Origin of the sequence: Frigoribacterium sp. CFBP 13729 (assembly GCF_014841875.1) — a bacterium.
GTDB lineage: Bacteria > Actinomycetota > Actinomycetes > Actinomycetales > Microbacteriaceae > Frigoribacterium.
On the sequence record NZ_JACYUR010000009.1, the window covers coordinates 1 to 56754 of the forward strand.

Consider the following 56754-nt stretch of genomic DNA (forward strand, 5'->3'; position numbering starts at 1 on the left):
GCTGGTGAGGGCCTCGACGAAGGACGCGTCGACGGCGACCTGGGTGTCGACGCCCTTGCTGAGGTCGGGGAGCGACGCGACGGGCTCGGTCGGCGCAGCCGACGACGAGGACGACGGGGCGGCCGAGGACGACGAGGTCGAGCCGGCGTCGCCGGAGGAGCAGGCGGCGAGGCTGAAGATGAGGGCGCCGGAGGCGACGATGCCGAAGGCGGACTTGGTGATGGTCTTGCGTGAGATGTTCACGATGGTTCTCCTTGTCTGTGGTTCCCGGTGGGGAGTTGACAGGGGTTCGCCACCCTCGCGCAGATGGATGGGTACGCATCGACTTCGTTATCGCGCCGTTACTTTCCGGGACCGCCCACCGGTCGAGCGCTGGTCCGTCTAGCGGCGGGGTGCGACCACGGCCCAGCCGTGCGCGCCGACGACCAGCACGTCGCCGTCGAGGCCGGCGTAACGTCCCGCGACCCAGCCGTCGGCGGCGGGCGCCGGGTCCGCGACGCGGAGGGGCTCGTCGCCGAGGTTGAGCGCGACGAGCAGCAGCTCGTCCCCACCGTCGGCCCCGGCCCCGCGCACCTCGAGCACGAGCGTCTCGTTCGTCACCGAGACCGTGCGCGTGCGCGCCCCGTGCAGCCACGGGTGACGCCGACGGACGCCGACCATCTCCTGGTGGAGGGCCAGGACGGCCGGGTCGGCATCGGCCACGAGCGACACGGCGTCGAGGCCCGACCAGCGGGGGAACGCGGGACGGATCGCGTCGTCGCCGCCGAACCGCTCCTCCTTGACGGCCCGCAGCCCGAGCTCGTCGCCGTAGTAGACGGACGGCACGCCGCCCAGGGTGAACAGCAGCACGACGGCGTGCGCGTGGTGCCGCTCGTCGTCGATCTGGCTGGCGATGCGGGTGACGTCGTGGTTGCCGACGAACGTCAGCGGCGCGAACTCGTCGAGGAACTCGTCGTGCCGTGTGAGCGCCCAGGCGAGCTCGTGCAGGTTGACGTCCTGGATGCCGTGCCAGGTGCCCTGCCAGAGCTCGTACTGGGTGACGCTGTCGAGGCCTCCGTCGCGGACGGCCGCCGCGTAGTCGCCGTGCAGCACCTCGCCGACCACCCAGACGTCGGGGTGGCTCTCGCGCAGGGGAGGCAGCACCTCGGCCCAGAACGACGACGGCACCGAGTAGGCGGCGTCGAGGCGCCAGGCGTCGGCGCCGCGGTCGGCCCAGTGCACGAGCACCTCGGCGACGGTGCGGACCACCTCAGGCGACGAATGGTCGAGTGCGATCAGCCCGCCGTGCCCCTCGAAGGTCGCCAGCTCGCCGTGCTCGTCGCGACGGAACAGCGCGGCGGCCGGCGAGGACGAGTCGGCCCGCGCCTCCTGCAGGGCCGGGAACTCGGGGCCGACGTGGTTGAAGACGCCGTCGAGCATCACCCGCACGCCCGCGGCGTGGGCGGCGTCGATCAGCGTCGCGAGGTCGTCGTCGGTGCCGAGCCGCGGATCGACGCGGAACCAGTCGATCGTGTCGTACCCGTGGGTCGACGACGCGAAGACGGGGCCGAGCGCGAGCCCGTTCGCGCCGAGCGCGAGCAGGTGGTCGAGCCACGGCACGAGGTCGAGGAGGCGCGGCTGCGGCGAGCGGTCCGCCCCGGTCGTGTCGGCCCCGCCGAACCCGAGCGGGTAGACGTGCCACCAGATGACGTGCTCGGTCCAGGCGCGCTCGGGGGCGGTCGGGGTGCGGACGTCGCTGGTGCTGGTGCTGGTGCTGGCGCTGCCGGGGGTGGCGTGGCTGGTCGGGTCGCTGTGCTGCATGCGGGCCACGGTAGCGGCGGGCGCACGGGCCGGTCCGCGCGCACGTCGTCGTGTGCGCTGCGCGGCTGGGCCTGCGCGGCAGCGCCCGCCGGCTGTCCCGGGCGTGGCACGATCGTCCGGTGACCGCCTCCGTCCCTCCCGGCCCCGCCTCCGGCCCCGATGCCCCCGGCACTCCGCCGCGGCACCGCGCTCCCGGCGCCCCGCCCCGTCGACTCGGCGTCGTCGACGTCGGGCTCCGCGTCGTCTTCTACCTCGGGGCGCTGGCCGCCCTGCTCGTGGTCGTCGGGATCGGCGTCGCGGCGATCGTCGACACCGGGGCACCGCGCACCTGGGGCAGCTACACGGAGGTGAGCTGCGAGGGAGGGACCATCCGCCACGGCTGCCAGAGCCGCGGCACGTGGGTCAGCGACGACGGCCGCGACCGGCTCGGGGACGTCGGCCTCGACGGCTCCGTCTCGGACGAGGGGACGACCCGGGCGTACGCGACCCCGGACGCCCTGCTGGGAGGAGACGACATCGTCCACGACGGCGCCTGGACTTGGGTGGGCTGGGTCCTCCCCGCCGGCCTCCTCGTCGCCCTCGTGGTCGGCGTGCTCCGGCGGGCGGAGGCGTTCGGCGACCTGGAGCGGCTGCGCTCTCGACGCCGTCGCGGCGAGGGAGGGCGCGGCGGGGACGCGCGGGACGACGACGCGCGCGGCGAGGGCGGGCGGGACGACGACGCGCCTGGCGGCCCCGCGCGCCTCAGTCCGTGTCGATCTCGACCGGGTCGCTGAGGTCGAGCGACCAGACGGCGACGCCGGCGAGGCCCAGCCCGCGGGCGAGCTCGACCCGCGTGTCGAGCGAGCGCGAGTCCGACCACCAGAGCACCGCGCCGTCGGCGAGGGTGGCGGTCTGCTCCGCGGCCGCGGAGTCCCAGCGGGCACTGCCGCCGGCGTCCCCGACGCGGTCGCGCGCCTCCTCGTCGGACACCTGCCCGGCGGGCTCGTCGCCGCCCCAGCGGTAGCCGTACCCCGCGACGCCGAGCACGACCTGGTCGGTCGGCGCGAGCGCGGTGAGGGCGGCGAGCGAGTCGATCGTCCAGCCGAGGGAGCCGACGGGGCCCGGGTCGTCGGGCTCCCACGGGCCGTGCTGGTCGTAGGCCATGAGCGTGAGGTGGTCGAGCGACGCCGCCAGCGCCGGCACGTCGTAGCCGAGGTCGCCGTAGCCCTCGACCGTCGTCGAGGCCTGCAGCGCGACGTCCAGACGCACGTCGGGGCCGACGGCCGCGCGCAGCTCCGAGGCGAAGGCGGTCAGCCCGGCGGAGTCGCCGGCCGTGAGGCCCTCGAGGTCGACCATGAGCGAGTCCCAGCCGCCCGTCGACACGCGCGAGGCCAGGTCGGCCGCGACGGCGGACCGGTTCGCCGGGCTCGAGAGCAGCGCGCTCGCGACCGGCTCGCTGAAGTCGCCGATCCGCTCGTCGTAGTTGCTCACGAGCAGCTGCGCCTGCAGCCCCCTGGCGTGGGCCGCGTCCCGCTGGGCCTCGGCGTCGAGCGACGGGCTGCTCACGCTCGCCCCGTCGGCGGCCACGAGCACGCCGTCGACCCCGACCACGTCGAGGGAGGCGGCGCTCGCGTCGACGAGGTCGGGGTCGGAGCCCTCGAGCACGAAGCCCGTGACGTCGAGGCCGGGGGCCGTGGCGGCGTCGGCGGGGGCGGCGTCGGCAGGGACGGCGTCAGCGGGGGCGGCGTCGTCCGACGCCACGGCGTCGTCGAGCGTCGCCCCGGACGAGGAGGCGGCCGGCGCGTCCGGCGACGAGGCGCGAGTGGTCGACGTGCACCCGCTCAGCGCCAGGGCGAGCAGGGCCAGGGCCGCGACGGGGGCGACGGCAACGACGGGACGCGACCCGCCCGCGCGGACGGAGCGGGAGCGGCCGGACGTCGGTGTCATGGACGGATCGTACGACGACTCGCGACCGATGCGAACTCCCGCCGCCGCAGGGTGACGCGTCGACGCCCCGGCGTCCTGGCGCGGGAGGCACGACTCGTTCGTCGACATCGCCATGGTCGACTTCGCGACCGCCGCCTCCTACCCGGGCTGGCTGGCCGACCCGGCGGCCGCGCAGACCGAGCAGCGCTCCGGCGACGTGTACGACTGCACGGACCGTCTCGGCGGGACCGTCTGCCAGTTCACCCGCACCGAGGAGCAGTACGGGACGGACTCCACGCAGACCGTGCTCGTCCGCGACGACGTCGTCGTCACGGTGCGCCAGTCGAACTACCCCACGGACGACCTGCTCGGCGCGATCGTCACCCGCATCTGGGGCTGACGCCCGACCTCGCGCTCGTGCTCGTGCGCGGTGCCGGGAACGAAGTGAGGCTGCGGGGGAGTGGGAAGCTGCGGGACACCCCGGACGCGTCACATCGCTTTCACCTCAGGGCAGATCAGACGCGGCCGCCGGGGCGGGCGGCGGCGAGCTCGAGGTTCACGTCGTCGGGGTCCTGCAGCGAGAGGACCACGAGGCCGAACGCGGGCAGGTCGGTGACCTCGCCGTGCTCGATCCCCGCTGCCTCGAGCCGCTCGGCCGCGGCGTGCAGCTCGTCGACGGAGCCGACCCGGAGGCTCAGGTGGTCGAGCCCGACCCGGTCGGGGTCGAAGCGGTCGCCGGCCGGGGCGACGGGGCGCAGCCCGAGCGTCTGGCCGCCGAAGGTGAACGAGCAGCCTCCGTAGGTGCGCTGCGGGTCGTCGTGGATCGTCGGGTCGTCGATCTGGTCGCTGAAGTCGCTGCCCGGCGGCATGCCGAAGAGCTGCTCGTAGAAGGCCTTGCTGCGGCGGATGTCCGTGACGGTGAGGCGCACGTGCGAGAAGCCGAGGGGGGTGACGATGGCGTCGTTCATGGGGCCATCATCGGCCGCCGTGCCCGGACCGGCCCGGGCCGTGCGGGGATCGGCCACACGGTCGGTCCCGCCTTGCTGCACGTTCCTCAGGGCCACGATAAATTTATCAACGGCGGCCGCACCCGTGATAAATTTATGGCCATGCGATCTCCCCTCACCAACCCGTTCCAGCCGGGGTCCGACGTCGTGCCCGACGTCTGGGCGGGACGGATCGAGCAGCTCAGCGACTGGCACGACGTGCTGCGTCCGCGCCGACATGCCGGGCTGTACGAGACGGGTCGCACGATCCTCGGCGAGCCGGGGACGGGCAAGTCGAGCCTGGTCCGACGCATCGCGAGGGACGCTGCGGAGGCCGGCGACTGGGTGACTCCGCAGGTGAGGATGCCCAGCGGAGCCGACCCCTTGAAGCTGGTCGCCTCCGCCGTGCTGCGGCTCGCCGACAAGGCGGGGCTCGCCGGCTCGACCCGTAAGGGCGTGCTCGATCTGCTCGCCCGCGTGGAACAGGTCGCCGTGACGGGCTTCTCGGTCGCTGTGCGCGGGGCAGAGGGGCCCGAGCCGTCGACCGCGCTCTTCGAGCTGCTGGTCGAGCTCGGCCAGGCTGCGATCAGGCAGGACGCCGTGGTGCTCATCCACATCGACGAAGTGCAGAACATCACCGACGAGGCGGCCCTCTCGCAGCTGCTCATCGCTCTCGGGGACGCTCTGTCCCACGAGGTCGACGTCGACCTCCCCGGTGGAGTGTCCGTCTCGAGGTACCTCCCGATCGCCGTGTACCTCACCGGGCTTCCCGACTTCGAGGACATGGCCGGGGCGCGGAAGGGCGCGACCTTCGCCAGGCGGTTCCGGACCGTCACCCTCGCCGCCCTCGACGAGGGGGACCTGCTGGAGGCGCTCCAGCCCTTCGTGATGGCAGGGTGGGAGACCGCGGACGGTGACGGGGGCGTCGGGACCGTGAGGATGAGCCCCGAGGCCGCGAGGGCCGTCGTCGCCCTCTGCTGCGGGGAGCCCTTCCTCTTCCAGCTCGCGGGTCAGAGGGCGTGGAACGCCGATACGTCACCGGTCGTGTCCGAGGGCGACGTCGTCGAGGGGTGGCGCGGCGCCGAGGGAGAGGCGTCGGCGCACGTCGAGCGCGTGCTCGGCCGTCTCCCCGACCGCGAGCACGAGTTCGTGACCGCGATGGCCGCGCTGGCTCCGAGCGAGCGGACGCTGACGCGGATCGCCGAGGCGATGGGCATGGTCTCGGCGACCCAGATCGGAGCTGTCTCCCGCCGACTCGACACGGTCAGGGGCATCGTCGACCGAGGCAAGCCGTACACGTTCCGCAACCGGGCCGTCGAGGCTTACCTGACGACCGACTGGCCTCGCGTCGGTTGACGAGGCACAGCTGGGCCTGACCCCCGGATGCGCAGCCTGTCGCCAGGGCAGGCGACCGCTCAGCGCAGCAGCCCCGAGCGCCAGGCCCAGACGACGGTCTGCAGCCGGTCGCGCGTGTCGAGCTTCGTCATCACCCGGGTCAGGTGCGACTTGACCGTGCTCGTCTCGATCACGAGGCGTGCACCGATCTCGTCGTTCGACAGGCCCTCGCCCAGCAGCCGGACGATCTCCTGCTCACGCGGCGTCAGCACGTCGACCGAGACCCCCGTCGAGGAGGCGGCCCGCCGTCGCGTGAACTCCGCGATGACCCGGCGGGTGGTCGCGCCGTCGATCGCGGCGCGCCCCGACGCCAGTGCACGGACGGCGGCGACGAACTCGTCGGGCTCCGCGTCCTTGAGGACGAACCCGCTGGCGCCCGCCTCGAGGGCGCCGAAGACGTACTCGTCGAGGTCGAAGGTCGTCGCGACGAGCACGGCGGGGCCGCGGCGGGCGTCGCCGGGCTCCGCCTGCGGGTCGCCGGGCAGCGCGACCGAGGACGCCTGCGGGTCGCCGCCCGGGGCCGCGCCCGTGATCGACCGCGTCGCCTCGATGCCGTCGCCGCCGGGCATCCGGACGTCCATCACGACGACGTCGGGCCGGGTGCGCCGCGCGACCTCGACGCCCTCGCGGCCGCCGGAGGCCTCGCCGACGACCTCGATCCCTCCCGCGGTCTCGAGCACGATGCGGAACCCGGCCCGCACGATCGACTGGTCGTCGACGAGCACGACCCGGATCACGCGCCGGTCCCGTCGGCGGACTCGGCGTCGTCGGCGGCGCCGGGCTCCCTCTCGACGGGCAGCTCGAGCCGCACGCGCCAGGTGCGGGCGCCGGCCGCGTCGGCCCCGCCTGTCGCAGCGGCCCTGGCGTCCGCGTCTCCGTCTCCTCGACCGCCGACGGCTCGCGTCTCGGCCGACCCCGTCTCGACCGGCCCCGTCTGCGCCGGACCCGTCTGCCTCGGACCCGTCCCGACGACTCCCGCCTCGAGCAGCCCGCCGACGAGGGCCGCGCGCTCACGCATCCCGACCAGCCCGTACCCCGCCGGAGCAGAGCTCGCGGGCCCCCGGGGCACCGCGTTCTCGACCACGACGACGAGCCGCCCCTGCCGCACCGTCGTGGTGAGCTGGACGCCGGCACCGGGGGCGTGCCTTCGGGCGTTGGCCAGCGCCTCCTGCACGGTGCGGTAGGCCGTGACGTCGGCGAGAGGCGCGAGCGTGGGCAGCTCGCCCTCGACGCGCTCGTCGACGACGGTGCCCGCCGCACGGGCCGCGGCGACGAGCCCGCCGACGTCGCGCAGCCCGGGCACCGGAGCGGTGCCGGTGGCGTCGTCGCCGGTCTCGCGCAGGATCCCCACGATCGACCGCAGCGAGTCGAGCGTCTCGCGTCCCTGCGACCGGACGCTGCGGAGCGACTCCTTCGCGCGCTCCGGGTCGACGTCGACGAGGCGCTCGGCGGCGCCCGCCTGCACGACGAGGCCGGTGAGGTGGTGCGCCGCGATGTCGTGCAGCTCGCGGGCCATGCGGGTGCGCTCCGCGGCGACGGCCGACCGGGTCAGCGTCTCGTGGTGCTCGACCGACTCGGCGGCCCGAGCCCGGCTGTCGCTGTCGTGCCGGCGACGGAGCGCCACCCACGAGCCGACGGAGGCGCTGATCCCGTTCACGAGGACGGCCGTCGCGACCAGCGCGAGCGCCTCGACGGACGCCCCCACGGGGCTGAGGCCGGGCAGGGCCCCGAGGCCCTGCTTCACCAGACCAGCCGCCCCGACGGCCGCACCGGCCGACGCGATGCCGACCGCGACGAGCAGCCAGCCGACCGCGGCGCGCGTCGTCAGCAGGGTGCCGACCGTGTACGCGGCGACGACGGGCGCGGCGGTCCACACCGCGAGGCCGCTGGGCAGCACGGTCAGCAGACCGGCCTGGACGATGCTGATCGCCAGCAGCGTCGCGACCGGCGATCGTCGTCGGAACGCCAACGGGAGGCACTGCGCGACGGCCAGCACGAGCACGGCCGTGGTCTGGGCGGCAGGGATGCTGCGGAAGGCGCCGTAGAACTCGCCCATGCCGACGAGCGTGCCCAGCATGGCGACCGTCACGAGCGTCCACACCGCGGCCAGGGCGACGTCCCGCCCGAACGGCGTCCGCACCCCGACCCGGGCGAGCAGCCGGCGGGCGGCCGCGAAGCCCGGCCCCGTGCCCTCGTGCCGTGCCGCGCCGACGAGGCCGGCGACGGCTGCGGAGCGGGGGGAGGAGGAGGTGGTCACGTCCCGAGCATGCCAGGTGCCGTCGACCTCGTGGTCGCGGGGCGCACCTCCCTGTGGGAGGCGCATCAGAAGCTCACGCTCGGGGAGAGGAGACGCCACGTGACCGCGAACACGGCCAGCACGACGAGCGCCACGACGACGAGCACCCGTCCGGTCACCGAGGCCCAGCCCCGTCGCTCGCGCACGGCCTGCACGGCGGCGACGGCGGCGGGCACGATCGCGACGACGCCCACCAGCTGCAGCGCCTGCACGACGCGGATCGACCCTGCCGAGACGTCGACGAACGACATGGCCTGCCCGGCCACGACCGCCCAGCCGACGAGGGCGAGCAGCGTCGCGACCTGGCCGATGCGCGACAGCAGCAGAGCGCGGCGGCGACGTCCGGCCTCGGGACGGCGTGCGGCGACGAGGTCGCGGCGTCCGGTGCGGCGGCCGAGCCCGACGAGCGCGGCGGTCGGCCACGCGACCACCGAGACGAGCAGCACCGCGACGGCGGCGATCACCGACGGCAGCGCCGTCGACGCGACCTGCCAGGGCTGCGCCCGCAGCATCGTGAAGGAGGCGCCCCACGAGATCGCCTGGACGGTCGCGTCGGCGTCGTCCGAGTCGCCGTCGGTCCGCGTCGCGAGCAGGGAGTCGCCGCCCACCTCGCGCCACAGGTGCTCGTCGACCAGCTCGTACACGCCGGTCGTGGTGGCGAGCGGCTTCGGGGTGACCGCGATCGTGCCGTCCGAGCGGGGGACGATCGTCGTCTGGCCGCTCAGGGCGAGCAGCGCGCCCGGGTTCGTGACCGGCGAGCGGGAGGAGGTGAAGGTGCCGGCCATCGCGGCGGCCGCGGCGGCGCTGTCGAGCTGGCCCGCGCCTCCTACGGTCTCGTCGGTCGTCAGCGACGACCCTGCCGCCGATGCGTCGTCAGAGGGGGAGGCGTCGCGCAGGTACCGGTCGGCGAATCCTTGCAGCAGCGTCGTGCGGAGGTCGAGCGTCGCGGTCGGGGTGCGTCCCGAGGCGTTGAACGACACGAAGATGCCCGCGTCGGACTCGGGGAACATCCGCATCGCGCTGTGGAACACCTGCGTGTCGCCGTCGTGCCCGAAGGCCGGGACGCCGGGGGTGCTGTCGTCGAAGAAGCCGAGGTCCATGCGCTGGCCGACGGCGAGGGTGCCGAGCTGGTCGGCCCCGAGGGCGGGGCGGTGCATCTCGTCGAGGGTCGCGGGCTCGAGCAGGGACTGCTCGGCGGGCAGGTCGCCCAGGTGCGCGAGCATGAAGCGCGCCATGTCGGAGGCGGTGGCCGACATCGCGCCGGCGGGTGCCGCGTTCACGACCTCGGTCGGCACGGACGGCGCCGAGTCGTTCGGGTAGCCCTTCGCGAGCCGGGCGTCGAGGTCGGCGGGCAGGGGCTGTGCGAACGACGACGAGGTCATCCCTGCACGGTCGAGGACCTGCTCCTGCACCAGCTCGGCGAACGGCTTCCCGCTCACCCGCTCGGCGACGTAGCCGGCCAGCGTGGCGCCGTAGTTCGAGTACGCAGGAGTCGTGCCGGGCTCGTAGACCTGCGCCGGGGGAGCGTCCGTCACCGCCTCGCGCAGCGTCTTCTCGCTGCCGGGGGTGCCGATCAGGCCGGCGATGACCTCCTCGAAGCCCGCGGTGTGGGTCAGCAGGTGGCGCAGCGTGATCGCGCCCTTCGGGGTGTCGAGGTCGAAGTCGAGGTACTGCTGCACGTCGGCGTCGAGGTCGAGCTTCCCCTGCTCGACGAGCTGCATGATCGCGGTCGCCGAGACGACCTTCGAGACGGAGCCGATGCGGAACAGGGTGTCGTCGGGGTCGACCGGGCGGGCCGGGTCGCCGTCCGTGCCGGTGTCGGCCAGGCCGTAGCCGCGGGCGGTGAGCACCTGGCCGTCCGAGACGACGGAGACCGTCGCCCCGGGGATGCCCGTCGTCTGCAGCGCCGAGCCGAGCGCGCCGTCGAGCCAGGCGTCGACGTCGCCCTTCGTGAGCTCGCCCCCGCCGGGCTGGTGCTGAGGGGCCGCCGGAGGCGCGGGCTCGGCGGCGGGGGAGGTCGCGCCGGCCGCGGTGCCGGTGGCGGTGCCGGCCGCGGTGGACGGGTCGGACGCGCCGGCCGAGCAGGCGGCGAGCGGGACGGCGAGGGCGACGACGGCCGCGGCGGCGGCGAGTCGGGGCAGGAGGCGGCGGGCGCGGAGGCCCGTCCGCGGCGGGGTGGGGAGGGGTGTCGATGTCATGCCTCCACGCTCGCCGGTCGGGCGCCATGCCACAGGGGGCAGAGGTCGGGACCTCGCCTGCGACCTGAGTCGCAGGCGGCTCCCCACCTCCCGCCGCCGCCGGGGCCTGCGACAGCGGCCGCTACAGCCGCACCACGAGTTTGCGTGCCGACACCCCCGCGCGCAGCCGGTCGAGGGCGACCTGCACCGACTCGAGCCCCTCGCCGACGACCTCGGGAGCAGGTGCGCAGACGTGGCGTCCCTCCGCGAGCGCCGACGGGAGGTGGTCGCGCCAGAGGGCGGGCCCGACCTCGTTCGTCATGAGGGTGCTGCCCCAGACGTACCGGGCCCTGATCCCGTGTCGCCGCGCCCGCACCTGCAGGGCGACGTTGCCGGCGGCGAGGCGGGTCATCGTCCGGACGAACGCCGCGCCGAACCGTGCCCCGCGCGGCAGCGAGCCGAACGAGACGGAGGGGCTGGCGAGCGCGACGCGCGTCGCGCCCGTCGCGATCGCGACCTCGACGGACGGCTCGGCCGACCCCGTGCCCACCGCGAGCACGCCGGCGACGTCGGCCCCGCCGATGCCCGCGACCAGCTCGGCGACCGCGCCGGGGCTGCGATAGTCGACGACCACCTCCGCGCCCAGGCGGCGCATCGCGTCGTGGTTGCGAGGTGAGGCGGTGGTCGCGACGCGGTGACCGGCCGCGACGGCGAGCTGGATGGCGTTGCTGCCCACGCTCGTCGCTCCTCCCCAGACCACGACCGTGCGTCCGGTGGGCGTCGGGGCGGAGGACGGGAGCGGGAGCGCGAGGTGGTCCTGCTGGAAGAGGGCGGTCGCGGCGGTCGAGATGCCCAGGGGCAGGACCACCGCCTCCTCGTGCGCGAGGCCGTCGGGCAGCGGGGCCGCGAGGTCCTCGCGCACGACGGTGAAGTGTTGGAAGCCGCCCTCGGCCTCGTGGCGGCGGCCGCGCTCCATGCCGACGGCGTAGGCGACGACCCGGTCGCCCACGCGGAACCGGTCGGCCCCGGCGCCGACGGCGACCACCTCGCCCGAGACGTCCTCGCCGAGCACGACGGGCCAGGGCAGCCAGCGATACATCAGGTTCCCGGTCCACTGCTTGACGTCGTCGAGCGGGTTGACGGCGACGGCCCTGTTGCGCACGAGCAGCTCGCCAGGGCCCGGCTCGGGCACGGGGGCGGGACCGACGACGAGGTCGGCGCCGGGAGCGGGGAGTCGAGCGGCGGCGTTGGTCGTCATGAGGGTCCTCCTGGACTGTGGTGCAGGTGTGGCGGGGAGCCGGGCGGCGGAGCGGCGACGAGCGCGGTGGGGCGGTGCGCAGGTGATGACATGCCGTGTCGTCACCTTACGCCTGATGGCACGAGATGTCATCAGCTACCCTGGCCCGATGGCACGCTGGGCACCCGACGCAGCACTCCGGCTCGAGGAGGCGGCGATGAGCCTGTTCGCCGAGCACGGCTTCGCGTCGACCACCGTTCCGCAGATCGCGGAGCGGGCAGGCCTGACCACCCGCACGTTCTTCCGTCACTTCGCCGACAAACGCGACGTGCTGTTCCTCCGCCAGCGCGAGTTCCCCGAGGTCGTCTCGCGACTCGTCGCCGCTGCGCCCGACGGCCTCGGCCCCCTCGACCTCGCGATGCACGGTGTCGAGGTCGTCGCCGCCGGTGACCTGCAGCGCTGGCGCCCCGAGGTCGCCGCACGACGTGCCGTCGTCCGCTCCGAGCCACAGCTGCGTGAGCGCGAGCTGCTCAGGGCTGCCGCGCTCGCCGACGCGATCGCGGAGGCGCTGGTCGAGACGGGCGTGCCGGGCGCCGACGCGTCCCTGGTCGCGCGCACCGCCTCCGTCCTCTTCGAGTCGTCGCTCGAGGACTGGATCGCGGGGCCCGACGACGTGCTGCTCGTCGACGTGGTGCGCGCCGCCCGGCGCCGCCTCGACCGGCTGGTCGTCGGCGGCTGACTGCCGCCCACCCGCCGGCTCGCGACAGGGCCGCTTGTCCGGCCCTGCCCGGCCCTGCCCGGCCCTGCTCGGCCTTGCTCGGCCTTGCTCGGCCCTAGTCTCGGCTCATGACGAGGACTCGACGACCCGGCCGCCGCCTCCTCGGGACGGCCGTCGCGCTCGCCGCGGCGGGCGTGCTGCTGTTCGGGCTCGCGTCGCTCGTGGTCTGGGCGGGCGATCTCACGGCCGGCAGCCCGGCCGTCTACAGCACGGCTCCCGCGACGGACTGGTCCACCGTCCGGCTGCTCGCCGGCAACGTCCTCACGATCACCGCGGGCGGGCTGCTCGCGGCGGCTCTCGTGGTCGGCGTGGTCGGCGGCGTGACTGCGCTGCGCCGCCGGGGCACCACGTCCGACGGCAGCCGGGCGTGACCGGCGCCGCGGACGGGGACGCCCAGGGCGCCTCCGGCGAGGGCACCTCGAGCGAGAGCGCCTCCGGCGAGGGCACCTCGAGCGAGAGCACCTCCGGCGAGGGCGCCTCGGACAAAGCCGACGCGCCCCTCGCCTCCGGCTGGGTGCGGATCGGCGAGCGCAGCTGGTGGTCGTCGTGGGCCGGGTACAGCGCCGTGTTCGTCGTCACGATGATCGTCTACTTCGGCGCGCAGGCCGGCCGGTTCTTCGACGGCCTCGTGCCGTTCCCGAGCAACCTGCTGCTCGGAGCCGTGCTGATCGCGGCCCTGATGTGGGTCGCCACCGCGGCGCGGAACGCGATCTACCCGCAGCCCTGGGTGAACCTCGACACCGACCAGCTGCGCGCCGGCACCCGCCGCACCGTCGCGCTCGCCGACGTCGACCGCGCTCTCGTGCCGCTCGACCCGGCCCTGCGGTCGGACGTGCTCGTGCTCCGCCTGACCGCGAAGGAGGCGCGGGTCGAGATCATCCTGCGCGACCGGCGGGGCCCCCGCCTCGACGGCACCTCCACCCGGGTGCTCGCGGAGGCGCTGCGCCGCACCGCCGTCGCGATGCCGACCTCGTCGAACGATCCGACGGGCCGCTTCGGCCGCTACAACTTCCCCGGGCACGTCGGACTCGACGACGCGATCGCGCTCGTCGAGCACCCGCCCGCTCCCGGAGCGCCGCTGCCTGCCTCTTGGTGAGCGCGCGCGGCCCACGCGCGGCGGCTGGTCTTGCCGGCGTCGTCGCGCACGGGCTCGTCCACGAGCCACAGCGCAGCCGGACGTCGCTCGGGGTCGAGCCGCTGCCGCGCCCACGCGAGGAGCTCCTCCGCCGTGACGCCCGCGGCCGCACCCGCGACGTCCACCACGGCCTCGATCCGCTGGCCGAGGTCGTCGTCGGCGACGCCGAACGCGACCGCGCCGCGCACGGCGGGGTGCGCCTCCAGCACCCGCTCCACCTCGGTCGGGTGCACGTTGACGCCGCCGCGCAGCACGACGTCGTCGACCCGGTCGACCAGGTGCAGGTACCCGTCGGGGTCGAGGCGGCCGAGGTCGCCGAGGGTGTCCCAGCCGTCGTCGGTCCGGGCCGAGCGGCCGCCGAGGTACCGGTACGTCGGGCCTCCTGCGCGCCGCAGCCACACCTGCCCGACCGTGCCCGCCGGCAGGTCGTCGCCGTCGGCCGTGCGGACGGCGACGCTCGTCCCGCCGCCCGGCCGCCCCACGCTGCCGGGGTGCTCGAGCCACTCGTCGCCGCGGATCGTCAGCACGCCGTTCGACTCGCTGCCGGCGTACACCTCGACGACGCGCTCGGCACCGACCCAGGCCATGAACCGGCGCTTCAGGTCCGGCGGACAGGGCGCGCCGAGGTGCAGCACGGTCTGGAGCGACGACAGGTCGGCGGCGGCGCGCTCCTCGTCGGGCAGGCGCAGCAGCCGGTGCATCATCGTCGGCACGAGCAGCGCCCAGGTCACCCGGTGCGACGCGATCGCCCGCAGCACCCGTCGCTCGTCGAAGCGCGGCAGCAGCACGAGCTCGTGCCCGGTCAGCAGCCCGCGGAACGCGTACGTGAACGTCGCCGAGTGCGTCAGCGGCCCGGCCACGAGCTGCACCTGGTCGCGGGGCAGGAACGACGCGACGGCCGCCGACGGGTCGAGCAGCGCGGGCGCGGCGGCCAGCACGACCTTGGGCCGTCCGGTCGACCCCGACGAGGTCGGCGCCTTCCAGCTCGACGCCCACGCGTCCGGCAGAGGAGGCGCGTCACCGGCCACCGGGGGAGGCACCCAGCCCGCAGGCACCCACGGCACGCCCCCGGCACCCCCGGCACCAGCGGCACGCCCGGCACCACCACCCGCACCCGCCGACGGCACCCCCACCACCAGCGCCGGCCGCACCAGCGCCTCCAGCTCGGCTCGCTCCGCGGCGTCGAGCCCGAGCGAGATCGGCTGCGGCGTCGCCCCGCACCTCCAGATCGCGGCGCAGACGACGATCATCTCGACGGTGTTCGGCAGGGCCACGGTCACCAGCGAGTCGTGGCCGACGCCGAGGTCGAGGTAGGCGCGGGCGAGGACCGAGGAGGCGCGGTCCAGCTGCGAGGCCGTCAGCGTCCCGGCGTCGTCGCGTGCCACCACGCGGTCGGGGTCCGCCTCAGCGAGCCCCGTGACGATGCGCGAGATCGACTGCCGCGCCATGGTCGCCCTCCCTGCCGACGGCCTCGTAGAACTGCTCGTGGAGCAGGGCGACGTCGTCCCAGGAGTGCGACCCCGCGAGGTCGCGGCCGGGACCGGCTGCGGGGCCTGACCCGTCGAGGGCGGCGACCAGCGCCTCCTCGATCGACCCGGGATCGGCCGCGTAGGCGACGGTCGGGCCGAAGACCTCGCGCAGCACCGGCAGGTCGCGGGCGACGACGGGCACGCCGGCGGCGAGGGCCTCCATCGCGGCGAGGCCGAAGCCCTCCTTGGTCGAGACGAAGGCGAGGGCGCCGGCGGTGGCCACGAGCGAGGGCAGGTCGTCGTCGTCGACCACGCCGAGCACGACGGGGTCGAGGCCGAGCTCGGCGATGCGGGCGTCGACCCTGGCGCGGTACTCGCGGTAGTCGAACAGGGTCTCGCCGCCGCCGAAGACGAGGCGCACGTCGGGTCGGCGGCGCCGGAGCAGCGCGAACGCCTCGACCAGGTCGAGGCTGCCCTTGCGGGGCTCGATGCCGCCGAGCGCCAGCACGTACTCGCCGAGCCGGTCGCGCCAGCGTGCCCGGTCGCCGTCGCCCGAGGGTCCGGCCGCCGCGGCGAAGCGGGCCGAGTCGACGCCGTTCGGGATCACGGTCGGCGTCAGCCCCCAGCCGCGCTCGACGTCGGCGGCGACGGCTGCCGACACGCAGATCCGGGCGAGCGGGCGGCGGACCGCGTCGTCGTGGCAGCGCACGAGCTCGGGCGTCGTGAACTCGTCGAGGTGGTGGATCGTCCGGAGGCACGGGCCGACCGCGTTGGCCGAGATGCAGTCCTGGGCGTGCACGACGTCGTACCGCTCGTGCTCGCGGGCCTCCGCGAACGCGGCCCCCATCGTCTCGATCGACCGAGCGATGCGGTCGCCGACCGACTCGTCGTCGCGCGCCTCGAAGGGCACCACGCGGATGCGCACGGCCGGGTCGACACGGCGGAAGAACGCCTGGTCGCCGCCGCGGCCGAGGGTCCACACCGTGACCTCGTGGCCTCGCCGGGCCAGCGCCTCCGACAGGGCCAGGGCGTGCACGACGCCGCCCCGCGGCTTCGTCGAGTACGTGACCTGCGCGACCCGCATCAGCGCGCCGCCCGCATCGGTATCGCCAGCATCATCGCAGGCCGTTCTCGTAGGCCGACGGCACGCGCTGCCGCAGGTGGTCCATCGTGCGGCGGGCCCTGGCGGCGTCGGCGGCGACGTCGGCCGTCGCGACGGCCAGGCCGCCCTTGGCCCAGGTCTTCGCGACGATCTCGCCGGCCGGGTCGACGACCTTCGCCTGCCCGAGGAACCTCAGCCCGCCGAGCACCCCCGTCTGGTTCGACGAGACGAGCCAGAGCTGGTTCTCGGCGGCCCGTGCGCAGTCGTAGAGGTCGAAGAGGTGCGCCTGGCGGTCGTTCCGGAGGCGGTCCGACCTCTCCGTGACGCTGGCCGGCCAGGCGCTCAGGCAGACGAGCAGCTCGGCGTCCGCGAGCGCCAGCGTGCGCGACGACTCGGGGAACGTCTTGTCGAAGTCGATCATCATTCCGAGGCGGCCGACGGGGGTGTCGACCGGGACGAACCCGGTGCCGGCCCGGTACACCTCCGACTCGCCGAGCGGCAGGTGCACCTTGCGGTGCGAGCCGAGCACGCGGCCGCCCTGGACGCAGACGGCGCTGTTGTAGCGGACGTCCTCACCCCCCTCGAGGGCACGCTCGGTAACGCCGAAGCAGACCGTCATGTCGGCGGCGAGATCGGCGACGGCCTGCACCTCGGGCCCGTCGATCTCGACCGCCGGCGGCAGCAGCGAGTCGGGACCCGAGGAGGCGCCCCCCGGGTGCACGAGGTCGAGCAGGTACCCGCCCACGGTCGCGTCGGGCAGCACGAGCAGGTCGACGCCGCGGGCGCGCGCCTGCTCGACCATGCCGGGGAGCTTCGCGAGCGTCCGCCCGACGTCGCGGCCGAAGTGCGCGGCGACGGCCCCCATCGTGATCTCGGCCATGGCGTCAGGCTAGCCCGCCGCCACGGCCTCCTCCGCGAGCACCGACTCGTCAGCCCGGCCGGCCCGGCCGGCCCGCGCCGCGATGCTCTCGGCGACGTGAGCGGCGTCGCGGGCGATCGCCTCGAAACGACCCGACCCCCAGGTGTGCAGCCACGGCAGCCCGAGGAAGTGCAGGCCCGGCGCGGTGGTGCTGCCGCGCTGGTGCGTCGGGACGCCGCCTCCGTCGAAGACCCCGACATGCACCCACGACCAGTCCGCCCGGAACCCGGCCGACCAGACGACGCTCGTGATGCCAGCCTCGCGCAGGTCGAGTCGCGTCACCTCGGTCTCGGGTCGCCAGACCGGCACGTAGCGCGGCTCGACGGGCGCGTCGACGCCGGTGCGCTCGATGTGGCGGTCGATGTCGGACTTGATCGACTCCATCACCGAGTCCGCGTGGTCGAGCGACGCCTCCGTCGTCGGGCTGAAGGTGAGGGCGGTGCCCTCGGCGCCGGTCAGCCGGCCGTAGAGCCGCATGCCCTCGAGCGCGAAGGCGCGGAGGTCGATGTCGCGCCCGCCGCCCCGCCCGGTCATGTAGTGGTTCGTCGACTCGCGCTTGGTGAGGCCGCCGACCTGCGCCTGCACCGGGATGTCGTAGACGCCCATGTCGCTCAGCCACGCGATGCAGTCGCGCCCGCGGTAGAAGCGGGCGCAGCGAGGAGCCGAGCCGAGCGCGAGGTGCACCTGGCGCCCGGCGAGGTGCAGGTCCTCGGCGATCTGGGCGCCCGACTGGCCCGAGCCGACGACGAGCACGCCGCCCTCGGGAAGCGCCTGCGGCGAGCGGTAGTCGGCGGAGTGCACCTGCACGACGTCGTCGGACACCCCCGCGGCGACGGCCGGCAGCACCGGGCGGTGGTAGCCGCCGGTGGCGAGCACGACCTGGTCGGCGAGGATCGTGCCCTGGTCGGTGACGACCTCGAAGCCGCCGGCCGCCGCTTCCCGCAGCCGGGTGACGAGCACGCCCTCGACGACGGGGGCGTCGAAGGAGGCGGCGTACCGACGGATCCACGCGTGCACCTCGTCGCGGCCCATGAAGCCGTCGGGGTCGTCGCCGTCGTAGGCGAAGCCCGGCAGCACGCACTGCCAGTTCGGGGTCACGAGCGTGAAGGCGTCCCAGCGACGGTCGATCCAGTCGTGCGCGATCGTGTCGCGCTCGAGGACGACGTGGTCGACGCCCTGGCGCGTCAGGTGCCAGCTGATCGAGAGGCCGGCCTGGCCGCCGCCGACGACGGCGACCTCGACGCGCGTGCCGTCGACGACGCGGCGCGGGGAGCTCACGAGCGCGGTCACCACGACGCTCCTGCAGGAGGCGCGGGCGCGGTCGCCGGGGCAGGCAGCGGCGGGTGCATCTCGAGCACCCGCACCGCGCCTCCTTCGTGCGTCGCCGCGATCGTGGTGATCTCGGCCTGGTGCTGCATCGCGGAGGTGCAGGCGAAGCCGTAGGCCGCGGCGACGCGCTCGCTCGCGATGCGGAGAGCGGTCGTCGAGCGCTCGACGAAGTCGGCGAGCGGGTACTCGGCTCCCGCGGTGAGCCAGTCGTGCACCACGAGGCTCGGCGAGTAGCAGGCGGTCTCGGAACCGTCGGGCCAGCGCACCTGGAACGTCATCTCAGGCACGGGCGAGACTCCTGCCGGCGGCGGAGGCCGCCTCGGCCTCGCCGGTGCGGTACGCGTCGGGCCGCCGGTCGCGCAGGTGGAACATGCCGCCGCGCATCGCCCGGAACGTGCCCTCGACGTCGATCTCGGCGATCGCGAGGCCTGCCTCGAGCAGGGTCGTGGCGAGCACGACGCCGCCGGGGTCGACCACCTTCGCGTTGCCGACGTAGCGGAGCGAGCCGAAGGTGCCGGCCTGGTTCGAGGCGATCCAGAAGACCTGGTTGTCGAGGGCGCGGGCCGTGTCGAGCAGGTTGAAGCGGTAGGTCCAGCGGTCGTCCTGCAGGTTCTCGGCGGTGGCGGTGCGGGCGACGGGCCAGGCCGACATGCTGACGATGATCTCGGCGCCGTCCAGCGCCAGCGACCGGGCCGCCTCCGGGAACGCCTTGTCGTAGCAGATCTGCATGCCGAGGCGGCCGACGGGGGTGTCGAAGGCCTCGTAGACGTCGCCTGCCGAGTACGACATCGCCTCTCCGAGGGGCTGGTGCACCTTGCGGTACGAGCCGTAGATCCGCGTGCCGTCGAGGCAGACCGCGGCGTTGTAGCGCGTCTCGCCGTCGTCGGCGAGCTCGCAGAAGCCGATGCAGACGACCATGTCGCCGACGATCTGCTGCACGCGGCGGAGCTCGGGGCCGTCGAGCGCGACCGCCGGCGGCAGCGAGCGCGTCGTCGTCTTGAGGGTGTCGCCGTGGTTGCCGAGCGACGACAGGTAGCCGCCGATCGCGGCCTCGGGGAAGACGAGCAGCTGCACGCCAGCCGCCCTCGCCTCGCCGACGAGGGTCTCGATGAGCTCGTAGTTCTGGTCGAGGTCCCGGGTGAAGTTCGCCGAGACGGCGGCGACGGTCGTCGACATCGTGTCTCCTCTGGTCGGTGGAGGCGGTGGCGCAGGTTCCTGCGGTGCGTCCATCAGAAGCCAGGAGCTGTTTCCGATTGGTTACAGCCGGAATAAGAACTCGTGTCGCAGGTCGCGGCCGCGATAGAGAGGCACGATCTGCGCCGCCGAAACAAAACGGCGAATCCTCGTAATCCGCCTGCAACACGGCGGTCGAAGACTCGGGACCAGATCCAGGCACCGCAGTTCGACCGGCACCGTCTCGTCCCGACCCCGCAAGGAGCCCGCACCATGAGCGACAACGACATCGACTTCGACCAGCAGGTCCTCGACAACATCGAGATCTCCCGCAACGAGATCGCGCACCCCTCGCTGCCGAAGGGGAGCAACATCTACGGCTCGACCAAGATCTTCCCCGACTACACGGCCACGAAGGACGAGCACTACTTCCAGCTCGTGCACGGCATCGCCCACGAGTCGTCGGTGAGCTTCGTCGCCGTGCTGCAGGCGACCAGGGCCCTCCGCAAGGGCTTCACGAGCGTGCTCTACTTCTACGGCCCCGGCTCGATGAACTGCATCGCCAACCGCGGGTTCCCGACGACGGGCTCGGACGGGTTCCCCGGCGAGAACAACATCAACAACGCGCTCGAGACGTTCATCGCCGAGGGCGGGACGGTGTTCTGCTGTCGCTTCGGCCTCGCGCTGCACGGCAACCGCGAGGAGGACCTGATCGCCGGCGTGATCCCGTGCCACCCCCTCGACGTGCAGGACGCCGTCATCCACTACGCCCGCAAGGGCGCCATCATCAACAGCACCTACATGGTCTGAGCCGGTGACCGCGTGACGATCACGAACGAGCCGCAGGCCCCCGCGCGCGGTGCCGTCGGCATCTCGAACGGCGGGGCGCTCTCCACCCGCGTCGACGTCGCCATCCGCGGCATCCGGGTCGCCGCCCCCGTGCACCGGGAAGGAGGCGCTGGTCCGAGCGACGACGGACACGTGCTGTTCCAGGGCCTGCAGTCCGCGATCCCGCAGAGCCAGGACAGCCCGTACCTCGTCGACGACGGGCGACTGCTGCTCGACGGCGAGGACACGGGCATCGAGGTCACGCCGGTGGCCCGCCCCCGGTTCTACGACCTGGCGACGGCGGACGGCGTCTCCTACGAGGCGATCGCGCGCCTCCACGGGGCCAAGGTGCTGGCGACCACCGTCGTCCAGACCTGCGTGCGCTACGACGTCGCCGAGCGCTGCCGGTTCTGCTCGATCGAGGAGTCGCTGAACTCCGGCTCGACCGTGGCCGTCAAGACGCCGTCGATGATCGCGGAGGTGGCCGAGGCCGCCTGGCGACTGGACGGCGTCGAGCAGATGGTGATGACCACCGGCACCTCGAAGGGGCGCGACCGCGGCGCGACCCACCTGGCTCGGTGCGTGCGCGCCATCAAGGCCGTGGTGCCCGAGCTCGAGATCCAGGTGCAGTGCGAGCCGCCGGGCGACCTCGCGACGATCACCGACCTGTACGAGGCCGGCGCGCGCTCGATCGGCATCCACGTCGAGTCGATGGACGACGACGTGCGCCGCCGCTGGATGCCGGGCAAGTCGCGCGTGTCGATGGACGAGTACCGGGCCGCCTGGCGCGAGGCCGTCCGCGTCTTCGGCCGCAACCAGGTCTCGACCTACCTGCTCGTCGGCCTCGGCGAGGACCCGGACGAGATGGTCGCCGGCGCCCAGGAGCTGATCGACATGGGCGTCTACCCGTTCATCGTCCCGTTCCGGCCGCTGCGCGGGACCCTCGCGACCGACGTCGACCACGTGCCCGCGCCGCACGGCTCGGTGCTGCACGACATCACCTTCCGGGTGTCGGAGGCGCTGATCGCGGCCGGCATGAAGGGCACCGACCAGAAGGCCGGCTGCGCGGCCTGCGGCGCGTGCTCGGCGCTGCAGACGGCCGGGGGCTGAGGTGGCGCTGCTCGACGTGCCCGCCCTGATGGGGCCGCGGGTCGTCGCGCCGCCCGCCGCGGAGTTCATCGTGGGGGTCGCCGACCGCGCCGAGGTCGAGGCGTACCGACGGCTGCGGCGCGACGCGTTCGTCGACGAGCAGGGGCTCTTCGAGGGCACCGACCGCGACGAGCTCGACGACGACCCGCGCACCGTCGTGCTCGTCGCCCGGGCCGGCGGAGGCGTCGTCGGCGGGGTGCGCCTGGCGCCCGTCGGCTCGGAGGACATCGGCTGGTGGACGGGTTCGCGGCTCGTCGTCGCGCCGTCGGCCCGGAGCGCCCTCGGCGTCGGGTCGGCACTCGTCCGGGCCGCGTCGGCGCTCGCCGAGCAGCTCGGGGTGCTCCGCTTCGACGCGACCGTCCAGGTGCGCTCGTCGGTGCTGTTCCGGCGTCTCGGCTGGGAGCAGACCGGCCGCTGCGTGATCGGCGGCGTCGACCACCTCCGGATGCGCTGGCCGATCGACCGGCACCAGCGGCTCGTCGACGCGACGAAGTCGGTGCTCGAGGCCGTGCTCGAGCCGCACACCGCGTGGGCGGCTTCGCCCGACGGATCACTGGGAGGCGCGGGCTGGGTCGGCGACGACGGGGCGCCCGTGCCGGGCACCGACGTCGTCGCGGCCTGCGACGCGATCCTGCCCTCGATGGTCGAGCGCGACCCGGAGTGGGCCGGCTGGTGCGGCGTGCTCGTCAACGTGAACGACCTCAGCGCGATGGGCGCCGCGCCCGTCGGGCTGCTGGACGCGGTGGCGGGCCGCGACGCCGCATTCGTCCGACGGGTGCTCGCCGGGGTGCGCCGCGGCGCCGAGGCCTGGGGCGTGCCGCTGCTCGGCGGCCACACGCAGGTCGGGGTGCCGGCCGCGCTCAGCGTCACGGCGCTCGGACGGACGGCCCATCCCGTGCCGGGCGGCGGCGGCCGGTACGGCGACGCCCTCAGCCTCACGGTCGACGTGAGCGGCTCGTGGCGCGAGGGGCACCACGGCAGCCAGTGGAACTCGACCGAGGGGCGCCGCTCGCACGAGCTGCGCGACCTCGCGGGCACCGTCGCGCGGGCACGGCCCGCCGCGGCGAAGGACGTCAGCATGGCCGGCATCGTCGGCACCGTGGGGATGCTCGCGGAGGCCAGCGGGTACGGCGCTGTCGTCGACGTGGCGTCCGTGCCGAGGCCGGGCGGCGCCTCCTCGGGGGTGACCGTGGGGGACTGGCTGAGCTGCTTCCCCGGGTTCGGCATGGTGACGGCCGACCGGCCCGGGGAGTCGCGGATGCACTCGCCGTACGCGGAGACGGCCGAGATCGGCGAACTGTCGCTGCGGCGTGGGGTCGACCTGCGCTGGCCCGACGGCGAGGTCACGCGTGCGGTCGGCGGCGGCGTGACGGGGCTCGGCCCCGCCTGAGCTCGCGCGCTGCTGCTCGGCGACACCCGACGGGAAACACGACCGTAACGACACTGTGCGTCTGCTCGAAACACCCCATGAATACGGTGTGGATCGTGTGATCCACACGAGCGGACCGACGGCGATCTGCGAGGCACGAGGCCGTCCCGTCGGCCCCGTCGAGCAGCCCGGCCGCGCGTCGGACCAGCGTCCCCCTGCCCCGCAGTCGACGGCGAGCCGCGCTCGACCTCGACCGAAGGAACCTGCCCCGATGCAGCACACCACCCGGCGCCTCGTGCGCCCCCGGACGGCCCTGGCCACCGGCGCCCTCGCCGTCGGCCTCGTCGCCCTCGGGAGCGCTCCGGCCCTCGCCGCGCCCGCCCCGATCGCGCCCGGCATCACCGCCGCGTCGGTCACCGCTCCCGCCGCGGCCACGGTCGGCGACGTCGTCGACGCGTCGGTCGCGCTGACCGGCACCAGCGACGTCTACGCCTACGAGCTCGTGGTCGAGTACGACCCCGCCGTGCTCGACTACGTCGACGGCAGCGCGACCGCGCCCGACGGCGGCTTCGACGCCGTCGACGAGCAGGACGGCACCCTCACCGTCACGCACACCCGGCTCGGCACCTCGCCCGGGCTCGCGGGCGACCTCGCCGTCGACCTGCAGTTCGCCGCGATCGGCGCCGGCGACGGCACGCTCGACCTCGCCTCGGTCACGCTCGTCTCCGAGGACGGGCTGACGACGACGCTCGCGGCGCCGTCCACGGCGCCCCTCGCGGTGACCGCCGCGGCAGTACCCCCGGTCGACCCGGCACCCGTGCCGGTACCCGACCCGAGCACCCCCGCAGGAGGCGGCACCGCGCCGGTGCCCTCGCCCACGTCCGGCGCGACCGGCGCCTCCTCGTCCTCGGGTCCCCTGGCCTTCACGGGCTCGGACGCGTTCCCGGGGATCCTCGCGGGCGCCGCCGTGCTGCTCGCCGGCATCGCCGCCGTGGTCGTCGCCCAGGTGCGCCGCCGCCGCTCGGCGGGCACCCGATGAGCGCGCTCCGCCCCGGCGCTCGCCATGCGCCGCTCCGTGCCGACTCGCCCGGCCACGTCTCGCCCGCCCCCGACTCGACCAGCCACAGGAGGACCTCCCTCGTGCCATCCACCCGACGCCGCGCCCTCGCCGCGACGACCGTCACCTGCGCCCTCGCGCTCGGCGGGCTCGTGGCCGTCCCGGCCGCGAACGCCGTGAACACCGCCGACGCAGCCGCAGCGGCCGCCGCGGCAGCGCCCGCGCCCGCCGCCGGCACGTTCCTCGCCCCGTACTGGGTCGAGCTCGACCTGACCGGCGACCGCCAGGTGACGGCCGACGACCTCGAGGTGCTGAGCTCCGCGTTCGGGGCGACCAGCGCCTCCTCGGCGTGGGACCAGGTCGAGGTCGCCGACACGGACGCCGACGGCGTCATCACGATCACTGACGTCGCCGCCCTGTCGCAGCGCATCGTCTACGACGACGGCCCCTTCGAGATCGTCGAGGCGTCGGTCGTCGAGATGCAGGCCGCCATGAACGCCGGGGTCACGACCTCGGTCGAGCTCACCCAGGACTACCTCGACCGCATCGCCGCCTACGACACGGCCAAGGTCGACCCGGCGTCGAACGGGCGCCCGCTGCGCTCGATCATCACGACCAGCGGGGTCGCGCTCGCCGCGGCCGCCGAGGCCGACGCGACCCGCGCCTCCGACGGGATGACCGACATGCTGCTCGGCGTGCCGATCGCGGTGAAGGACAACTACGACACGGTCGACATGCCGACCACCGGCGGCTGCGGCTGCTGGGACGGCAACCAGACCAGCACCGACGCGACGATGGTCGCGGGGCTGCGGGCGTCCGGTGCCGTGATCCTCGCGAAGGCGAGCCTCGACGAGTTCGCGTTCGGCTTCGCGTCCGAGTTCTCGTCGTACCAGCCCGCCGGCACGAGCACGCTCGTCGCCAGCCCGTACGTCACCAGCCAGACGGCCGGCGGCTCGAGCGGCGGCACCGGCGCGGCGATCGCGGCGAACCTCGCCGGCATCGGGTTCGGCACCGACACGGGCGGCTCGATCCGCATCCCGTCGTCGTACAACCAGCTCGTCGGCGTCCGTCCCACCGTGGGACTCGCCAGCCGTGACGGCATCATCCCCCTGGCGCTCACGCAGGACACCGGAGGCCCGATCGCCCGCACCGTCACCGACGCCGCCGTGGCGCTCGACTCCGTGACCGGCGTGGACGCCGCGGACCCGGTCACGAGCGAGCAGCAGGGCCTCGTGCCGGAGTCGTACACGAGCTTCCTCGACGCGGACGCCCTCGCCGGCACCCGCATCGGCTACGTGACGTCGATGGTCAGCACGAACCGGACCACCGCCCGGCTCTTCGCGGATGCGCTGGTGACCCTGCAGGCGCAGGGCGCGACGATCGTCCCGATCGCGACCCCGCCGAGCGGCTTCGCCGCCGTGCTCGCCGAGGGCAGCGGCAGCACGAACGAGTTCAAGCACGACCTCGACGCCTACGTCGCGAAGCACCTCGCGCCGAACGTCGAGGCGCGCTCGCTGCAGGGCGTCCTGGCTTCCGGCAAGTACGTCCCGTCGCGGGCCGGCACCTACCGGTCTCGCGACGCCGTCACCGAGGCGACCTACCAGGGGTGGGCAGGCCCGACCGGCACGCACACCACGGCCATCGCGAACGGGCACACCCTGGTCACGGCGATGCTGGACGATCAGGACCTCGACACGCTGATCTACCCGTCGGGCAACCCCTACTCGTCGTTCAGCACGAACATGCGGCTGAGCCCGAACACGGGCATGCCGGCCGTGACGGTGCCGATGGGGCAGGCGACCGCCGAGGACGGCACCGTCACCGGCGCCGGCGTCAACCTCGAGTTCCTCGGGCGGGACTACGCCGAGGGCGACCTGCTCGGCCTCGCCTACGCGTTCGAGCAGGCCACGGGTCCGTCGCAGTCGCGCACGTCGCCGACGTACTACGGCCCGCTGCCGGCAGGCTGACCGCAGGAGGCGCGGGTCCCGTCCGCAGGACGGGGCCCGTTCCTGCGCCCTCCGTGCACCCCTCGGACCCGCGCGCACCCCTCGGCGCCCTCGAGGGTGCGCGCGGGTTCCGCGGGTGCGGGGCCCGGCGCGACACGTCGATGCTCGGCGAGACCGCCTGCGCCGCGAGCTACACCCCTGATCCAGCGCTACACCCTCGGAACGTGGGGTGTGGTGCGGGTTCCGGGGTGTAGCTCGTGCCCATGAGCTGCCGCTGCGCGCAGACCCTCCGAATCCGCATGGCCCCCTCCGCGCGCTTGAGGGTGTGTGCGGATTCCGCGGGTGCGGGTGCGGCGGCGGCGCGGGCTCAGACGAGCCCGTGCTCGTAGGCGAGGATCACGACCTGCACGCGGTCGCGCAGGTCGAGCTTGGCGAGCACGCGGCCCACGTGCGTCTTGACCGTGGACTCGCTGACGACCAGCCGCGCGGCGATCTCGGCGTTGTTGAGGCCCTGCGCGACCGCGAGGAACACGTCGTGCTCGCGCTCGGTGAGCGCGGCGAACGGGCTCGGGGTGCCGACGCCGGCGGCTGCATCGTGCGCACCGCGGCCCCCGGCGCCCGCGCCCGACCCGGCGCCCGCGCCCGACCCGGCGCCCGCGCCCGACCCGGCGCCCGCGCCCGACCCGGCGCCCGCACCCGCACCTGCCCCCGGACCGCCGCCTCCGCCCGCCCCGCCCGCCCCGCCCGCGCCGCCGCGGGGCAGCCGCGGCAGCGCCAGGTCGAGCACCGCGCGCGTGACCCGCGGCGAGACGACGGCGTCGCCTGCGGCGACCGCTCGGATGCCGGCGAGCAGCTCGGCGCGGGGCGCGCTCTTCACGAGGAACCCGCTCGCCCCTGCCCGGAGCCCTGCGAACGCGTGCTCGTCGAGGTCGAACGTCGTGAGGATGAGCACCCGGCTCGCCGGCGTCTCGCGGACGATCCGTCGGGTGGCCTCGATGCCGCCGATCCCGGGCATGCGGACGTCCATGACGACGACGTCGGGCGACAGGTCCGCGGTCAGGACGACCGCTTCCTCTCCGGTCGCCGACTCGCCGACGACGACGAGGTCGTCGGTCGAGTCCACGATCATCGCCATGCCGCGTCGGACCAGCTCCTGGTCGTCGACGAGCAGGATCCTGGTGTCGGTCACCGCGCCTCCTCCGTGTCGGTCAGCACGACGGCGACGCGCCAGCCGCCGCCGCTGCCGCCACCGTCTTGCAGCGGGCCCGCCTCGACGGTGCCGCCGTACATCCTCGCGCGCTCGCGCATGCCGACGAGGCCGCGGCCGGCCCCCGTGAGCCGGGGAGCGGCGCCGTCCCCGTCGGCCCGGTCCGCCCCGTCTGTCGCGCCCGCCCCGAGGCCGACCCCGTCGTCGGTCACCGTCACCACCACCTGCTCGCCCCAGTCGAGCTCGACGAGCACCCGGCTCGGCGATCTCGCGTGTCGAAGGGCGTTGGTCAGCGACTCCTGCACGATGCGGTGCACGGCGGTCTGCAGCGCCTCGGAGGCGGCAGGCACGCCCCGGGACTCGACCACCACCGGCAGCCCCGCGGCCCGGAACGAGGCCACGAGCTCGGGCAGCTGGTCGATCCCGGGCTGGGGCTGCGCCGAGAGCCCGGCGCCGGGGGCTGCCGCCGACGTGGCGACGCCGCCATCGACGCCGGCGCCGGGGGCTGTCGCCGTCGACGCGTCGTCGTCGTCGTCGCCCAGCGCCCCGAGCAGTCGACGCATGTCGCCGAGCGACCGCCGGCCGACCTGCACGATCTCGACCACCGCCTCCTGCGACCTGGCCGGGTCCTTGCGGGCGAGGGCGTCGGCGCCCTCCGCGAGCGTGACCATCACGGAGATCCCGTGCGAGACGATGTCGTGGACCTCACGGGTGATGCGCGCCCGCTCGGCCGCCGTGGCGAGCCGTGCCTGCTGGTCACGCTCGCGCTCCAGGCGCTCGGCCCGCTCGACCAGCGCCTCCAGCCGGCGGCGACGGGAGCCGACGTCGACCCCGATCAGCACTGCGACGAGGGCGAGCAGCACCGTGACGACGGAGGCGCCCGTCGCGTCGCCGAGGACGACCGTCGACAGGGCCGACACCCCCGCTCCGACGAGGACCGAGACGCCGAGGCCGATCCAGGCGGCCCGGACCGAGCGGTGCACGGCGAGGGCGTAGAGCGCGAGGCAGGTGCCGAGCGGGTCGACGCCGAAGTCGACGAGGGCCGCGACGGCCGTGGCGACGGTCACGACCGCGAAGGTCAGCCAGGGGCGTCGGCGTCGCACGAGCAGTGCGGCGGCCGAGAGGACGAGGCCTGCCCCGAGCACGACGTCGACGCCGAGCGGGCGGCCGTCGCCGGTGGCGAGCCAGACGAGGGCGAGGCTCGTCCCGCTGACGAGAAGGTAGCCGAGGGCGACGAGGGCGTCCACCACGGCGGGGCGCGACACGGCCCAGCGGCGCACGGCGCCCGGCGGGCGGGGGCTGTCGGGCATGCTCCGACTCTACGCAGCGGCCCGGACGGAGGCGTAGGCGCGGTCGGCGTCCCCGTGGCCGGAGCCCAGCGTCGAGACCCCCAGCACGATCAGCCAGCCGATCGCGATCGTCGTCGCCACGAGCTCGAGGACGCCGCCGACGTCGGTCCCGACGCGCAGCAGCGAGAGCAGGCCGCCCGTCGCCGCGATCAGCGCCACCGAGACGCCGCTGGTCATCGAGAGCACCCGCAGCCGGCCACGACCGGCGACGAACGAGGCCTGCAGCATCGCGACGCAGGCCGCCGCGAAGGCGAGCACGGCCGACGTGGTGTGGACGAGGTCCTGCACCGTGAACGTCGAGCCGACCGGCAGCGGGCAGCCCGCCGTGCAGGGCACCTGCGACGCCACCAGGAACAGCCCCGATGCGGCGACGATCGACGTCGACACCGTCCAGGCCCCGAGGAGGCGCCCGGCAGCCCGCGTGCCCTTCCCGGCCTGCGTGCCCCGTCCGGCCTGCGTGCCCCGCCCGGCCCGTGCAGCGCGCAGGCCCCGCCCGGCCCACGCGACGAGCAGCCCGCCCGCGACCACCAGCAGCAGCGCCGCCTCGAACAGCGCGGCCGTGGGCTCGCCGTCGGCCCCGAGCTCGCTGACGTAGACGGGCCGGTCGACCCGGCTGCGCGCGACCCAGATCAGCACGAGCGCGACGGTGGTGAGGGCGCTGCCGGCGACCGCCGCGGCGGTGCGCACGGCGGTCTCGGCGGTGGCGCGCGAGACCCCGGTGCGGCCGGTGGCGGACGCGGTCGCGCCGCCGGCAGGACGGGCGGGAGACGGTGAGGGGCGGGACACGGTGGAGGCCATGTCCCGACGCTAAGAAGACCCCTGCCCCGCCCGCGTCGGACCCTGGTGCACGCCTGAGGCGGGCGTAGCACCTGGGTACCACGCGCCTCCTCGGCACCTCTCGCGTGGCGCAGGCGTCGTGGGACGGCGTGGGCACGGGCCCGCCCCTGTCCCGTCCCACGACGCCGTCCTCGTCCCACGACGCCGTCCTCGTGCGACGGGCCCGGCGTGGCAGACGGCGAGGACGTGCTGGCGCGGCGCTCGGCGGCGTGGTGAGGTGGGGCATGTCCTTCTTCCCCGAGGTGTCCCCGGTCGACGACGACGAGCTGCCCGAGGCGTGGGTCCCGCCGGCCTGGACACAGCCTCCCGCGGGCTGGTTGCCCGGCCGACTGGCCGAGGCCGCCCTTCTCGCGCGCACGGACGAGGTCGCGGTCGCCGTGACGGGCGTCACGGCGCACCCCTCCGGCGTCGGCATCGAGCTGCAGTCGACCCTGAGGAACCCGGGCCAGGGCCGGCGCGCGTGGGCCGTCCTGGTCGACCGCTTCGAGGGCGGGCGCTTCCGGCCCGGCCTCGCGGACGAGACGGCAGGCCTCCGCTTCGGCGTCCAGCTCGCCGACGGCAGCACGGCGATCGCCGACATGGGCCACGGCTTCGGCGGCCACGGGGGCCACAACGAGGTGCCGGTCGGCCCCGTGCTGACGTTCGCGCCCCAGGGCGGCCAGGGCGACGACCGTCTCATGACGAGCACCGGCACCCTGTGGCTGTGGCCCCTGCCCGCCGACGGGCCCCTTGAGCTCGTGCTCGCCTGGCCCGAGTTCGGCGTCCCCGAGACGCGGCACCGCTTCGAGCACCTCGAGCTCGACGCCGCCGCCCGCCGGGCACAGCCCCTCTGGGAGGCCTGAGGGCCCGCCTGCTGCTCACACCCCCGACGGTGCAGCACACCCCCGAATTCGGGGGTGCGCTGCACCACAGGGGGTGTGCGGGTGTGCGGGTGTGCGGGTGTGCGGGTGTGCGGGCGACGGGCGCGGGTGCGCGGCGGGCGAGCGCAGGAGGTGCGGGCCGGCCGGGCAGGTCAGCGCACGCTGAGCAGGGCGACGCCTTCGCGCGCGACGTCGTCGGGCGAGCCCGCGCTGAGCACGGCGGCGCCGTCGCGGCGGGCGGCGTCGACGACGTCCCACACGACCGCCGCGCTGCCCGGGTCGAGCTCGCTCGTGGGGTCGTCGAGGCAGAGCACCGCGGGCCGTCCCGCCAGGGCGCGCGCGACGGCGACCCGCTGCTGCTGCCCGCCCGAGAGCTGCTCGAGCAGGTTGTGCCAGCTCGCCTCGGGGACGCCGAGGCCGTCGAGCAGCTGCTCGACCTCGGTCCAGGAGGCGAGTGCCCCGGGCGTGCGGGCGAGGAGCGGCAGGGCGACGTTCTCCGCCGCGGTGAGCGAGCCGAGCAGCTCGTGCTGACGCGTCACGAGGCCGACGTCGGTGCGCCCGGGGCGGCCGCTGCCGCTGCCGCTGCGGTCGCTGGCACCCGCGCCGTCCCCGCCCCCGTCCCCGAACAGCACCTGTCCGGCGAGCGGCCGCTCGAGCCCGGCGACCACGCGCAGCACCGCCGAGGGCACCCCGTCGGGGTCGCCGAGCAGCACGGCGGCCTCGCCCCGCGAGAGGACGAGGTCGACCGGGGCCGAGGGGGAGCCGTCGGGACGACGCACGACGAGCCCGACGAGGCGCAGCGCGGGGGAGCCGACCCGCGCCTCCTCGGCGGAGAGCCCCGCCCGGACCGGCTGCCCCACTTGCTCCGGCTGCCCCGCTTGCTCCGACGGCACCGCACCCGGACCCGCGCCCGCACTCGCGCCCGCACCCGCATCGCGCTCACTCATGCCCCGCGCCTCCCGTCGTCCTGCGGCCCGACCTGCCGCCCGCCTCGTCGACCCGGCGCACGCGCAGCTCGCCGGGCGCCACCTCCTCGACCGAGACGAGCGCCCCGTCCGACCAGTCGGCCCGCAGGGCCTGCGGCAGCTGCAGCGAGCCGTCGGTGCCGACGACGGACCAGCGCCCCTCGGCGGTCGCCTCCTCGCCGACGCGCCCGTCGCGGAGGTGCACCATGCGCTGCATCCGCGCGGCGACGGCGTCGTCGTGGGTGACGACGAGCACGGCCGTGCCCGCCTCCGACGTGGTCTCGACGAGCAGGTCGAGCAGGGCGTCGCGCGCCTCCGGCCCGAGCCTGCTCGTGGGCTCGTCGGCGAGCAGCAGGCGCGGGCGCGGGGCCAGGGCCACGGCCAGCGCGACGACCTGCTGCTCGGTCGGCGTGAGCTCTCCGACCGGTCGTCGGTCGCCGACGAGCCCGGCGGCGCGCAGCACGCGTCGGCCGACGCGGAGATCGTCCCGCTCGCGGCTGCCCACGGCCCAGGCGACGTTGCCGACGGCGTCGTCGTGCAGGAGGAGGTTGGCCGGGGCTCCCTGCATCATCAGGCCCAGCGTCCCACGGCGCAGGCGGGTGATCGTGCTCGCGCGCGCGGTCGCCAGGTCGGTGCCGAACACCTCGGCCCGGCCGGCGGACGGCCGCGTCACTCCCGCGACGATCGAGAGCAGCGTCGACTTGCCCGAGCCCGACGGGCCGAGCACGGCGACGCGCTGCCCGGCGGGCACGACGAGGTCGACGCCGCGCAGGGCGGCGACGTCGGTGCCGGCCTCGCGGTACACGTGCACGAGCCCGCGGCAGAGCAGGGCGAGGTCGTCGTTCATCGAGGCTCCTCCTCGGGGCCGAGCTCGGGCCCGCTGTGCTGGGGCCCGCCGAGCTCGCGCCGGCTGCGCTCGGGCCCGCCGAGCTCGCGCCCGCCGAGCTCGGGCCCGCTGCGCTCGGGCCCGACCGTTCCGCTCCCGCTGAGCTCGACGCGCGCCGCGACGCCGGCCACGCCCGCGAGCAGCGCCAGAGTGCCGACGACGAGCAGCACGAGAGGCCCCCACGACGGCACGAGGTCGGGCGGCGGCGTCCGCCCCGAGCCCACGACGAGCGGCAGCCGCGACACGGTCAGCAGGTACGCGACCAGCCCGGCCGCCCCGCCGAGCACCGTGCCGACCGCGGGAGGCAGGAACACCTCGAGGGCCGCCGCCTGCCGCAGCCGTCGTCGGGGCACCCCGGCCGACTCGAGCGCCGCCCGGTCGCCCCGGCGCGACGGCGCCGAGACGACGCGCGCGGCCACGGTCGCGGCGAGCGTCAGCAGCAGGGCGGCGGCTCCCACCACGAGGGCCAACGAGGAGGCGCGGGTCGGCGACGCGTGCCGGTACCCGGCCGTCACCTCCTGCAGGGTCCTGGTGCCGACGACCTCGACGCCCTGGTCGGACAGGGCCGAGACGACCCGCGCCTCCTCGGCGCTCGTCATCGGCGCGAGCCACACCTCGTGCTCGGCCTCGGACGCGCCGGGATCGCTCACCCGGTCGAGCAGCGGGAGGTCGACGAGGATCCCCTCGCCACCGATGCGCGGCAGGACCCGGGCGTGGCCGACCTGGGCGAGCACGCGCGACGTCAGGTCGGGGGCGACACCGACGAGGCCGCCCTCCACCCCGGCGAACGGGGTCGTCGCGGTGCCGTCGGCGACGACGACCGGCAGCGGCTCGGGCGCGTCGAGCGGCGCGATCGACGCCGTGTTGCCGCCCTGCTGGTCGAGGAACGACAGCGCCAGCCCGGGAACTGCGCCGCCACGGTCGACCGCATCGGCGATCGCGGTCGTTGCCGGGCGGGTGGGGTCGACGGCCTCGCCGACGCGGTCGCGCCACCGGTCGGGGGCGAGCCAGTCGGCGGTGTCGGCCGCCGCCTCCTGGTCGGTCGAGATGCCGGTCACGGTGAGGGCGACGCCGAAGGTCGGGGTGGTCGCGCGCGAGCTGGTGACGCCGAGCCAGACGACCCGGCAGCCGGCCTCGCACGGGAACCGGCCGGGCACGCTCGTCAGGGTGCCGTCGCGCGGGTCGCCGAGGTCGACCGTGTGCCAGCCGTCGGCCGCCTGCACCACCACGCGGAGCGACACGTCGGCGAGGTCGGTCGGGAACCCCTCGACGGTGAGCCCCTGCGGCGCGATCGTCGTCACGTCGGCGACGTCGAGCGACAGGCTCGAGCCGGTCAGCACGAACGAGTCGCCGACCGGCGGGGCGAGCAGCTCGGCCAGGCGGTCCGGGGTGCCGGCGGAGCTCCAGCCGGCCGACCAGGCGGACACCGCGCCGAGGCGCTCCGTGTCGACGGCGACGATGCGGCCGACGCCCTGGCCGCGGCGCAGCACGTCGACGGCCATCGCCCGGTCGCCGTCCGGATCCGCGGCGCGGACCGCGTCGACGACGTCGACGTCGTCGCGGACGCCCACGCTCAGCACGGTCGAGGCCCCCACGGAGGCGCGGGCCCGGTCGACCTGCAGCCGGTCGGCCGTCACGGCGACCTGGCTCGCCCAGCCGGTGACGGCCACGCCGAGGCAGACGAGCACGGCCGCGGTGAGCACCGACGGCGTCCGGCCGAGCCGTCGCGTGACGAGCAGCGCGCGGAGCGAGCGGGGCGGTCGTCGGGCCGAGCGGCCGGCGAGCAGGGCGACGAGCCGGAGGGCGCCGACGCCGACGAGCACGGCGACGAGGCTGGGCGCGAGCAGCGCGACGCCCGGGCCGGGGGCCTCGCCCTGCGTGACCAGCGCGACGAGCACGGTCACGGTGACGAGCGCGAGGCCGGCCTGCACGACGACGCCGAGCCGCCCGAGCCGCCGCGGGTCGGCCGACCCGCCGAGCAGCTGGTCGAGGGGCACCCGCGCCGAGCGCAGGCTCGCCACGCCGAGCGCGACGAGCGACCCCACGAGTGCCGAGGAGGCGGCGCCCACCACGAGCGGACTGGTCGGCTCCACGTGCACCTCGTCGCCCAGCCAGGCCCGGGCCGCGACGGCGGCGGAGCCCCAGCCGGCCAGCGCCCCGAGCACCGCGCCGAGCACGACGGCCAGGGCGGGCTCGGTGAAGACCGTCGCGAGCCAGCGACCGCGCGTCAGGCCGCGCAGCCGGGCGAGGCCCCACTCGGCCGAGCGGACGCGGGCGAGGCGCTGCACGACGAGCGCGACCGCGAACCAGGCGAGCGCGAGGGCCTGCAGCGCCGTGGCCGCGGCGATGACGGCTGCGGCGTCGGCCTGGCGGTCGACGGCGCCGAGCACGCCGGTGAGGCCGGTGCGCAGGCTGGCACGGGCGGCGGCGCCGTCCGTGCCGAGGGTCGCCTCCTCGAGGGCAGCGGCGTCGGCACGGACCCGGGCCACGTCGTCGAGGGCCAGCGGACGGGACGGGACGAGTGCGGCGTAGACCTTGGCGTTCAGCAGCAAGGCGTCGAAGCCGTCCGACGTCACCACGAGGTCGTCGGCGCTCGGGACGTCGACCCGCACAGCGCGCGAGGGGGCGGCGAAGAACCGGCCGTCGTCCCGCGTCGGGTCGTAGCGCCCGCTGACGGTCAGCTCGACCTGGTCGCCGTCCGTGACGACCGTGAGGACGTCGCCGACGGCCACGCCCTCGACGGCCGACGACACCATGACCTGGTCGCTGCCGACAGGGCAGGCGCCCTTGTCGAGCACGGTGTCGCCGCAGTCGTCGCGGAAGAGGCTCGACACGCGGGCGCCGCCCGTCACGTCCGCGTCGCTCGCCGACGTCCAGAGCACGTCGGCGGCCGACTCCGCCGCCACCACGGGGGCACGCCACACGGGGCCCGCGTCGACCGACTCGACGACGTCGCGGCCGTTCGACATCCCCACGAGGGTCGAGTCGCCATAGAGGTCGGAGACGACGACGAGGCTGAGCTCGTCGACCCGCGACAGCGCGGTCGCCTCGGCGAGGCCCTGCTGCTGGACGGCCCGGAGCAGCATCGGCGCCAGCACCGAGATCAGCACGGCGAGGGCCGAGAGCACGACGAGGGAGGCGGCGCCCGCCGGGCGGCGGCGCACGCTCGTGACCCAGGCGGGACGAGCCACCGGCACCTCCTCGTGCGGTCGTGGACGAGCAGACACTACCGCCGAACGGTGCCGACGCTGCACGTTCCCGGCGTGGGCGCGCGCGCTAGCCTTCGACGGTGGACGACGACCTGCCCTGGGCCCGCTACCAGAAGGACAGGCTGCCGCGCGGCTGGGGCTGGCCCCTGACCCGCTCGACCGTCGCGGAGCTGCTGCGCGAGCAGGAGGTGGTGGTCGACGAACTGCACTTCGGGATGCCCCTTCTCCCGGCCGACCTGTCCCGCGTCTGGCTGGTCTCCGCGCGGATCCCCGGGAACGCCGTCTCGCCCCTGCGCATGCCGTCGGTCGACACTCGTAGATCACGCCCCTGGCTCCTGGTCAGAGCGTTGAGCCCGGAAGCCGGGAGGGCCGTCCCCGCCGAGGTCGTCCGGGCCGAGGTCGTGGCGACGATCGCCTGGATCGCCACGACCCTGAGCAGCGGTGACGCGCGCCTCGCCAGCGACCACTCCCGGTCGAGCTGGTGGGACGGAGAACGGGCCGTCTCGCGAGAAGACTGAGCTGGGCTCGGCGGCCGCGCGGAGGGGCTGCGCGGGGCAGGCGTCAGGGGACGAGACAGGCGTGGGCCCACGCCTGCCTCGTCCCGCGACGCCGGCGTGACGACGCGCGCGGCGCAGCGGCCCCTGCGAGACTCGGGGCATGCCCGTACACGGTTCCCCGCTGCAGCGCCTCGGCTTCCTCACGATCGGGTCGTTCGACCCTGCGTCCCCGGCCGGCGGCCACGAGGACACGCTGCGCGTCATCGAGCGCGGCGAGCAGCTCGGCCTCGACAGCGCCTGGCTGCGGCACCGGCACCTGCAGCCCGGCATCTCGTCCCCCGTCGCGATCATGGCGGCCGCGTCGCAGCGCACCAGCCGCATCGAGCTCGGCACCGCCGTCACGCCGATCGGCGCCGAGAACCCGTTCCGCCTGGCGGAGGACCTCGGCACGGTCGACGTGCTGCTCGGCGGCCGCCTCAACCCCGGCTTCTCGACGGGCACGCCGATGAACTTCGACCTCTACCGCGACGCGATCTACCCCGACACCCTCGACCAGGAGGACCTCGGCCCCGACCGCCTCCTGCGCCTCCGCGACCTCGTCCGCGGCGACGTCGTCAGCGCTTCGCCCGGCCGCCGCGGCATCGAGGAGTTCAGCGACGTCGTGCAGCCGCACAGCCCCGGCCTCGTCGACCGGCTCTGGTGCGGCGTCGGCAGCACCCGGTCGGCGGTCTGGGCCGGCGAGCACGGGTTCCACCTGTTGGCGTCGAGCGTCACGAAGGCCGAGCAGGGCACCGACTTCGCCGTGAACCAGCGCGCCCAGATCGACGCGTACCGCGACGCCCACCCGGCCGGCGCCTCCGCCCGGGTCTCGCAGGGCCTCGTCGTCGTGCCGACCGACTCGGCGACCCCGGAGCAGCGCGCCCGCTACGCCGCGTACGCCGAGTCGCGCGCCGGGCGGGTGGGTGTGCCGCAGGGCCCCGGGCAGCTGCTCTTCGCCGCTGACCTGGTCGGCACCTCGGCCGAGATCGCCGACGCGCTGCACGCCGACCCGGCCTACCAGGCGGTCGACGAGGTCGCCTTCGCGCTGCCCTTCGCCCTCGAGCCGGACGACTACGCGCAGATCCTCACGGACCTCGCCGAGCACCTCGGGCCCGAGCTCGGCTGGGCTCCTGCGCCGACGCCCTGACGACCGCGACCGCGTCCGCGCAGGCGCGATGAACCGCGTTCCGAACGATGAACCGCGTTCTATCCCCGTTCATGGTTCGGAACGCGGTTCGAGGCGAGAGAAGACTGGCCCTGGGCCTCTCGCGAGGCGGAACGGGTCGTGATGCGACCACAGCACGAGATCAGGCGCTGCCAGCGCCGCTGCCGCCGCCGCCGCGCACCACGCGCTCGAGCAGCTCGAGGTCGATGCCGACGTGCGCCCGAGCGAGTGACGCCGCCTCACGTGCCCGCCCCGCGCTGATCGCGTCGACGATCGCCTCGTGCTCGGCGAGCGCGCGCAGCTCCATCTCGCGCATGCCGTCCCGACCGCCCCAGGGGTGGGCCGGCGCGGCGATGCTGACCCGCGCCTCCAGCTCGAACAGGACGTCGCGCAGGACGGCGTTGTGGGCGGCCTCGGCGATCGCGACGTGCAGCAGCTCGTCGGCCTTCTGCGAGGCGAGCCCCGACTCGGCGGCGCGGTAGGCCTCGAGCCGGTCGCGCAGCAGGGCGACGTCGGCGTCCGTTCGGTTCTCGGCCGCCGCCTCCGCGACGGTGCCGTGCAAGCGGCCGATGGCCGCGCTCGTGTCGCTGAGGTCCGACCACCGGGCGGCGAGGGTGCGCTGCGCGACGGCGGACGTCGACCGGGCGTCCTGCTCGGGGCGGGAGTCCTGCGCGAGCACGAACGACCCGCCCCCGCGCCCGCGCTGCGTCTCGATCAGCCCCTGCTCGACGAGCCGCGCGAGGGCCTGCCGCACGGTCATGCGACCGACGCGCAGCGAGGTCGCGAGCTCGCGCTCGGCGGGGAGGCGCTGGCCGGGCAGGTACTCGCCGGTCGCGATGGCCGTGACCAGGCGGTCGGTGATGTCGTCGGCCCGGGTCGTCGGCTCGAGGGGAGCGTCGAGGGCACCGGAGGCGGTCGTCTCGCTCGTCGTCATCCGCCCTGCCCCTGCCTGCGTCCGTTGTTACGTCCACGTTAAGTCACGAACAAAGGTCTTGGCACGAGACCTTTCCGGGTGCATGCTCTCTCGCATGTCCACGAGCACCGCCGACGTCCTCCCCTTCCGTGACGGCCACACCTGGCTCCAGGTGACCACGCCCGACGAGCCGCGCGCGGGCGCCCTGCCCCTCGTCGTGCTGCACGGCGGCCCCGGCATGGCGCACGACTACCTGCGGAACCTCGCGGCGCTCGCCGACGAGACCGGCCGCACGGTCGTCCACTACGACCAGTTCGGCTGCGGCCGCAGCAGCCACCGCCCCGGCGCCCCCGTCGAGACCTGGACCCCGGCGCTCTTCGTCGCCGAGTTCGACGCCGTCGTGGCGCACCTCGGCCTCGAGCGCTTCCACGTGCTCGGCCAGTCGTGGGGCGGCATGCTCGGCGCCGAGATTGCGGTGCGCCAGCCCGCGGGGCTCGCGAGCCTGGCGATCTGCAACTCGCCCGCCTCGATGCAGCTCTGGGTCGAGGGCGCGGCCGAGCTGCGGGCCCAGCTGCCGATCGACACGCAGGAGGCGCTGCAGCGTCACGAGGACGCCGGCACCACCGCCGACCCCGAGTACCTCGCCGCGACGCAGGTCTTCTACGAGCGCCACGTCTGCCGTGTGGTCCCGATGCCCCAGGACTTCGTCGACAGCGAGGAGCAGATGGAGGCCGAGCCGACGGTCTACCACACGATGAACGGGCCGAACGAGTTCCACGTCATCGGCACGATGCGCGACTGGAGCATCGTCGACCGGCTGCCGCGCGTGTCCGCCCCGACCCTCGTCGTGGCCGGCGAGCACGACGAGGCGACGCCCGCCACCTGGCAGCCCTTCGTCGACGGCATCGCCGACGTCCGCTCGCACGTCTTCGCCGGAGCCAGCCACTGCAGCCACCTCGAGCAGCCCGAGGAGTTCCGCCGCGTCGTCGCGGCGTTCTTCGCGGCGCACGAGTCCTGAACCACCCCCACCGCACCTCCTCGTCGTTCACCCGCCTCGACCCGAGAAGAGACACCATGTCCGAGAAGACCGCGTCACCCGAGCTGAGCAACCAGCAGCAGCTCGAGCAGTACGGCTACAAGCAGGAGCTGAAGCGGTCGGTCTCGACCGTCGACCTGCTCATCTACGGCCTGATCTTCATGGTGCCCATCGCGCCGTGGGCGATCTTCGGCACCGTCTACAACGCGTCGTCGGGCATGGTGCCCCTGGTCTACCTCGTGGGCCTCGTCGCGATGATCTTCACGGCGCTCGCCTACGCGCAGATGGCCAAGTCGATCCCGCTCGCCGGCTCGGTCTTCTCGTACGTCGGCCGGGGCATCCACCCGATCGCCGGGTTCTTCGCCGGCTGGGCCATCCTGCTCGACTACCTGCTCGTGCCGACGCTGCTCTACGTGTTCGCGGCCGAGTCGATGATCGGCATCTTCCCGGGCAGCGCCCGCTGGATGTGGGCGCTGATCTTCGTCGCGATCAACACCGCGGTGAACCTGCTCGGCATCAGCTCGATCAAGATGATGAACCGCGTGTTCCTCGCGATCGAGGTCGTCTTCATCGCGATCTTCGTCATCATCGCCGTGGTCGCGCTGAACAACGGCACCATCCCCGGCGCGGAGTTCACGACCGACCCGATCTGGGACTCCAGCAAGGTCACCGCGCCCCTCATCGCCTCGGCGCTGTCGATCGCGGTGCTGAGCTTCCTGGGCTTCGACGGCATCTCGACCCTCTCGGAGGAGAGCACCGGCAAGCGAGGAGGCGCGGGCAAGGCGATGATCATCGCCCTGTTCATCGTGGCGTTCTGCTTCGTGCTGCAGACCTGGCTGGCGAGCGCGCTGGCGGGGGGCCGGGACTCGTTCCCCGAGGGCGAGGCCGGCAACGCGTTCTTCGACCTGGTCAGGGCCGCGTCGAACAGCGGCTGGGCGACGGCGTTCTTCGTCGTGAACGTGCTCGCGGTGGGCATCGCGAACGCGATGGCGGCGCAGGCCGCGACCTCGCGCCTCCTGTTCTCGATGAGCCGGGACAAGCAGCTGCCCGCGTTCCTCTCGAAGATCAACACGCGCAAGGTGCCGCAGGCCGCGATCCTCGTCGTCTCGGCGCTGTCGGCCGTGCTCGTTCTGTTCTTCGTCGGGCAGATCAACGTGATCGCGTCGCTGGTGAACTTCGGCGCGCTGTTCGGCTTCATGCTGCTGCACGTCTCGGTCGTCGTGCACTACGTCGTCAAGAAGAAGTCGCGCAACTGGCTGCTGCACCTCGTCGTGCCCGTGGTCGGGTTCCTGATCATCGGCTACGTGCTCGTCAACGCGGCCCCCGAGGCGAAGATCGGCGGGCTGATCTGGCTCGTGCTCGGCGCGGGCGTGTTCCTGTACTACCGCAGCCGAGGAGGCGCCGCCCCGACCCTGGGACAGGGCGCCGACGACGCCGCGGTCGCGTCGACCCCGGCCACCGACTCCGAGCGGCACGACGCGTGAGCGGCGGCGACCTGAACGACCCGGCCCTCTCGGGCGGTCGTGACGATCTCGGCGAGGCGGCCCCCGCCTCCTCGGGGCAGCTCGTCGGCATCGACCACTTCCTCGGCAACGAGCTCGGCCGCCCCGGCTTCACCGCCTCCGTCGAGCCGGTGCTGCGGATCACGCCGGGCACCGGCGAGACGATCGGCTTCGAGACGAGCGACGCGGTCTATGCCGAGCTGCACGGGCACCACGACCTCGCGCAGCTGTCGGTGCCGATCAACCCGGTCACCGGGCCGGTGTACGTCGAGGGAGCGATGCCCGGCGACGCCCTCGCCGTGACGGTGCACGACATCCGGCTGGTCGACCACGGCTGGTCGGTCAGCCTGCCCGGCTCGGGAGCGCTGCAGCACGTGATGGGCGACGAGATGTTCACCCGGCGCGTGCCGATCGACGCCGACGGGGTGCACGTGACGTCGCGGCACACCTTCGCGGCGCGGCCGATGATCGGCTGCATGGGCACCGCGCCCGCCGAGGGCGAGAACTCGACGATCATGCCGGCGTACCCGCAGGGCGGCAACATGGACGTCACCGAGAACACGATCGGCTCGACCGTCTACCTGCCGGTGATGATCGAGGGCGCGTACCTCTCGATCGGCGACGTGCACGCGATCATGGCCGAGGGCGAGTCGTCGTTCGTGGCGATCGAGGCGCAGGGCACCGCGGTCGTCTCGATCGACCTCGTGAAGGGCCTCGGGCTCCGGGCGCCGCGGATCGAGACGGCCGACGACTGGATCTTCGTCGGCCTCGGCGACCCCGTGCAGGAGAGCGTCCGGCGGGGCTACGAGGACGCGTTCGCGTTCCTCGTCGACGACCACGGCTGGTCGCGGGGAGACGCCTACGCCGTGCTCAGCGCGGTCGGGCACTCCCGGCTGGGCGGGCCGACGGGGTCGGTCGCGCCCGACCCGCTGCACCCGTTCGCGGCGGTCGGCGCGGTGACGCTGCACCGGGTGCCGAAGAGCGTGCTGTAGCCGCGCCGAGCTGCACCGCTTCGAACCGCGTTCCGTTCAGAGAACCCCGTTGCTCGACGGTTCTCTGACGGAACGCGGTTCGTCGCGAAGGGTCAGCTCTCGAGGTGCGCGAGCATCGAGCCGATCAGGTCGTTCGTGGGCACGTTGTACTGCTCGACGGCGATGTAGAGGTCGCCCCGGACGAACCAGGTGTGAGCCGCCTCGATCGGGTACTGCTCGACCTCGATCGGCTGCTGGCAGAGCTGGCCGCCGTGCGCGTCCTCGCAGGTGGCGCCCGCAGCGGTGACCTGATCGAGCAAGGAGGCGGCGGTCGGCTGGTCGAGACGGCCGAGGATCACGCCGATGCCGGTGATGTCGGCGGCGGGGTCGCGCCAGAAGCAGTCGAGCTCGGCGGCGGCGTCGACGATCTGGAACGGCTGCGCTCCGGCCTCGGGGACGGTCGCCGTCCGTGAGCCCCTGGCGGTGCCGTCACGACGCGGGAACTCGACCGGGTTGAGCGGGGTGCTGCCGAACGTGGCGGCGTAGGTGGCCCCGTCGACGATCTGGGTGCAGTCGGTCGGGATGGTCACGACGGGCGCGGCGGTCTCCGTCTCGGCGGGCTCCGTCGGCTCCGCCGTGGGCGACGACGTCTCGCCCGGCGTCTCCGTCGGGGTCGGGACGGCCACGGTCTCGGTCGGCCCCGCCGTGACGTCGTCGCCGGACGCGCCGCCGGCGCACCCGGTGAGCCCGATCAGCGTGGCGGCCACGAAGGCGGCGGCCCCCAGCGTCGTGCTGTGTCGTCGGTTCGTCATGGCGTTCCCCCTGCTGTCGTCTGCGGTGCCGTGCGCCCGTCGGTACGGGTGCCTGCGCCCACGGTAGCGAGCACGAGGAGGCGCACCGTCCTCCCCGAGGATGACGGGGCCGCCTGCCCGGTCACGATCCGATCACGCTGCCCGCGTGCCCGGCGAGTGCCTACGCCAGCTCGACGAACAGCGCTGAGACGAACTCGGTGCGCTCGACCATGCCGCCGAGGCTGATCCACTCGTGGCGGGCGTGGGCGCCGCCGCCGACCCCGCCGACGCCGTCGAGCACCGCGCAGCCGAGCGCCGCGGCGAAGTTGCCGTCGCTGGCGCCGCCCACCGACACCTCGCGCAGCTCGAAGCCGAGCGAGTCGGCCACGGCGGCGGCGCGTCCGTAGAGCGCGGCCGTCGCCTCCGTGCGCTCCATCGGCGGCCGGTTCCAGCCGCCGGTCACCTCGACGCGGGCGACCGGGTCGTGCGGCGCGAGGGCGGCGAAGACGGCCTCGACCCGCGCGGCCTCGTCCGCCGACGTGACCCGCACGTCGACCGAGGCGCGGGCGTGGCCGGCGCGGACGTTGGTGCGGGTGCCGCCCTGCACGATGCCGACGTTGAGCGAGGTGCCCGCGTCGATGTCGGCGGCGCCGTGCAGCTGCAGGATGATCCGGGCCATCTCGTCGACGGCGCTCGCGCCCGAGCGCGGGTGCAGACCGGCGTGCACCTCGACGCCGAACGTCTCGACCTCGAAGATGCCGACGCCCTTGCGGGCGGTCTTGACGGCGCCCTCCGCAGCGGACTCGAAGACGAGCACCGCGCCTCCTCGGGATACCTCGGCCTCGATGGCGGTGCGCGACGCGAGGCTGCCGATCTCCTCGTCGCCGTTGAGCAGCAGCCGGACGCCCGGCCGGGGCAGCCCCAGGGCGTCGGAGGCGGCGATCGCGTGCCCGAGCTGGATCAGCCCCGACTTCATGTCGAAGACCCCGGGGCCGGTCATGTGGTCGCCGTCGATCGTGACGGGCCACTCGGCGAGGGTGCCCTCGGACCAGACGGTGTCGTAGTGGCAGAGCGCCGAGACCCACTCGGCCGAGCCGGTGGGCGACGGGTACTCGAGGGTGACGGTGTCGCCGTAGCCCTCGACGACGTGGACGCGGCGCTCGGCGGGCGGGCCCGCGGTGCGGCCGAGCCAGTGCTCGATCCACTCGAGGCCGCGGGCGAGCAGGTCGACGTCGTCGGAGGGCGTCTCGAGCGACGCGTAGCTGACCAGGTCGGCGACCATCGCCTCGCGCCGCTGCTCGATGCGCTCGCGCAGGGCGGTGATGTCGAGGTCTGTCACGGTGGTGCCTCCGGGGGAGTGGCGGCGCGGACGCCGACGTCGCTCGCCAAGAGGACGCACCCCCAGGGTAGGAGGCGCGGGTCGTGACCGCCCGCCCGCCTCCTGCGCGCACGGGTCAGGGCGCGTGCTCGCCCGGGGCCGGCGGCTGCAGGACGACCTGCTCGGCGCCCTCGCGGTCGAGCGTGCCGGGGAAGTTGTAGCGACCGAACGCGCCGGTCGGATCGTGCGGGCTGACGGGCCGGGCGATCCGCGAGCCGCGGATCACGGCGAGCAGCAGCTCGCGGCGCTCGTCGTCGAGCACGGGCTCGGCGCGGTCGCGCAGCAGCACGGACGCTCTGCGCCCCTTCTTCTGCCCGAAGCGCAGCAGCAGCCCCGAGGCATCGTCCCTCGACAGGGGAAGCAGCTCGGCCGAGTCGACCTGCTCGAACGCGAGCACGCGACCGCGGATCCGGAGGCGCTTCCCGGCGACGTCGACCGCGAACGGTCGCGAGAGGCGCAGCACGACGTTCCAGGTGATCGCGGCCGCCGTGCTCCAGCCGACGAACCAGATCGGCACCGTGATCAGGCCCCAGGTCTGGAACGGCGACTCGCCCGACTTCGAGAAGAAGGCGCTCGCCGTGCCGACGAGCACCGCGATCGGCAACGCTGTCCGCATCACCCGGAGGAACGCCCGCTGCTTGGGGGCGTCGGCGAACTCGACCCAGGTGCCGGCGTCGTCGGTCATGCGCTCGAGGGTACGGGAACGGTGCCGGGCGAGTGCCGATGTCCCAGCGAGCGTCCCTGCGGTGTCGGCGGTGTCGGCGGCCGCCGATACAGTGGCGGCGATCTGACGACGGCCGTCACGGCCACACCGACCACGACGAGGGGGCGACCGTGCGCATCCTGCACACCAGCGACTGGCACCTCGGGCGCACCCTGCACGGGGTCGACCTGCTCGAGCACCAGGCCGCGTTCGTCGACCACCTCGTCTCGCTCGTGGCCGAGCGCGACGTCGACGTCGTCGTGGTGGCGGGCGACGTGTACGACCGGGCCGTCCCCTCGGTGCCGAGCGTCCGCCTCCTCGGCTCGGCCCTGCGGCGCCTGAGCGATCACGCCGTCGTCATCGTGACCCCGGGCAACCACGACAGCGCCGTGCGGCTCGGCTTCGCGGCCGAGCTGATGCGGCCGGGACTGCACGTGCTCGCCTCGGTCGAGGCCCTCGACCGGCCCGTCGTCGTCGCCGACGAGCACGGGCCGGTCGCGTTCTACGGGCTGCCGTACCTGGACCCCGACACGGTCCGGCACACGCTGGCGCTGGGTGTCGGTGCGGGTGCCGGCGAGGATGCGAGCCTCGGTGCCGATGCGGGGCCCGGCCCCGCCGCCGAGCGCCTGCCGTTGCCGAGGTCGCACGAGGCCGTCGTCGCGGCCGCGATGGACAGGGTGCGCGCCGACCTCGCCTCGCGCCCCGGCACCCGTTCGGTCGTCGTCGCACACGCCTTCGTCAGCGGGGGCGAGGCCAGCGAGAGCGAGCGCGACATCCGGGTCGGCGGGGTCGACTCGGTGCCCTCGGCCGTGCTCGACGGCGTCGACTACGTGGCCCTGGGGCACCTCCACGGCGCCCAGCGCATCGGCGCGTCCCGCGGCGAGCGACCCGTGATCCGGTACTCGGGCTCGCCCGTGGCCTTCTCGTTCGGCGAGCTCGGGCACGTCAAGTCGACCGCGCTCGTCGACCTCGACGCCGGGGGAGGCGCGACGGTCGAACTCGTGCCTGCTCCCGTCCCGCGCCGGCTCGCGGAGGTGACCGACACCCTCGAGCACCTGCTCGACGGCCGACACGACGGCCTGCGCGACGCGTGGCTGCGCGTGCACGTGACCGACCCGGTCCATCCCGAGCGCCTGTACAGCCGGGTCAAGGCGCACTTCCCGCACGCGCTCGTCGTGCTGCACGAGCCGGTCGGCGCCGTCGACGCCCCCGCACTCCGCCTCGTGACTGCCGAGACCGATCCGCTCGAGGTGGCCGCCGACTTCGTCGCCTTCGCCTCGGGCGGCGCCGCGACCGACGCCGAGCTCGCGGCCGTGCGGCACGCCTACGAGACCGCCCGCAGCGCCGAGGAGTCCGCGTGAACCTGCACCGCCTCACCCTCCGCGCCATCGGGCCGTACGCGGGCGAGCACACGGTCGACTTCGCCGAGCTGGGCGCGTCCGGCACCTTCCTGCTCGAAGGGCCGACGGGCGCGGGCAAGTCGACGGTGATCGATGCCATCGTCTTCGCGCTGTACGGGTCGCTGGCCGGCGAGGGTGCGAGCCGCGACCGGCTGCGCAGCCACCACGCCGCCCCCGACGTCGAGCCGTTCGTCGAGCTCGTCTTCGAGACCGCCGCGGGCATCCACCGGGTGAGGCGCACCCCGGCCTGGCGGCGGCCGAAGAAGACCGGCACGGGCACGACCCCGGCGAACGCCACGGCGACCCTCGTCCGCCTGACGTCTCCCGACGCGACCGGCGGCGAGCCGGTCTCGACCAGCACGCAGGAGGTGGGTGGCGAGATCGGACGCATCCTCGGCCTGACGCGCCAGCAGTTCGTGCAGACGGTCGTGCTGCCCCAGGGCGAGTTCGCCGCGTTCCTCCGCTCGACGGGAGAGGAGCGTCGCACGATGCTCCAGTCGCTCTTCGGCACCGAGATCTACGAGGCGACGACGGCGCAGCTCGTCGAGGCTCGGCGTTCGGCGAACACCGAGGTGGCCGCCGCCGACCACGCCGTCGAGCTCGGCTGGGCGCGCCTGCGCGAGGCCGCCGGCGTCGGCAGCGACGACGAGCTCGGGGGCGCTCATGACGAGCCCGCACAGGGTGGCTCCGCGCTCGACGGCGACGCAACCCAGGGTGACGGGGCGTCCGACGCCGACGCCGACGCCGCGATCGTCGTCGTCCGTGACCTCGCGGAACGGCTCGATGCCGGGCCCGACTCCGACCCGGACGCGGTCCTCGCCGACCTCGTGGCGGCGGCCGCCACGGCGCAGTCGCTCCGTGACCGGCGGGCAGCCCGTCGCGACGAGCTGAGGTCGACCCTCGACGCACGACGTCGGCTCCGTGAGGCCCTCGACCGTCGGGCCGCGCTGCTCGTCCGCGCCGCCCAGCTCGAGGCCGCCGAGCCGGCCGTCCACGAGGCGCGTGACGACCTCGACGCTGCCGCCCGTGCCGACCTCGTCACGGGAGCAGCCCGAGGTGCAGCCAGAGCCGAGGAGGCGGTCCGTGCGACGGCGGACGAGCTCGCCCGTGCTGCGCGCGCGGCCTCCGTAGCCGGGGTAGCCGCTGCCGGCGCCGCTGGTGCCGACGCTCGACCCGACGCCGACGCCGCCGCCGCCGCTGAAGCCTCGAGCGTGCCCGCCGCCCCCGCCGCCGCCCCCGCCCCCGATGCCGATGCCGCCCCCGCCCCCGACGCGGCCGCGCTGGTGGCCGAGCGCGACCGGCTCCGGTCCGAGCTGGCCCTGCTCGCCGAGACGGCCAAGGTCGAGGCGGCGCTGCCGGCGCGGCGAACCGCCGTCGAGTCGACCCAGGCGCGACTGTCCGCACTCGACGAGGCCCGTGCTGCCGCCGACGCCGAGCTCGCCGGTCGGCCCGAGGCCCGCGAGGTGCTCGAGGCCGAGCGCGACGATGCCGCCCGTCGAGCAGGAGGCCGCCCCGCGGCCGAACAGGCGCTGGCGACCGCCGAGCAGCAGGCCGCCGCCCTCGACCGCGTCGCGGTCCTCGAGCGGGACGCCGAGCAGGCCGCGACGGCGCTCGCGTCCGCCAGCCGCGACGCGGTCTCGGCCGTCGAGGCCGAGTCGGCCCTGCGCCTCCGCCAGATCGCCGGGCTCGCGGGCCAGCTCGCGACGACGCTCTCGGCGGGTGAGCCCTGCCCGGTCTGCGGCTCCGTCGAGCACCCGGCCCCGGCTGCCCTCACCCCCGAGCACCCGAGCGACGACGACGTCGACCTCGCCGCCGCTCGTGCCCGGTCGGCGCAGGACGCGCAGCGCCGCGCGGCCGAGCTCGCCTCCGCCGCCGAGGCCCGACATGACGACGCGCGCACGGCTCTCGACGGCCTCGATGTCGACGCTGCCCGGGTGGTGGTCGACGCTGCCCGGCTGCTGGTGCGCGAGGCCGTGGCCGCCGAGCAGGTCCTCGCGGCGGCCGAGCGCGCGCTCGTCGCGTTCGACGCCGACACCGAGCGTCGCCGGTCGGCTCTCGCCGTGGTCCTGACCGAGCACGCGACCCTGGCCGAGCGTCTCGTCGGCGAGCAGCGGCGACTCGACGACGACGCGGCCGTGGTCGGGGCCGCGCTGGCGGGGGCAGGCGAGTCCGTCGCCGGCATCGTCGCCGAGCGTCGGGCCCGCGCCGAGGCCGCCGAGCGCCTCCTGCGCGCCGTCGACGCCCACGGGACCGCCGTCGACGCGCGAGCCCAACGCGCGGCAGAGCTGGCCGCTGCCCTCGCCGAGTCGGGCTTCGACGACGCCGCGGCCGCGGCGCGCGCCGTGCTGCCGGCGCCCGAGCGTGACACGCTGCGCACCCGGGTCGGACGGCACGAGGCCGACCTCGCCGTCGTCGCCTCCGGGCTGGCCGAGCCCGAGGTCGCCGGTCTGTCCGGCGACGAGGAGGTCGACGTCGACTCCGCCGTCGAGTCGCTGGCCGCGGCCGAGGCCGCCCTCGCCGGGGCAGCCGAGCTCGCGACCCGGCGTGCCGCACGGGCGACCGCGTCGGCGGCGGCCCTCGACGACCTCCGACGTGCGCAGCGGGCCGGGGCCGAGGTCGCCGACGAGGCCCGGGCCGTCGTGCGGATGGCCGACCTCGCCAGCGCGACCGGCTCCGTCAACGTCAAGGGCGTGACCCTCGGCACCTACGTGCTGCTGCGACGCTTCGACGACGTGGTCGCCGCGGCCAACGCCCGGCTCGGCGTCATGTCGAGCGGCCGGTACGGGCTGGAGGCGTCGGACGAGCGCGAGCAGCGGTCACGATCGCGTCGGGTGGGCCTCGCCCTCGCGATCCGCGACCACGCGACCGACACGACACGCGACCCCGCGAGCTTCTCGGGCGGCGAGACCTTCTACGCGTCGCTCAGCCTGGCGCTCGGGCTCGCCGACGTCGTGCAGGCCGAGGCCGGCGGGCTCGAGCTCGGCACCCTCTTCGTCGACGAGGGCTTCGGCTCGCTCGACCCCGAGACCCTCGACGCGGTGATGACCGAGCTCGGGCGCCTGTCCGACACGGGTCGCGTGATCGGCATCGTCAGCCACGTCGACGAGCTCAAGCAGCGCATCGCCGACCGCATCGAGGTGCGACGGCAGCCGGACGGCTCGTCGGTGCTGCGCACCACCGTCGGGTCCTAGCCGGGCGCGATCGCGATCGCGCCCGGCTAGGAGCCGCCGGGGCCCGACTGAGCTCGGCTGCGCCTGACCGCGGCTGGCTGCGCCCGAGCCTGAGCCCGAGCCCGGCGCACAGGGACGGGCGGGTCCGTCGCGACCGGGCGCTCGTGAGCGCCCGCCCGGGACGAACCCGCCCGTCGATGTTCATCGACCCCGGGAGGGTGCGTGTCGGCAGAGCCGGTCAGACGACCGGGCCGCCGCCGTCCTGCGTCGAGCGACGCGTGACCTGCTCGCCGCTGGCCGGGTCGACGGCCGTACGCGCCTCGGTCACGGTGCGGCGACGACGCGTCGCGAACACGATGCCGAGGATCGTCACGAGGACGCCCGCCGCGATGAGGATGTAGCCGATCAGCATGATGTCGATGCCCGCGACCTGGAAGTCCAGGGCGTACGCGAGGATCGCGCCGATCACGATCAAGGCGATTCCGCCGCCGATGCTCATGGTGTCTCCTTCGTCGAGCGGGGGAGTGTCCACCGCGGTGGGCCACGGTACCGACGCCGCGCCTTCTGCGTCACCCCTTCTTCGGGCGTGCACGGGGGCAGACGGCGCCACGGGGGCGACGACCGTCGCACAAGTACGTCGGGAGACCTCCTCCCGCCGGGCCGCGTCCTCGCGGTATCCTCAACTCACTCCGGCGGGTACCCGGCCCTGGAGTCCCTGTTCAGCGACGTCCGTCGCTCGTGTTTCCCGGTGTGGGACACAGGGCCGGGTCCGTCGGAGCCCATGGTGCGCAGCCCGCCCCGTCCCCGGCCTCAGCCCCCGCAACCCGCAGCCCGCAGCCCGCAGCCCGCGCGCGGCTCACGCCTCGGGCGTCGTCGCTCCGTGCAGCAGGTCCAACGCCGAGCGCACGCCCGCCGCGTCGAGCTGCCCGGGCGCGCTCGCCCCGTCCGCCGTCGCTGCGGCGAACGTGAGGCACGACCCGAAGGTCTCGCCGACGAGCCGGGACGCCGCGCCCAGCGGGCCCATCGACATGGTGATCGCCGGCACGAGGCCCGGGCCCGACCGGAAGTCGTCCGTCGCCGCGAGCAGGGTGAGCACGTCGGCCGGGCTCGCGGGCATCGCGGCGAGCTTCACGACGTCGGCGCCGTGCTCCTGCTGCTGCAGCAGGCGCGAGAGGATCTCGGCCCGCGGCGGCGTGCCCGCGAAGTCGTGCGACGACATGACGACGACGACGCCGGCGTGGTGAGCGGTCTCGACCACCGCCTCCCGGATGTCGGGCTGCGTGAACATCTCGACGTCGACCGCGTCGACGCCCCCGTCGCGGATCGTGCGGGTGAGCAGGTCGCCGTACTCCTCGGGCGTGATGTCGCGGTCGCCGCCCTCCTGCTTCGTGCGGAACGTGAACAGCACGGGGACGTCGTCGGGCAGCGCGGCCCGGACGGCCGCGACCGCCTCACGGACCTTCTCGGCGTCGTCGACGGCCGTGAGGTGGTCGACCCGCAGCTCGACGAGGTCGTAGGAGGCGCGGGTCAGCTGGCCGGCAGCCTCGCCGAGCGCCGAGGCGGTCCGGGCGACGAGGGGCACGCACACCGCGGGCCGGCCGTCGCCGAGCACGAGCGACCGCAGCGTCGCGGGCTGGGGCGTCGGGCGCACGTCAGGCCACCGGCGAGGTCGTCGTGGCGGCGGAGGCGATGGCGGCGTCCGCAGTGCTCGCCGCGGTCGCGGCCGTCGCCGCGGTCGAGCCCGTCTCCGGCAGGCCGACCGCGGCGCGCATGGCGGCGCGCACCCGGTCCTCGTCGTCGAGCCGCTCCTCCTGCGCCCGTCCCGTGAACAGGCGCACCTGCGACACCGCCTGCTCGAACAGCATGTCGAGCCCGCTGAACGCGATGCCGCCGTCGGCCGACCAGGTCGACGCGACGCGGGTCGGCCACGGCTCGTAGGCGACGTCGAACAGGATCGACGACCCGCTCCGCGGGCGGAGCGGGAGGTCGTCGGCGACCCCGCCGGGCAGGGTGCTGATGACGAAGTCGAGCGGAGCCAGCGTGACGAGCTCGGTCAGGGGCGCGATGCTGATGTCGCCGCCCAGCTCGCTGGCCAGCGAGGTCAGCTCGCCGGCACGCATGGGGTTCCGCAGGTGCACCGAGAACGAGCGGGCTCCGAGCTGCCACGCGGCCCACATGGCCGAGGAGGCGGTGGCCCCGCCACCGAGGATCGTCGCGCTCTCGGGGCGCGCGTCGTGGTGCGCCTCGACCGTGCGGACGATGCCGTCGACGTCGGTGTTGTGGCCGTGGCGGCGTCCGTCGTCGTCGATGACGACCGTGTTGGCCACGCCGAGCGACAGGGCGAGCGGCGAGACCGTGTCGAGCAGGGGGAGGACCTCGCGCTTGAGCGGCATCGTGAGGCTCAGCCCGCGCCAGGGTCGGTCGCCGGTGTCGCCGGTGCCGGTGCCGCCGGTGGTCCCGGCCAGGAACTGCTCGAGCTCGCCCGAGGCGACCTCCGCGCGGTCGTAGTGCCAGTCGAGCCCGAGCTCCGCGTAGGCCGCCCGGTGGAGGGCGGGCGACAGGGAGTGGGCGATCGGCGAGCCGAGCACGGCCAGGCGGCGGGGAGCAGCGGACAAATCGGGCACCTCTCTGACGGCGGACGGACGCGACACAGTATGCCCGGGCCCCCTGGGCCGTCCCTCCTCCCGTCCGTGCCAGCATCGTCGGATGCAGATCCGTCCCTTCGCCCCCGCCGACACCGAGGCCGTCGTCGCCCTCTGGCACGAGTGCGGCCTCACGCGCCCCTGGAACGACCCGCACCGCGACATCGAGCGCAAGCTCGCGGTGCAGCCCGAGCTCTTCCTCGTCGGCACCGAGCTCGTCCAGCCGGTCGACAGGACCGGCAGCCCCGAGGAGGTGCTGGTCGCGACCGCCATGGCCGGTCACGAGGGCCACCGCGGCTGGCTCTGGTACGTCGCCGTCGCGCCCGGGCACCGCGGCGGCGGCCGCGCCCGCCAGATCGTCGCCGAGGCCGAGCGCCTGCTGCTCGAGGCCGGCTGCCCGAAGGTGCAGCTGATGGTGCGCTCCGGCAACGACACCGCCGAGGCGACCTGGGGCAGCCTCGGCTACGAGCCGTCCGACGTCGTCGTCTACGGCAAGCGCCTCATCGAGGACTGAGCCGCCGGCCAGCCCGCCTGGCCGGCGGCCCGCCCGGCCAGCCCGCACGGCCGCTCAGCGCGGCGCCGCTCAGTCCAGCGCCAGCAGCGCCGCCGCGCCGAGGGCCAGCACGAGCCCGCCGATCTGAGCCCTCGTCAGCCGCTCGCGCAGCACGACGGCCGCGAGCACGACGGTCGCCGCCGAGTAGAGCGCGGTCAGCACGCTCATCACGGTGAGGTCGCCGACCCGCAGCCCCACGAGGATCAGCACGTTCGCCCCGCTGTCGGCGACGCCGCAGGCGAGGGCCAGCCCCAGGGCGCGACGCAGGGGCAGGAGGTGCGGGGCGGCCTCGGCGACCGGCGCCGCGCCTCCTTCGCCCCGCTGCCGCAGAGGAGCACGCCCCGGCTCCTCGGCTCGCGAGCGCCCCCGCACCCGCGCGACGAGAAGCAGCAGCAGCACCGCCCCTCCCGTCAGCACGAGGTTCGCCGACCGGTTGGCGACGAGCGGCACGAGCCCGGAGTCGTCCGGCGTCCGGTCGAGGAACACGAGCACCAGCCCGATCCCCGCGCCGGCGCCCAGGGCCATCAGCAGCCCGCGCGCGCTCGGTCGCGGAGCCGACGGATCGGGCACGAACCCGACGAGCACCACGGCGACGAGGGCGAGCGCGATGCCGGCCCAGCCCGCGCCTCCCAGTCGGGAGCCCTGCGCCAGTCCGACCCCCACCGGCACGATCGCCGAGACCACCGCCGTGAGGGGCGAGAGGATGCTCATGGGCCCGAGGGCGAGGCAGGCGTAGAGCAGGGCGAGGGCGACGGCTCCCGCGACGCCGCTGAGCAGGCCCCAGCCGACGGCCGCCGTCGAGGCCGTGCCGGGCACGACGAGCAGCAGCAGCGCGAGCACCACCAGCCCGCTCGCGGCGGCGATCGCCGTGACGCGCAGCGGGGCGATCCGGCGGGCCGCGAGTCCGCCGAGGAAGTCGGCCGAGCCGTAGGAGGCGGCGGCCAGCAGGCCGAGGACGGCGGCGATCACGGCGACTCCAGGAGGTGCGGGGCGAGCCAGGACGACAGCTGTCGCCTCGCGAGACGGCCGTCGCGTTAACAACGGATGACGAAGCTGCGGGAGGCCTTGTCGGACTCCCAGCTGGATCTTATGGTCGTGGGGGCCGTCCCTCGACCGGGGGGCAGGCCGTCGAGGCCGATCCGGCCCCACCCCGCAGCCCACCAGGAGACACACTCGTCATGCGCCCCCGCCCCGCCGCCACACCCCAGCGCGAGAACGGGGGCCGGCGACGTCGCCGCGCCGCCCTCTCGCTCGTCGCCGTCACCACGATGGGCCTCGGCGTCCTCGTCGCCGCCCCGGCCGCCCAGGCCGCCCCGCTCACCGTCGACATCGTCGGCATCAACGACTTCCACGGCCGCATCGAAGCCGACGACGGCGTGGGCCGCAACACGGTGATCGGCGGCGCTGTCTCGCTCGCGGGCGCCGTGGACGCGGTGCGGGCCTCGAATCCGAGCACGCTCTTCGTGTCGTCGGGCGACAACATCGGAGCGTCGACCTTCACCTCGTTCATCCAGCAGGACGAGCCGACGATCGAGGCGCTCAACTCGATCGGCCTCGACGTCTCGGCCACGGGGAACCACGAGTTCGACCAGGGCCAGGACGACCTCGACGGACGGGTCGACGACCTCAGCGACTTCCCCTACGTCGCGGCGAACATCATGCGCGGTGCCGAGCACGCGTACGACCCCTACGTCGTGAAGACGACGGCCAACGGCGTCCGCGTCGCCTTCATCGGCGCCGTCACCGAGACGATGCCGACGCTCGTCTCGCCGGACGGGATCGAGGGGCTCACCTTCACGCCCATCGTCCCGGCCGTCAACGCGGCGGCCGCGGAGATCGTCGCCGCCGACAGCGCCGACGCCATCGTGCTGCTCGTCCACGAGGGCGCCGCGGACGCGACCCCGGCGGCCATCGGGGGCGACACCGCCTTCGGGCGCATCGCCCGCGGCGTCAGCCCCGACGTCTCGGCCATCCTGTCGGCGCACACGCACGCCCAGTACAACACCACCGTCGTGCCCGACGGCGGCACCGTCCCGCGTCCCGTGGTCCAGACCAGCAGCTACGGCGCCTTCCTCAGCCACTTGACGCTGTCGGTCGACCCGGCGGCGACGGGTGCGCCGCGAGACACGGTCACCGCGAACCTGCTCGCCCAGCAGAAGCTGTTCGGCTACCCGGCGGGCCCGAACCCCGACATCGCGAAGATCGTGGCCGACGCGGTCGCCGTGGCCGAGGTGCGGGGGCGTGAGGTGATCGGCTCGATCGGCGACTCGTTCAACCGTGCCCGGCAGTCCGGCGGCGTCATCGAGAACCGCGCCGGCGAGTCCACGCTCGGCAACTTCGTCGCCGACGCCCAGCTCGCCACGACCACGGCCAACGGCGCACAGCTCGCGTTCATGAACCCGGGTGGCCTGCGCGCCGACCTGACGTACGTCGGTCCGGACGGCGACGTCACCTACCGCGCCGCCGCTGCGGTCCAGCCGTTCGCGAACACCCTGGTCGTCGTCGACATGACGGGCGACGACATCCGCCGCGCGCTCGAGCAGCAGTGGCCGACGAGCACCCGGACGACCACGCTCAAGCTCGGCACGTCGGCGAACGTCTCGTACACCTACGACCCGACGGCCCCCGCAGGTGCACGCATCAGCACCCTGTCGATCGACGGCACGCCCGTCGACCCCGCCGCGGTCTACAAGGTGACGGTCAACTCCTTCCTCGCGTCGGGCGGCGACGGCTTCACGGCCTTCGCGAACGGGCTCCCGCACGCCGACAGCGGCAAGGTCGACCTGCAGAGCCAGCTCGACTACTTCGCCGCCCAGCCTGAGGACGAGCAGTCCCAGCCCGACTTCGCGTCGCGGTCCGTCGGCGTGGCAGGCCTGACGCCCGCGCCCGCCGCCGGGTTCGCTGCCGGCGACGTCGTGTCGATGACGCTGTCGTCGCTCGTGCTCAGCCAGGCCGCCCCCGGGGCGACGGGCGTGGTCACGGCCTCGCTCGACGGCGTGCAGCTCGCGTCGGCACCGATCGACGCGACGAACCTCGACTCGGGCGACGAGCAGGGCACCGCGACCCTGACCTTCACCGTCCCGGAGGGCATCATCGCCCCCACGGCTGGCCCCGTCACGCGCTCGCTCCGCCTCGCGGTGGCGGGCACCGGCACGGAGGTCGACCTGCCGATCGTGTTCGTCGCCGCCGCGGCCCCCGTGGTCGTCGACCCGACCCCCGGCGACGGTGACCCGGGCACGCCCGGCACCCCGGGCACCGGCGCGGGTGCCGCACCCGGCGCGGGTCCAGGCACCGGCGCGGGCACGGGCTCCAGCTCGACCCCGCGCCCCGCGGCCGCGGGCGACCTCGCCTTCACCGGCTCGGACGCGGCCACGACGGGCCTCCTGGCGGCGCTCGCCCTGATGCTCGCCGGAGCCGGCGTGCTCACGGCCACGCGCCTCCGCCGCCGTCGCGAGCTNCTGCACAGGTGCGGCCGGGCCGCCGGCGTTAACCTCGGGGGCGTGACCACCGCCTCCGTCGAGTACCACCGGCTGTTCCGTGCGCTGCCGACGTACCGCTGGTGGCGGCCGCTGCTCGCCGCCGTGATCGGCGCCGTCCTCTACTGGGTGCTCGCGAACGCGGTCGTGCTGGCGATCTTCGCGGTCCTCCGGGCGGTCGGCGGCCAGGAACTCACCTCGACGGTCGCGCAGGGCGTCCAGGACGACCCGCTCGACGCCTCCCAGCCGCTCGTCCTGCTCACGACGCTCGCGTCCATCGCGACGCTGCTGCCTGCTGCCCTGCTCGCGACGAAGCTCGCCGGCCTCGGACGACTCGGCCAGCTGTCGAGCGTCACCGGCCGCCTCCGCTGGCGCTGGATGGCCCGCACGCTGCCCGCCGCCCTCGTGCTCATGACGCTGACGGTCGGCCTCAGCTACCTCGTGCTGCCCCCGCTGACGGGCCAGGCGATCGGCACGGGTCCCGTGACGACGCCGCCGGCCACGATCGTCTGGTCGGCGCTCGTCATCCTGCTGCTCGTGCCGCTGCAGGCCTCCGCCGAGGAGTTCGTCTTCCGCGGCTTCGCCATGCAGGCGCTCGGGTCGTGGATCGCCTGGCCCGTGGTCGCGATCGTGCTGCCGACGGCCGCGTTCGCGCTGTCGCACGCCTACAACCCGTGGGGAATGCTCGACGTCGCCGTGTTCGGGGTCGCGGCGGCGTGGCTGACCTGGCGGACGGGAGGGCTCGAGGCCGCCATCGTCGGCCACGTGCTCAACAACACCGTCCTGTTCCTGCTGCTGGCGCCCTTCGCGGGCACCGAGGCGAGCGACGGCAGCCCGCTGGGTCTCGCCGTCACGGTCGTCTGCACGCCGGTCTGGGCGTGGCTCGTGACCCGTGCCTTCCACAGGTCGGGGGAGCGTCGGTCCTCCCCGGCATCGCCCGCCGACGGCACCGTCCACGAGGAGGCGCAGGTCGGCTGACGCTGTCGGCGCAGCCTCCTAGACTCGTCGCGTGACCGACCCCGCCGCACCCACCGCCACCGCCGCGCCCTCCTCGTCGGGCCCCGCCGGGGCTCCTCTCGAGGTGCTGCAGCGCGTCTTCGGCTACGACGCGTTCCGCGGCGACCAGGCCGCGATCATCGACCAGGTGGTCGGCGG

Annotated in this window: 50 protein-coding genes and 1 pseudogene (1 of these 51 only partly in view); 23 read left to right on the forward strand and 28 right to left on the reverse strand. The window is 74.8% G+C overall.

The window, feature by feature from the left end; genetic code table 11:
* Together IFT77_RS15795 and IFT77_RS15800 are read right to left on the reverse strand one after the other, a co-directional pair.
* Positions 1-243, reverse strand: a pseudogene (locus IFT77_RS15795) (hypothetical protein); the annotation flags it as partial.
* 138 nt (positions 244-381) lie between these two features.
* The gene (locus IFT77_RS15800) at positions 382-1800 is read right to left on the reverse strand and encodes an alpha-amylase family glycosyl hydrolase (protein WP_192170564.1); all 1419 of its coding nucleotides are present in this window, start codon (positions 1798-1800) and stop codon (positions 382-384) included.
* Positions 1801-1919: 119 nt separating this feature from the next.
* Here IFT77_RS15800 and IFT77_RS15805 point away from each other — a divergent pair, with 119 nt between their 5' ends.
* Positions 1920-2573: a hypothetical protein gene (locus IFT77_RS15805; RefSeq protein ID WP_192170565.1), complete on the forward strand. Its 654-nt coding sequence runs from the start codon at positions 1920-1922 to the stop codon at positions 2571-2573.
* Here the strand turns inward: IFT77_RS15805 and IFT77_RS15810 are convergent.
* Positions 2542-3726 carry a glycosyl hydrolase family 18 protein gene (locus IFT77_RS15810; RefSeq protein WP_192170566.1) on the reverse strand — a complete coding sequence of 395 codons (1185 nt, stop codon included), beginning with the start codon at positions 3724-3726 and terminating at the stop codon, positions 2542-2544. The genes IFT77_RS15805 and IFT77_RS15810 overlap by 32 nt on opposite strands.
* Before the next feature lie 112 nt (positions 3727-3838).
* On the opposite strand from IFT77_RS15810, the gene IFT77_RS15815 reads away from it, so the two are divergent.
* Positions 3839-4105: a hypothetical protein gene (locus IFT77_RS15815; RefSeq protein ID WP_192170567.1), complete on the forward strand. Its 267-nt coding sequence runs from the start codon at positions 3839-3841 to the stop codon at positions 4103-4105.
* 115 nt (positions 4106-4220) lie between these two features.
* Here IFT77_RS15815 and IFT77_RS15820 read toward each other — a convergent pair whose 3' ends face one another.
* Positions 4221-4673 carry a VOC family protein gene (locus IFT77_RS15820; RefSeq protein WP_192170568.1) on the reverse strand — a complete coding sequence of 151 codons (453 nt, stop codon included), beginning with the start codon at positions 4671-4673 and terminating at the stop codon, positions 4221-4223.
* Between the two features lie 141 nt (positions 4674-4814).
* Here IFT77_RS15820 and IFT77_RS15825 point away from each other — a divergent pair, with 141 nt between their 5' ends.
* The gene (locus tag IFT77_RS15825; RefSeq protein WP_192170569.1) at positions 4815-6047 is read left to right on the forward strand and encodes an ATP-binding protein; all 1233 of its coding nucleotides are present in this window, start codon (positions 4815-4817) and stop codon (positions 6045-6047) included.
* A 59-nt stretch (positions 6048-6106) separates the two neighbouring features.
* Here the strand turns inward: IFT77_RS15825 and IFT77_RS15830 are convergent, their stop codons facing one another.
* The 4 genes from IFT77_RS15830 to IFT77_RS15845 all read right to left on the reverse strand — a co-directional run bounded on the left by IFT77_RS15830 (position 6107) and on the right by IFT77_RS15845 (position 11817).
* Positions 6107-6823: a response regulator gene (locus tag IFT77_RS15830; protein ID WP_192170570.1), complete on the reverse strand. Its 717-nt coding sequence runs from the start codon at positions 6821-6823 to the stop codon at positions 6107-6109.
* Complete coding sequence (locus IFT77_RS17600; protein ID WP_371741087.1) at positions 6820-8343, reverse strand: sensor histidine kinase; 1524 nt, start codon at positions 8341-8343, stop codon at positions 6820-6822. The genes IFT77_RS15830 and IFT77_RS17600 overlap by 4 nt, the downstream gene beginning before the upstream one ends.
* A 65-nt stretch (positions 8344-8408) precedes the next feature.
* On the reverse strand, positions 8409-10580 hold the full coding sequence (locus IFT77_RS15840; RefSeq protein ID WP_192170572.1) for a serine hydrolase: 2172 nt from the start codon (positions 10578-10580) through the stop codon (positions 8409-8411).
* Between the two features lie 121 nt (positions 10581-10701).
* Positions 10702-11817 (reverse strand): zinc-binding alcohol dehydrogenase family protein, encoded by a 1116-nt coding sequence (locus IFT77_RS15845; protein ID WP_192042557.1) that lies wholly within the window; start codon positions 11815-11817, stop codon positions 10702-10704.
* Between the two features lie 148 nt (positions 11818-11965).
* Here IFT77_RS15845 and IFT77_RS15850 point away from each other — a divergent pair, with 148 nt between their 5' ends.
* The 3 genes from IFT77_RS15850 to IFT77_RS15860 all read left to right on the forward strand — a co-directional run bounded on the left by IFT77_RS15850 (position 11966) and on the right by IFT77_RS15860 (position 13670).
* The gene (locus IFT77_RS15850) at positions 11966-12535 is read left to right on the forward strand and encodes a TetR/AcrR family transcriptional regulator (protein WP_192170573.1); all 570 of its coding nucleotides are present in this window, start codon (positions 11966-11968) and stop codon (positions 12533-12535) included.
* Between the two features lie 107 nt (positions 12536-12642).
* The gene (locus IFT77_RS15855; protein WP_192042559.1) at positions 12643-12945 is read left to right on the forward strand and encodes a hypothetical protein; all 303 of its coding nucleotides are present in this window, start codon (positions 12643-12645) and stop codon (positions 12943-12945) included.
* Positions 12942-13670, forward strand: a complete 729-nt coding sequence (locus tag IFT77_RS15860) for a hypothetical protein (protein ID WP_192170574.1) — start codon at positions 12942-12944, stop codon at positions 13668-13670. Before IFT77_RS15855 ends, IFT77_RS15860 begins: the two co-directional genes overlap by 4 nt.
* On the opposite strand, the gene IFT77_RS15865 is transcribed toward IFT77_RS15860, so the two are convergent.
* From IFT77_RS15865 to IFT77_RS15890, 6 genes are read right to left on the reverse strand one after another with little or no spacing between them, the layout of a single operon-like run.
* Positions 13577-15157 carry an AMP-binding protein gene (locus IFT77_RS15865; protein WP_192170575.1) on the reverse strand — a complete coding sequence of 527 codons (1581 nt, stop codon included), beginning with the start codon at positions 15155-15157 and terminating at the stop codon, positions 13577-13579. The genes IFT77_RS15860 and IFT77_RS15865 overlap by 94 nt on opposite strands.
* The gene (locus IFT77_RS15870; protein ID WP_192170576.1) at positions 15114-16262 is read right to left on the reverse strand and encodes an MSMEG_0565 family glycosyltransferase; all 1149 of its coding nucleotides are present in this window, start codon (positions 16260-16262) and stop codon (positions 15114-15116) included. The genes IFT77_RS15865 and IFT77_RS15870 overlap by 44 nt, the downstream gene beginning before the upstream one ends.
* Before the next feature lie 31 nt (positions 16263-16293).
* The gene (locus IFT77_RS15875) at positions 16294-17160 is read right to left on the reverse strand and encodes a carbon-nitrogen hydrolase family protein (RefSeq protein WP_192170577.1); all 867 of its coding nucleotides are present in this window, start codon (positions 17158-17160) and stop codon (positions 16294-16296) included.
* A 9-nt stretch (positions 17161-17169) separates the two neighbouring features.
* On the reverse strand, positions 17170-18489 hold the full coding sequence (locus IFT77_RS15880) for an MSMEG_0569 family flavin-dependent oxidoreductase (RefSeq protein WP_197980944.1): 1320 nt from the start codon (positions 18487-18489) through the stop codon (positions 17170-17172).
* Positions 18486-18806: an MSMEG_0570 family nitrogen starvation response protein gene (locus tag IFT77_RS15885; protein WP_197980961.1), complete on the reverse strand. Its 321-nt coding sequence runs from the start codon at positions 18804-18806 to the stop codon at positions 18486-18488. Before IFT77_RS15885 ends, IFT77_RS15880 begins: the two co-directional genes overlap by 4 nt.
* Before the next feature lies 1 nt (position 18807).
* Positions 18808-19704 (reverse strand): carbon-nitrogen hydrolase family protein, encoded by an 897-nt coding sequence (locus tag IFT77_RS15890; protein WP_192170579.1) that lies wholly within the window; start codon positions 19702-19704, stop codon positions 18808-18810.
* Between the two features lie 270 nt (positions 19705-19974).
* Between IFT77_RS15890 and IFT77_RS15895 the strand changes: the two genes are divergently transcribed.
* The 5 genes from IFT77_RS15895 to IFT77_RS15915 all read left to right on the forward strand — a co-directional run bounded on the left by IFT77_RS15895 (position 19975) and on the right by IFT77_RS15915 (position 26071).
* A complete protein-coding gene (locus IFT77_RS15895) occupies positions 19975-20511 on the forward strand; it encodes an MSMEG_0572/Sll0783 family nitrogen starvation response protein (RefSeq protein ID WP_123547142.1) in 537 nt (178 codons plus the stop codon).
* Between the two features lie 12 nt (positions 20512-20523).
* Positions 20524-21639 (forward strand): MSMEG_0568 family radical SAM protein, encoded by a 1116-nt coding sequence (locus tag IFT77_RS15900; protein ID WP_371741089.1) that lies wholly within the window; start codon positions 20524-20526, stop codon positions 21637-21639.
* 1 nt (position 21640) lies between these two features.
* Complete coding sequence (locus IFT77_RS15905) at positions 21641-23068, forward strand: MSMEG_0567/sll0787 family protein (protein ID WP_197980952.1); 1428 nt, start codon at positions 21641-21643, stop codon at positions 23066-23068.
* A 250-nt stretch (positions 23069-23318) separates the two neighbouring features.
* Positions 23319-24086, forward strand: a complete 768-nt coding sequence (locus IFT77_RS15910) for a cohesin domain-containing protein (protein WP_192042566.1) — start codon at positions 23319-23321, stop codon at positions 24084-24086.
* Between the two features lie 101 nt (positions 24087-24187).
* Positions 24188-26071: an amidase family protein gene (locus tag IFT77_RS15915; protein ID WP_371741090.1), complete on the forward strand. Its 1884-nt coding sequence runs from the start codon at positions 24188-24190 to the stop codon at positions 26069-26071.
* A 346-nt stretch (positions 26072-26417) separates the two neighbouring features.
* Here IFT77_RS15915 and IFT77_RS15920 read toward each other — a convergent pair whose 3' ends face one another.
* Genes IFT77_RS15920 through IFT77_RS15930 form a run of 3 tightly spaced genes read right to left on the reverse strand, consistent with a single transcriptional unit; the run spans position 26418 to position 29404 of the window.
* Entirely contained in the window at positions 26418-27239 is an 822-nt protein-coding gene (locus IFT77_RS15920; protein WP_371741091.1) for a response regulator, read from the reverse strand.
* Entirely contained in the window at positions 27236-28567 is a 1332-nt protein-coding gene (locus IFT77_RS15925) for a sensor histidine kinase (protein ID WP_192170580.1), read from the reverse strand. The genes IFT77_RS15920 and IFT77_RS15925 overlap by 4 nt, the downstream gene beginning before the upstream one ends.
* 9 nt (positions 28568-28576) lie before the next feature.
* On the reverse strand, positions 28577-29404 hold the full coding sequence (locus tag IFT77_RS15930; protein ID WP_192170581.1) for a DUF998 domain-containing protein: 828 nt from the start codon (positions 29402-29404) through the stop codon (positions 28577-28579).
* 263 nt (positions 29405-29667) lie between these two features.
* Here IFT77_RS15930 and IFT77_RS15935 point away from each other — a divergent pair, with 263 nt between their 5' ends.
* Complete coding sequence (locus IFT77_RS15935) at positions 29668-30285, forward strand: hypothetical protein (protein WP_192170582.1); 618 nt, start codon at positions 29668-29670, stop codon at positions 30283-30285.
* A gap of 170 nt (positions 30286-30455) precedes the next feature.
* Here IFT77_RS15935 and IFT77_RS15940 read toward each other — a convergent pair whose 3' ends face one another.
* From IFT77_RS15940 to IFT77_RS15950, 3 genes are read right to left on the reverse strand one after another with little or no spacing between them, the layout of a single operon-like run.
* On the reverse strand, positions 30456-31250 hold the full coding sequence (locus tag IFT77_RS15940) for an ATP-binding cassette domain-containing protein (protein WP_192170583.1): 795 nt from the start codon (positions 31248-31250) through the stop codon (positions 30456-30458).
* Positions 31243-32115 carry an ABC transporter ATP-binding protein gene (locus IFT77_RS15945; protein WP_192170584.1) on the reverse strand — a complete coding sequence of 291 codons (873 nt, stop codon included), beginning with the start codon at positions 32113-32115 and terminating at the stop codon, positions 31243-31245. Before IFT77_RS15945 ends, IFT77_RS15940 begins: the two co-directional genes overlap by 8 nt.
* A complete protein-coding gene (locus tag IFT77_RS15950) occupies positions 32112-35345 on the reverse strand; it encodes an ABC transporter permease (RefSeq protein WP_192170585.1) in 3234 nt (1077 codons plus the stop codon). The genes IFT77_RS15945 and IFT77_RS15950 overlap by 4 nt, the downstream gene beginning before the upstream one ends.
* A gap of 98 nt (positions 35346-35443) precedes the next feature.
* On the opposite strand from IFT77_RS15950, the gene IFT77_RS15955 reads away from it, so the two are divergent.
* A complete protein-coding gene (locus IFT77_RS15955) occupies positions 35444-35881 on the forward strand; it encodes a hypothetical protein (RefSeq protein WP_192170586.1) in 438 nt (145 codons plus the stop codon).
* A 139-nt stretch (positions 35882-36020) separates the two neighbouring features.
* Entirely contained in the window at positions 36021-37046 is a 1026-nt protein-coding gene (locus tag IFT77_RS15960; protein ID WP_192170587.1) for an LLM class flavin-dependent oxidoreductase, read from the forward strand.
* Positions 37047-37206: 160 nt separating this feature from the next.
* Here the strand turns inward: IFT77_RS15960 and IFT77_RS15965 are convergent, their stop codons facing one another.
* Positions 37207-37998 carry a FadR/GntR family transcriptional regulator gene (locus IFT77_RS15965; RefSeq protein ID WP_192170588.1) on the reverse strand — a complete coding sequence of 264 codons (792 nt, stop codon included), beginning with the start codon at positions 37996-37998 and terminating at the stop codon, positions 37207-37209.
* 94 nt (positions 37999-38092) lie between these two features.
* Between IFT77_RS15965 and IFT77_RS15970 the strand changes: the two genes are divergently transcribed.
* Genes IFT77_RS15970 through IFT77_RS15980 form a run of 3 tightly spaced genes read left to right on the forward strand, consistent with a single transcriptional unit; the run spans position 38093 to position 41507 of the window.
* Positions 38093-38995, forward strand: coding sequence for a proline iminopeptidase-family hydrolase (locus IFT77_RS15970; protein ID WP_244638897.1), 903 nt, complete (start codon positions 38093-38095; stop codon positions 38993-38995).
* A gap of 56 nt (positions 38996-39051) precedes the next feature.
* Entirely contained in the window at positions 39052-40497 is a 1446-nt protein-coding gene (locus tag IFT77_RS15975) for an APC family permease (RefSeq protein ID WP_192042395.1), read from the forward strand.
* Positions 40494-41507, forward strand: coding sequence for an acetamidase/formamidase family protein (locus IFT77_RS15980; RefSeq protein WP_371741092.1), 1014 nt, complete (start codon positions 40494-40496; stop codon positions 41505-41507). The genes IFT77_RS15975 and IFT77_RS15980 overlap by 4 nt, the downstream gene beginning before the upstream one ends.
* Before the next feature lie 92 nt (positions 41508-41599).
* Here IFT77_RS15980 and IFT77_RS15985 read toward each other — a convergent pair whose 3' ends face one another.
* The 3 genes from IFT77_RS15985 to IFT77_RS15995 form a co-directional block, all read right to left on the reverse strand.
* Positions 41600-42298, reverse strand: a complete 699-nt coding sequence (locus IFT77_RS15985; protein ID WP_192170590.1) for a hypothetical protein — start codon at positions 42296-42298, stop codon at positions 41600-41602.
* Between the two features lie 160 nt (positions 42299-42458).
* Entirely contained in the window at positions 42459-43616 is a 1158-nt protein-coding gene (locus IFT77_RS15990; protein ID WP_197980955.1) for a M20/M25/M40 family metallo-hydrolase, read from the reverse strand.
* A gap of 115 nt (positions 43617-43731) precedes the next feature.
* On the reverse strand, positions 43732-44340 hold the full coding sequence (locus IFT77_RS15995) for a hypothetical protein (protein ID WP_192170591.1): 609 nt from the start codon (positions 44338-44340) through the stop codon (positions 43732-43734).
* Between the two features lie 149 nt (positions 44341-44489).
* On the opposite strand from IFT77_RS15995, the gene IFT77_RS16000 reads away from it, so the two are divergent.
* Positions 44490-45719 (forward strand): exonuclease SbcCD subunit D C-terminal domain-containing protein, encoded by a 1230-nt coding sequence (locus tag IFT77_RS16000; protein WP_192042398.1) that lies wholly within the window; start codon positions 44490-44492, stop codon positions 45717-45719.
* Positions 45716-48949: an AAA family ATPase gene (locus IFT77_RS17320; RefSeq protein WP_192170592.1), complete on the forward strand. Its 3234-nt coding sequence runs from the start codon at positions 45716-45718 to the stop codon at positions 48947-48949. The genes IFT77_RS16000 and IFT77_RS17320 overlap by 4 nt, the downstream gene beginning before the upstream one ends.
* Before the next feature lie 217 nt (positions 48950-49166).
* On the opposite strand, the gene IFT77_RS16010 is transcribed toward IFT77_RS17320, so the two are convergent.
* From IFT77_RS16010 to IFT77_RS16020, 3 genes are all read right to left on the reverse strand, one after another.
* Positions 49167-49427, reverse strand: coding sequence for a DUF6458 family protein (locus IFT77_RS16010; RefSeq protein ID WP_123547128.1), 261 nt, complete (start codon positions 49425-49427; stop codon positions 49167-49169).
* Between the two features lie 357 nt (positions 49428-49784).
* The gene (gene aroD, locus IFT77_RS16015) at positions 49785-50579 is read right to left on the reverse strand and encodes a type I 3-dehydroquinate dehydratase (protein ID WP_192170593.1); all 795 of its coding nucleotides are present in this window, start codon (positions 50577-50579) and stop codon (positions 49785-49787) included.
* 1 nt (position 50580) lies between these two features.
* Positions 50581-51552 carry a shikimate dehydrogenase gene (locus IFT77_RS16020; RefSeq protein ID WP_371741093.1) on the reverse strand — a complete coding sequence of 324 codons (972 nt, stop codon included), beginning with the start codon at positions 51550-51552 and terminating at the stop codon, positions 50581-50583.
* Between the two features lie 82 nt (positions 51553-51634).
* Here IFT77_RS16020 and IFT77_RS16025 point away from each other — a divergent pair, with 82 nt between their 5' ends.
* Positions 51635-52084 (forward strand): GNAT family acetyltransferase, encoded by a 450-nt coding sequence (locus IFT77_RS16025; RefSeq protein ID WP_192170595.1) that lies wholly within the window; start codon positions 51635-51637, stop codon positions 52082-52084.
* Positions 52085-52153: 69 nt separating this feature from the next.
* Here IFT77_RS16025 and IFT77_RS16030 read toward each other — a convergent pair whose 3' ends face one another.
* Positions 52154-53092, reverse strand: coding sequence for an EamA family transporter (locus IFT77_RS16030; RefSeq protein ID WP_192170596.1), 939 nt, complete (start codon positions 53090-53092; stop codon positions 52154-52156).
* A gap of 299 nt (positions 53093-53391) precedes the next feature.
* Between IFT77_RS16030 and IFT77_RS17605 the strand changes: the two genes are divergently transcribed.
* From IFT77_RS17605 to recQ, 3 genes are all read left to right on the forward strand, one after another.
* Positions 53392-55580: bifunctional UDP-sugar hydrolase/5'-nucleotidase (locus IFT77_RS17605; RefSeq protein WP_371741095.1), on the forward strand; the 2189-nt coding region annotated here is incomplete at its 3' end.
* A 43-nt stretch (positions 55581-55623) separates the two neighbouring features.
* Complete coding sequence (locus tag IFT77_RS17610; protein ID WP_192042404.1) at positions 55624-56577, forward strand: CPBP family intramembrane glutamic endopeptidase; 954 nt, start codon at positions 55624-55626, stop codon at positions 56575-56577.
* A gap of 31 nt (positions 56578-56608) precedes the next feature.
* Positions 56609-56754: the start of a DNA helicase RecQ gene (recQ, locus tag IFT77_RS16040; protein WP_192170598.1), read on the forward strand. Its footprint extends 2023 nt past the window's final position; 146 of the gene's 2169 nt are visible here — the first part of the coding sequence; the start codon lies at positions 56609-56611; its stop codon lies off the right edge, out of view.

What these genes read in the sequence shown, in the direction of transcription:
- IFT77_RS15930 (WP_192170581.1), bottom strand. Translation starts at nt 29,404, where the DNA reads ATGGCCTCCACCGTGTCCCGCCCCTCACCGTCTCCCGCCCGTCCTGCC.
- IFT77_RS15945 (WP_192170584.1), bottom strand. Translation starts at nt 32,115, where the DNA reads ATGAACGACGACCTCGCCCTGCTCTGCCGCGGGCTCGTGCACGTGTAC.
- IFT77_RS15800 (WP_192170564.1), bottom strand. Translation starts at nt 1,800, where the DNA reads ATGCAGCACAGCGACCCGACCAGCCACGCCACCCCCGGCAGCGCCAGC.
- IFT77_RS15840 (WP_192170572.1), bottom strand. Translation starts at nt 10,580, where the DNA reads ATGACATCGACACCCCTCCCCACCCCGCCGCGGACGGGCCTCCGCGCC.
- IFT77_RS15865 (WP_192170575.1), bottom strand. Translation starts at nt 15,157, where the DNA reads ATGGCGCGGCAGTCGATCTCGCGCATCGTCACGGGGCTCGCTGAGGCG.
- IFT77_RS15975 (WP_192042395.1), top strand. Translation starts at nt 39,052, where the DNA reads ATGTCCGAGAAGACCGCGTCACCCGAGCTGAGCAACCAGCAGCAGCTC.
- IFT77_RS15965 (WP_192170588.1), bottom strand. Translation starts at nt 37,998, where the DNA reads ATGACGACGAGCGAGACGACCGCCTCCGGTGCCCTCGACGCTCCCCTC.
- IFT77_RS15850 (WP_192170573.1), top strand. Translation starts at nt 11,966, where the DNA reads ATGGCACGCTGGGCACCCGACGCAGCACTCCGGCTCGAGGAGGCGGCG.
- IFT77_RS15895 (WP_123547142.1), top strand. Translation starts at nt 19,975, where the DNA reads ATGAGCGACAACGACATCGACTTCGACCAGCAGGTCCTCGACAACATC.
- IFT77_RS15985 (WP_192170590.1), bottom strand. Translation starts at nt 42,298, where the DNA reads ATGACGAACCGACGACACAGCACGACGCTGGGGGCCGCCGCCTTCGTG.
- IFT77_RS15890 (WP_192170579.1), bottom strand. Translation starts at nt 19,704, where the DNA reads ATGTCGACGACCGTCGCCGCCGTCTCGGCGAACTTCACCCGGGACCTC.
- IFT77_RS15925 (WP_192170580.1), bottom strand. Translation starts at nt 28,567, where the DNA reads ATGCCCGACAGCCCCCGCCCGCCGGGCGCCGTGCGCCGCTGGGCCGTG.
- IFT77_RS15885 (WP_197980961.1), bottom strand. Translation starts at nt 18,806, where the DNA reads ATGACGTTCCAGGTGCGCTGGCCCGACGGTTCCGAGACCGCCTGCTAC.
- IFT77_RS15875 (WP_192170577.1), bottom strand. Translation starts at nt 17,160, where the DNA reads ATGGCCGAGATCACGATGGGGGCCGTCGCCGCGCACTTCGGCCGCGAC.
- IFT77_RS15870 (WP_192170576.1), bottom strand. Translation starts at nt 16,262, where the DNA reads ATGCGGGTCGCGCAGGTCACGTACTCGACGAAGCCGCGGGGCGGCGTC.
- IFT77_RS15960 (WP_192170587.1), top strand. Translation starts at nt 36,021, where the DNA reads ATGCCCGTACACGGTTCCCCGCTGCAGCGCCTCGGCTTCCTCACGATC.
- IFT77_RS15995 (WP_192170591.1), bottom strand. Translation starts at nt 44,340, where the DNA reads ATGACCGACGACGCCGGCACCTGGGTCGAGTTCGCCGACGCCCCCAAG.
- IFT77_RS16025 (WP_192170595.1), top strand. Translation starts at nt 51,635, where the DNA reads ATGCAGATCCGTCCCTTCGCCCCCGCCGACACCGAGGCCGTCGTCGCC.
- IFT77_RS15845 (WP_192042557.1), bottom strand. Translation starts at nt 11,817, where the DNA reads ATGACGACCAACGCCGCCGCTCGACTCCCCGCTCCCGGCGCCGACCTC.
- IFT77_RS15825 (WP_192170569.1), top strand. Translation starts at nt 4,815, where the DNA reads ATGCGATCTCCCCTCACCAACCCGTTCCAGCCGGGGTCCGACGTCGTG.
- IFT77_RS16010 (WP_123547128.1), bottom strand. Translation starts at nt 49,427, where the DNA reads ATGAGCATCGGCGGCGGAATCGCCTTGATCGTGATCGGCGCGATCCTC.
- IFT77_RS15855 (WP_192042559.1), top strand. Translation starts at nt 12,643, where the DNA reads ATGACGAGGACTCGACGACCCGGCCGCCGCCTCCTCGGGACGGCCGTC.
- IFT77_RS15810 (WP_192170566.1), bottom strand. Translation starts at nt 3,726, where the DNA reads ATGACACCGACGTCCGGCCGCTCCCGCTCCGTCCGCGCGGGCGGGTCG.
- IFT77_RS15970 (WP_244638897.1), top strand. Translation starts at nt 38,093, where the DNA reads ATGTCCACGAGCACCGCCGACGTCCTCCCCTTCCGTGACGGCCACACC.
- IFT77_RS15935 (WP_192170582.1), top strand. Translation starts at nt 29,668, where the DNA reads ATGTCCTTCTTCCCCGAGGTGTCCCCGGTCGACGACGACGAGCTGCCC.
- IFT77_RS15815 (WP_192170567.1), top strand. Translation starts at nt 3,839, where the DNA reads ATGGTCGACTTCGCGACCGCCGCCTCCTACCCGGGCTGGCTGGCCGAC.
- IFT77_RS15820 (WP_192170568.1), bottom strand. Translation starts at nt 4,673, where the DNA reads ATGAACGACGCCATCGTCACCCCCCTCGGCTTCTCGCACGTGCGCCTC.
- IFT77_RS15940 (WP_192170583.1), bottom strand. Translation starts at nt 31,250, where the DNA reads ATGAGTGAGCGCGATGCGGGTGCGGGCGCGAGTGCGGGCGCGGGTCCG.
- IFT77_RS15910 (WP_192042566.1), top strand. Translation starts at nt 23,319, where the DNA reads ATGCAGCACACCACCCGGCGCCTCGTGCGCCCCCGGACGGCCCTGGCC.